Consider the following 40714-nt stretch of genomic DNA (forward strand, 5'->3'; position numbering starts at 1 on the left):
CTGCCGGCCCCGGCGCACTGAGCCCGCTGACCTGATGGTGTGGTGCATGGTCGTGCCGTTCCTGCCGGGGCGGCACGGCCATGTTTTGTTCTGAAGGCCCGATGCGCGCTGTCATCTGTGCGCGGCAGGCTGGTCCGCATACGCCGGCGAACGGGCTGTGCGCTGCGTTGGATTATGTGCGGTTGCAACATCGCCGCGACAGCGTAGCGACAGGTCCGTCCACGCCAACGGGGGTATGATCCCCTGTTCCTCTCGCCCATTCATCTGCAGAAAGCGATGTCCAACGAAGATTTCAAACAGGCTGCCCTCGATTACCACCGCATGTCGCCGCCGGGCAAGATCCGCGTCGCAGCGACCAAGCCGATGCTGACCCAGCGTGATCTGTCGTTGGCGTATTCGCCGGGCGTGGCACACGCCTGCGAAGCGATCATGGCCGACCCGCAGCAAGCCAGTGAACTGACCGCCCGCGGCAACCTCGTCGCGGTGATCTCCAACGGCACCGCCGTGCTGGGCCTGGGCAACATCGGCCCGCTGGCCGGCAAGCCGGTGATGGAAGGCAAGGGCGTGCTGTTCCAGAAGTTCGCCGGCATCGATGTGTTCGACATCGAGATCGATGAGAACGACCCGGACAAGCTGGTCGACATCATCGCCTCGCTGGAACCGACCTTCGGTGGCATCAACCTGGAAGACATCAAGGCGCCGGAGTGCTTCATCGTGGAGCGCAAGCTGCGCGAGCGGATGAACATCCCGGTGTTCCATGACGACCAGCACGGCACCGCGATCATCGTCGGCGCGGCGGTGCTCAACGCCATGCTCGTCACCGGCAAGAAGATCGAAGACGTGAAGCTGGCCACCACCGGCATGGGCGCGGCGGGTATCTCCTGCGTCAACATGCTGGTCTCGCTGGGCCTGAAGAAAGAGAACATCCTGGCCTTCGACCGCGACGGCGTGATCCACACCGGTCGTACCGACCTGGACCCGGAAAAGGCGCGCTACGCGCGTGATACCGACAAGCGCACGCTGGCCGAGATCGTCGACGGTGCGGACATCTTCCTGGGTCTGTCGGCGCCGGGCATCCTGACGGCGGACATGGTCAAGACCATGGCCAAGGATCCGGTGATCTTCGCGCTGGCCAACCCGACGCCGGAAATCATGCCGGAAGTGGCCCGTTCGGTCCGCCCGGACGCGCTGATCGGTACCGGTCGTTCGGACTACCCGAACCAGATCAACAACGTGCTGTGCTTCCCGTACCTGTTCCGTGGTGCGCTGGATGTCGGCGCGACCGCGATCAACGAAGAAATGAAGATCGCCTGCGTGCACGCGATCGCCGCGATGGCACGCCGCGAGGCCAGCGACCTGGGCTCGGCCTATGGCGATGAGACCCCGAGCTTCGGCCGTGACTACCTGATTCCGCGTCCGTTCGATCGCCGCCTGCTGGTGGAGCTGTCGGCCGCCGTGGCGCAGGCCGCGATGGATTCCGGCGTAGCCACCCGTCCGGTCGCCGATATGGGCGCCTACCGCGAGAAGCTGGCCCAGTTCGTCTACCGCACCAGCCTGATGATGAAGCCGGTCTACGACCGCGCGCGGTCGGACAAGCAGCGCGTGGTGTACGCCGAAGGCGAGGAAGAAGTGGTGCTGCGCGCGGTGCAGAACGTGGTCGATGAAGGCCTGGCGCAGCCGATCCTGATCGGCCGCCCGGACGTGATCGAGGCCCGTGTCGAGCGCCTCGGCCTGCGCATGAAGGCCGGTGTCGATTTCGACATCACCAACATCAACGACGATCCGCGTTTCAACGAGTACTGGCAGTACTACCACAACCTCACCGGCCGTCGTGGTGTGACTGTGGCTGCGGCCAAGAACCTGATGCGCTCGCGCCCGACCCTGATCGCGGCGGTGATGGTGGCGCGTGGCGAAGCCGACGCGATGCTGACCGGCGTGGTCGGCCGCTTCCACAAGAAACTCGGCTACGTGCGCAGCGTGCTGCCGCTGGAAGCCAAGGTGACCTCCACCTCGGCGATGACCGGCGTGATCAACCAGCAGGGCGTGTTCTTCTTCGTGGATACCCACGTGCAGGAAGACCCGACCGCCGAGCAGATCACCGAAGCGACGCTGCAGGCGGCGTACCGCATGAAGCTGTTCGGCATCGAGCCGAAGGTGGCGCTGCTGTCGCACTCCAACTTCGGCAGCCACGACTCCAAGGACGCGCTGAAGATGCGGGCGGTCCGCGAGATGCTGCTCAAGCGCAACCCGCGCTTGAACGTGGATGGCGAAATGCAGGGGGATACCGCATGGGATGAAGCCCTGCGCCAGAAGCTGCTGCCCAACAGCACGCTGAAGGGCCGTGCCAACCTGTTCGTGTTGCCCAACCTGGAAGCGGCCAACATCGCCTACAACCTGGTGCGCGTGTTCACCGACGGCGTGGCGATCGGCCCGATCCTGATGGGCGTGGCCAAGCCGGTGCACATCCTGACCACCAGCGCGACCTCGCGCCGCGTGCTCAACATGACCGCCATCGCGGCCGTGGATGCGCAGATCCGCAAGCAACTGGAGGCGGAGAAGAACGCGTAAGGCGTTCTTCCCTCCTCTGAGTTGCCAGAACGCGCCCTTCGGGGCGCGTTCTCGTTTCGGGCAGCGAAACCGGTAGCTGCCGACCGTGGGTCGGCAGGCCCTGTTTGCCTTCGGCCTGAGTCGTTGTGGCGTGTGTATCTGCCACACCCGCGCCGCACGGCGGTCACCGTCCTGCAACGTCCCAAGCGCCCAATACCCCCACGCGGCCCGGCCGTGGTGGCGCTCCGGTGGGGGCGTCGCCACCCTGGGCCCGACCAGATCCTCCACGATCAGCCACGGGAACGGTGTCATGCGCCATCAACGGACGAAGCGGTATTTCCAGCAGTTGTTCGCGCTGTACGCCGGGTTGGTCGGCGCGCGCTGAAGACGGCACCGATGGCACCGGTAGTGACGGCCGCTGGCCGGCTCCTGGCAGACGCCGACCGGCCACCGGCAGTAATCAGCGTGTCCGCACGTACTGCGCCCATAAGGCCGGCAACGTCACGCCGCTGAGTGTTTCCCACAACGCCGGCGTATAGCGGCCCTCGCGCAGCGCACCATCAAGCGCCTTCACCAGCCCGGGATGCTGCGCCTCGCTCCACGCCAGGAACGCACCGGTGACCCGGTAGCCGGTATCGACGTTCTGCTCCGGTTTGACCTGTGTCGGCAGTGCCCAGCCCGCCCCGGCGTTGTCGCTGCCATAGCGGTCGCGGGCGTAATCGGCGATACCTTCCACCAGCCAGCCCGGCACACGCGCATTGGCGTACTCCGGGTAGCCCTGCACGATGTGCATCGCCTCATGCGTGACCAGATCGATGTCGCCCGGGTGCTTGGCCAGCCAGGCCGGATTGATCGTGATCGTCGCCGCCTGCGCCTTCTCGCCGACGAAGGCGATGCCGTCGTACGCCGGGTCGATGACGATGCCGACCTGCGTCGGTGCGGCCGGATGGAAATCGGCGCGCTCGCGCAGATAGGCACCGAAGAAGGTCTCGATGATCCGCTCACGTACAGGCGCGGCCAGCGCATCGCTGGCGTCGCGGTAGTGCAGGGTCACGCCCTCGCGGGTCTGGGTGGTCTCGAATGCGTGTGCATCGGCGAGCCCGGCGGTGACGAGCAGGGCGGTCAGCAGGCACCGGGTGATGGGCAGGGCAGTCCTCATCGCACCGCCGCCGGGGCGAGCAGCTCGACTTCCGCCAGTTGCAGGCGACCCGGTGCACCGATGCGCAGCCGGTACTCGGCGTAGCGGCCCGGGTGGGCGATGCGGAACGGTCGGGTCTGCATGGCCCACCCAAAGGCTTCGCCACGGCGCTGGTCCACCTGCAACCAGCGGCCACCGGTGGTGCGCGCCTCCAGCGTCCAGTCGCCGTCGCGGATCGGGCCGTTGCCGCTGGTCAGCGTGTACATCGACGGCGTACCCGCCGCGACATTGCTGAAGGTGATCGTGCTTGAGCTACCCAGCGGCAGTGACGTGGAAGCATCATCATCGATCAGCGCAGCCGCCGCGCGGCCATCGCCGAGCTGGGCGGTCGCGCCGGTGCCGAGAAGATCATGCAGCAGGGCCGGCTGCTGGCCGCGCGCAGTGAGCGAGCGCGGCGCATCGTCCGGGCCGCTGCCCCAGCGCGAGGGTTCCGGGCCCATGACGAAGTCCAGCGTGGCGCCCTTGGCCAGCAGGTCGTGCGGCAGCCAGGTTTTGGTCCACGGGGCGCCGTTGACCTTCAGCGACTGCACGTAGATGTTGCGGTCCGAGTTCTCCGGCGCGTTGACGGTCAGCACCGCGCCGCCCTGCAGTTCCACGCGGGCATGGCGGAACAGCGGCGAGCCGATCACGTACTCCGGGGCGCCCATGCGCAGCGGGTAGATGCCCAGCGAGGCGAACAGGTACCACGCCGAGGTCTCACCGTTGTCCTCATCGCCCGGATAGCCCTGGCCGATCTCGCTGCCCAGATACAGGCGCGAGAGGATCTCGCGCACATGCTGCTGGGTCTTCCACGGCTGCCCGGCATACAGGTACATCCACGGGATGTGGTGCGCCGGCTGGTTGCTGTGCGCGTACATGCCCATGCGCACATCGCGCGCTTCGGTCATCTCATGGATGGTGCCGCCGTAGGAGCCGGCAAACGCAGCATCGGCGGTTTCCGGTGTGGCGAAGAAGGTGTCCAGCTTGGCCGCCAGTTGTTCACGGCCGCCGTACAGCGCCGCCAGCCCTTCGCCGTCATGCGCGGCGGTGAAGGCGAACGTCCAGCCGTTGGATTCGGTGTAGTCATGGCCCCACACGCGCGGGTCATAGTCCTTGGCGTCCAGGCGCCAGCTGCCATCCGGCTTGCGACCCTGGAAGAAGCCTGCGGCAGGATCGAACAACGTGGCGTAGGTGCCGGCGCGGTGGCGGAAGTAATCGGCCTCGGTCGCATAGCGTTCGCGCGCGGCCGGCGTATCGGCCTGGGTGGCCAGCACCTCGGCCATGTTGGCCACGCCGAAATCGTTGAGCGCGCCTTCCATCGTCCACGACATGCCTTCGTGCACATCGGCGGTGGCATAGCCACGGAACGTGGAACGGTCCATGCCCTTGCGCCCGACATGGCGATCCGGCGGCACCACGGTCGCGTTCTTCAGTGCGGCAGCGTAGGCCTCCTGCGGGTCGAAGCCACCAATGCCCTTCAGCCACGCATCGGCGAAGGCCACGTCCGAACTGGTGCCCACCATCAGGTCGGCGTAGCCGGGCGAGGACCAGCGGGCGACCCAGCCCCCAGCGCGGTACTGCTCGATGAAGCCCTGTACCAGCGCGCCCGCATCGTCCTTGGTGAACAGCGCATAGGCCGGCCAGGTGGTGCGGAAGGTGTCCCAGAAGCCGTTGTTGACGTACACCTTGCCGTCGCGCACTGGCGCGAAGCTGCGCGTGGAACTGCCGTCGGTGTTCTCATCCGAGGCGCTGGCCTGGCTGGCATAGCGCCAGTCCGGTGCCGCTGCGGTGCCGGCATTCTCATGGCCGGAATTGGGATAGAGGTAGAGGCGATACAGGTTGGAGTACAGCGTGGTCTTCTGGTCGTCGGTGGCATCACCCACGTCGAAGCGGGCCAGGCGCTGATCCCACGCGTCCTGTGCGCGCGCGGCCACGCGATCCACATCGTCGGCAGCCGCCACTTCCAGCGCGAGGTTGTGGCGCGCCTGCTCGACCGAGATCAGCGACGTGGCGATGCGCATCGAGACGCGGTGGTCGGTGCCCGCATCGAACTTGATGTAGCCGGTCGGGCGGCCGGTGTTCACTGTGCCGCTGCTGCGCCACGGGCGGTCGAAGCTGGCCACCACATACATGCGGGTGGCGCCGGTGGACAGGCCGCTGCGCGTATCGGTGTAGCCGCTCAAGGTCTGCGTGGCGGCATCGAGAGTCAGGCCGCCGCGCGCGTCGACGTTGTCGAACAGCAGGTTGGCGTCACCGCCTTCGGGGAACGCGAAGCGGAAGATCGCGGCGTGGTCGGTCGGTGCGATCGAGGCGGCGATGCCGTTGTCGAAGCGCACGTCATAGCGGTACGGGCGGGCCTGCTCGTTGTCGCGCGAGAAGCTCAGCGCCCGTTTGCTGCGGTCGGCCTCGGGCACGCCACGGGTCGCCGATGGCATCACCTGGAAGGTCTGGCGGTCACCCATCCACGGGCTGGGCTGGTGGCTCAGCGCCAGCGCCTGCAGGCGAGGGCGGTTGGCCGCGTCGTTCTGTTCGTTCCAGCGGTACAGCCAGGTCAGCGAGCCGGCATCGGTCACCGGTGTCCAGAAGTTGAAGCCGTGCGGCACGGCGGTCGCCGGGAAATTGTTGCCGCGCGAGAAGGTGCCGTTGGCCTGCGTGCCCCGGGTGGTCAGAACCCAGTCCGACGGGCGCTGCGGCGTGCTGCGCGGCTGCGCCTCCAGGCGGACATCGTCGATCCAGCCGGCCACCGGCGCGCCGTCGGCGCTGGCGACTTCCAGCTCGAGCGCGACCACGCGGCGCCCGCGCAATGCCGGGGTATCGCCCAGGCGAACGGCTTTGCGCGCCCACTGCTGCGGGTACAGCGTCTTCGAGTCGCCCTGGGCACGCGCACCCAGCGCCACGCCGTGGTGGTCGCGCGCGGCGCTGGCCGAGACGCGGGCACCGTCGTCGAGCACCAGATCGAGCGAGACGTAGGTCGAGGCCACGGTGTCCTTGCCGACGATCTCGGGCAGCACCAGCCAGGACAGAGTGGTCTCGGCCTCGATGACCAGATCGGTGTTGAACAGCTGGCGGCGCGCCTGGCCGCCGGTGCTGGCGTAGTGCAGCGCATGCAGGCCGCTGTAGCCGACCCCGGGTTTGGCGGCATAGGGCGCGGCCGGCCCGCTACCGACCCGCACCTGCAGGGCGCTGTCACTGGCAGCCGCGGCCGGGGCCGGCTGGCCGGGCTCGAACGAGGTCTGCAGGCCCTGCGCAGCGGCCGGCAGAGCGATCGAGGCGCAGGCCAAGGCCAGAGCGAGGGGAAGGGCGCGGCGGGCAGGGTGCAGGTCGGACAGGGTCATGCAAGGGTCTCCCGAGAAGGGCAGGCGGCAGGCAGGACCCGCATCGATGGCCACGGCGGACGGCGTCGCCCCAGCCATCGGCAGACGGCAGACGGCAGGAAAGGGGCGATGCATGTCCGGTGGGGGGCGGGCAGGCGATCGGGTCAGTGATCGGTACCGGTCGATCCTGCATCACGGGAACGGGCGCTGACAAGTGCAATTAGTTCGATCTAAATCCCGCAAATTCGTTTCATTGGCCATTGTTGACAATGCATTTGGATCGATTTAAAAACATAGGTGGTCGGTTGGACGAGGAGCCAGCCGTCCCAACCCGGGCCGCTTCGCTCCGGCGGCCGTCCGCAGTCGCCAGATGCTAGAATCGGCGGTCTCGCAACCCCCTTTGTGTGTCCACGCCATGAGCCATACCGCCACCGCGCCCGCCAATGCCGAGAAGCGTTACACCGTGCACCGCAGCGATCTGCCGCTGAGCTGCCCGACGCCGGAAATGGCGCTGTGGAACTCGCACCCGCGCGTGTACCTGCCGATCGAAGACGAGCCCAACTGCGAGGCTGCGTGCCCGTACTGCGGCGCCGTGTTCGTGCTCGCCGACTGATCCGCGGACCACACTGTGCGCCGACTGACCGTGGTGCAGCTGCTGCCGGCGCTGCACTCCGGCGGGGTCGAACGCTCCACCCTTGAGATTGCCTCCGCCCTGGTGGCCGCCGGCCACCGGGCCATCGTCGTGTCCGCCGGTGGGCGCCTGGTCGAACCGTTGCTTGCCAGTGGCGCCGAACACCTGACGCTGGATATCGGCCGCAAGTCGCTGCTGACGCTGCGCCATGTGCTGACCCTGCGCAATCTCTTCAACGAAGTGGGCGCGGACATCGTGCACGCGCGTTCACGTCTGCCGGCCTGGCTGGGCCTTTACGCCGTGCGCAACCTGCCGGCGGCGACCCGTCCGCGCTGGGTCACCACCGTGCACGGGCTCAACTCGCCGGGCCGCTACAGCGCGGTGATGACCAGCGGCGAGCGCGTGATCTGCGTCTCCAACAGCGTGCGTGAGTTCGTGCGCACGCACTATCCCAGCGTGCCGGCCGAGCGCCTGCAGGTGATACCCCGCGGTGTCGATGTCGCGCAATTTCCACGCGTCGGCCGGCAGGATCGCCGTGCGCGCCTGGCCGTGGGCGAGCAGCATCCCGCGCTGGCCGGCGATGCGCCGCTGCTGTTGCTGCCTGGCCGTGGCACCCGCCTGAAAGGGCATCGCCATGCGTTGAGCCTGCTGGCCGGGCTGCACGCCGCCGGTGTGCCGGCCACGCTGTGGATGCCAGGCACGCGCGAGCCCGGTCGCGAATCCTATGTCGCCGAACTGGAGGCGCAGGCGCGCAGCCTTGGCGTGTTCGATGCGGTGCTGATGACCGCGCCGACCTCGCGCATCGCGCAGGCCTATGCAGCCAGTGATCTGGTCCTGCAGTTGTCGGACAAAGCCGAAGCGTTTGGTCGCACCGTGGTCGAAGCATTGTCGGTGGGTCGCCCCGTGCTGGGCTGGAACCATGGCGGCGTCGGCGAGTTGTTGACTCAGCTGCAACCCTCCGGCGCGGTACCCTTGGGCGACGCTGATGCACTGCTGGCGCGCGCGCAGCAGTTGCTGCTGCAGCCGCCCTCACTGCCGACGCGGATTCCGTTTACCTTGCAGGCCATGCAGCGTGACACGCTCCAGCTCTATACCTCCCTCATCAGCTGAGCCCGTCGTCCTTCCCGGTTCGCCGGGCTCCCGCGCGGGCCGCTGGGCCCCGTGGTGGGTGATTGCGTTCGTCGCGTTGTGGCCGCTGCCCGGCATCGCCGAGGGCGTGCTGGTGCTTGGCGCGCTGTACGCGGCGGTGCGCATGGTCCAGCTGCGGCTGCAGGGCAATCAGCGCCTGCTCAGCAGCCCGGCCTGGGCGCTGACCAGCATCCTGTTTCTTGGTTATTGGTTGCCGCAGGCGTTCTCCGCGTTTGATGCGATCGATCCCGGCACGGCATGGCGCAAAGCCGCTGCCGGCCTGCGCTATCTGCCCTTCATGTGGCTGGTGGCGATTGCCGTGGCCACCCCGCAGCGGCGCGCGCTGACGCTGGGCGGGCTGGCGGTGATCACCGGGCTGTGGACGGTGGATGCGCTGGCACAGGCGATCGTCGGCAGCAGCCCGCTGTTCTGGTCGATGGACCAGCTCAAGTGGGCGGTCAGTGGCCATGGGTTGTGTTCACCGCAGGAGATGGCGGCGGCGGATCGCCTCAGCGGCGTGCTCGGCCCGTGCAACCTCAAATTCGGCCAGGTGCTGGCCAGCCTCTCGTCGTTCCTGTTGTTCGCCGCCTCTCGGCGTGCGGGCATTCTCGGCTGGTCACTGGTGGCCGCCGCGGTGGGGGTCGTGCTGGTCTTGGCGGGCTCGCGCGCGGCGTGGCTGACCTATGCGCTGGTGCTGGTGTTCTCCGGCTGGCGGTTGATCGGCGTGCGCGGGTTGCTGGCCTGCGTCGCCGTCGGTGCGGTCGCGGCAGTCGTGCTCACCGTGAGCGTGCCCCAGGTCGGTGACCGCGTCGCGCGTACCGCCATGGCGTGGGAAGGCGAGAACGACGGCGTCAATCAGGCCTTGTCCGGGCGCGCCCAGATCTGGGCCGCAGCGGCGTGCATGATCGAACAACACCCGATCAATGGTGTCGGCGCACGTGGCTTCCGCGATGCCTACCCGGGCTGCAATCCGGCCCCCGCCACGCAGGACGTGTGGGGTGCTGGACCGGCGCTGCACGCGCACCAAATCCTGCTTGAGATCCTGTCCGAAACCGGCATTCTCGGCCTGCTGCTGTGGCTGGCCGCCGTGGCTCAAGCTTGGCGCGCATGGCGGTTCGCCCCGCCGCAGGCGCGGGAGCATGCACGCCCGGCGATGCTGGCACTGGCGGTAACTGTGTTCCCGCTCAACACCCACTTGGCGTTCTATTCGACTTTCTGGGGCGGCCTGACCCTGCTGTTGGCCGCATTGTATGCGGGCAGCCTGTTGGCGAAAGACGACCGGTAACCGCGGAAAACGTCCGGCGTTACCGGTAGTAATCGCTCCGCCCACCGGGCTGACGCTTGAACCGACGGTGGATCCACAGGTACTGGTCCGGGGCCTCGCGCACCATGGCTTCGATGGCCTGATTGACCCGGGCGGTATCGGCCTCGACATCCTCGCTGGGGAAATTCTCCAGCGGTGCGCCGATCTTCAGGAAATACTTGCCGCCTTCGCGACGGTGGAAATACGGGATCACCGCGCAGCCGGTCATCCGTGCCAGCTGGTGCGTGGCCGTGATGGTCGAGGCAGTGTGGCCGAAGAACGGCACGAACACCGTGTCCTTGCCGCGCATGTCCTGGTCCGGCGCATACCAGAGGAAGCCGCCCTTCTTCAGATGCCGCACCGTGGCGCGGATGTCCTCGTTGGCGTACATCGCCTTGGCGTAGCGCAGGCGGCCGAACTTCACCGCCCACTCGTACACCGGGTTGCGGTGCTTGCGGTACATGCCGGACAGCTCGACGTGATCGCACAGCAGGCGGCCGCACATCTCCAGCGTCATGAAGTGGCCGGAGACCAGCAGCACGCCACGGCCTTCGGCCTGCATGCGGTGCAGGTGCTCCAGCCCTTCGATCTGTACCTGCGGGCGGATGCTGTCGATGCTGCCCCACCAGGCACGGGCGAATTCAAAGATGCCCACGCCCAGCGCGTCGAAGCTGTCGCGCAGCAGGCGCTGGCGCCAGGCGTCGTCCTTCTCGGGGAAGCACAGCTTCAAGTTGACCTCGGCGGCACGCCGGCGGCTGCTGGCCAGCCGGTAGGCGACCGTGCCGACGCCACGACCGAGCGCGCGCTGCAGCATCCACGGCAGGCGGGCGATCGCGAAGGCGACCAGCATGAAAGCGAAGGTCGGCCAGTGGCGCGGGTTGCGCAGGGACGGCCGGGTGGCAGTGGAAGCGTTATCGGACATGCCTGGATTCTAATGGATGCGCCCGGATGCGTCCCGGCAGGGCCATCACGACAGCGCGGCGTGTCTTCGCCGCGCCGCTCCCGTATCCTTTGCGCATGCGTAAAAGCCCTGTCGAATGGATCCTGCGCGGCCTGTACTCGGCCGTGCTGTACCTGCTGTTGCCGATCACCGTGTACCACCTGGTCTGGCGGGGCTTCCGGGTGCGCGAGTATTTCCAGCGCTGGGATGAGCGCTATGCCTCCTATCCGCACTCCAGCGGCCAGCCCCGGGTCTGGCTGCACGCGGTCTCGGTCGGTGAGGTGAATGCCGCTGCGCCGCTGGTGAACGCGCTGCGTGCGCTGCGTCCGGACATCCGCTGGGTGATCACCACGATCACCCCGACCGGCTCCGAGCGGGTCCGGTCACTGTGGGGCGATGCGGTCGATCACGTGTATCTGCCTTACGACGTGCCGGGCAGCGTCGGCCGCTTCCTGGGCCACTTCAAGCCCAGCCTGGCGTTGATCCTGGAAACGGAGCTGTGGCCGAACCTGCTGTTCGGCTGCCGCGACCGCAAGATCCCTGTCTACATCCTCAATGCCCGCCTGTCGGCGCGCTCACTGCGCGGTTACCGGCTGCTCAGTGCCCTGATTGGACGTGCACTGCGCACGGTCACCTGCGTGGCCGCGCAGTCGGCCGACGACGCCGAGCGGTTCATCCAGCTCGGTGCCCGCCCTGAACAGGTGCAGCCGCTGGGTAATCTGAAATTCGATATCGCCACACCGAACGTGCAGGACTTCATCGCGCGCTTCCATGATCTGGTGCCGGCCACGCGCCCGGTCTGGATCGCCGCCAGTACGCATGAGGGCGAAGAGCAGGCCACCATCGATCTGCACCGCCGCCTGCGCGAAGCGGTGCCGGGCCTGCTGCTGTTGTGGGCGCCGCGTCATCCCGAGCGCTTCCCGCGGGTGGAAGCGCTGGCCCGCGAGCAGGGCTGGAAGGTCGCCACGCGTCGCCAGCAGCAGTGGCCGCAGGCGGATACGGATGTGTTCGTGATCGATACGCTGGGCGAGCTGATGTCGTTCTACGGTTGTGCGCAGGTGGCCTTCGTCGGTGGCAGCCTGCAGGCCATCGGCGGCCACAATCTGCTGGAGCCCGCGGCCATGGGCACGGCGGCGGTCACCGGGCCGCACCTGCACAACTTCGCCGAGATTTCCCGGCGCATGCGCGAAGCCGGTGCGGTGGTGATCGCCGAGGATGCCAACGGGGTCGGCGATGCGCTGCTGACCCTGCTGCGTGACCCGCAGGCGCGCGAAGACATGGCGCGTGCGGGCTGCGAGCTGGTCAGCAACGGCCGTGGCGCGTTGAAGCGCACCGTGGCCCTGATCGCCCCGCAGTTGCCGCCGCCGGTGGCGTGATCGCGACCCGCTTGGCCGCCTTGCAGGGCGACCAGGCCGGCCGATCCATCAGCCCGCGGCGACCAGCAGATCCCCCAGGAAGGCATATGCAAACCCGAAGTAGATGAACACGCCGATGAGGTCCATGACCGAGGTGATCATCGGTGCCGACAGCGTGGCCGGATCCGCCCCGATGCGGCGTGCGGCGAAGGGCAGCAGCGCGCCGATGATGCCGCCCAACGCGGTGCACACCAGCATGCTCGAGCCCACCACCAGCAGCACGTCCATGCCCACACCTTTGCTGAAGTAAGCCAGGATCGCTTCGAGTACGGCGATGGTGATGCCCAGCCCCGCCGCGACCGGCAGTTCGCGCTGGATCACGAACCACACATCGCGCCAGCTCAGTTTCAGCTCGCCCAGCGCCATGCTGCGGATCACCAGCGTGGCCGACTGGCTGCCGGTATTGCCGCCCATGTCCACGATCGGGGCGATGAAGGCGGCCAGCACGATCACCTGCGACAGCAGCTCCTCCTGCGCGGCGACAAACGTACTGGTAACGATGCCGAAGCAGGTCAGGATCGCCAGCCAGAACACACGCACCCGGAACATCTGCTTCAGCGGCGTGCTGCGCACATCAAGATCGTTCCCGTTGCCGCTGACCGTGCCGCCAAAGCGCGCCAGCTGCGAGGCATCCTGTTCCTTCTCGATGTCCATCGCATCGTCCACGGTGACGATGCCGATCATGCGGTCGCCGCCATTGGTCACCGGCAGCGCGAGCAGATCGTAACGACGGATCAGTTCGGCGGCCTGCAGCCTGGGCCAGTGCGCCTTCGCGGCGACCGGCTGCTCATGCATGATCGAGGTGATCGTGCGGTTCTCGTTGGCCAGCACCAGATCACGCAGGGCCACCGTGCCGCGCAGCCGCAGCGTATGGTCGAGCACGAACAGGATGTTCACCGTCTCGCTGTGCAGCGCCGTGGCGCGGATATGTGCCAGCGCCTGCGCCACGGTCATCTCCGGTGAGACCCACACGTAATCGGAGGTGGTCGACGAGCCGACCGTGCCTTCGGGGTAGGACGCCATCTTGAGGATGTCGTCGCGCTCGACCTTGGTCAGCGCCGGCAGCAGCTTCTGCTTGGCGTCATCGCCAAGCCGGTTGTACAGGTCGGCGCGATCATCCGAGGGCATGTGCTCGAACAGCTGTACGACCGCTTCGCGGGCCATCGCGGCCAGCAGCTGATCCTGGCGTATCTCGGTGAAGTGAGCGAACAGCTCGGCACGTGCCTGCGGCTCGAGCATCATCAGCAAGGGGAGTGTCTTGTCCACGCTCAGTGCGTCGAGCGCATCGACCAGGTCGGACGGATGCGTGGTCGCGACGATGCTGACAAAGCCAGCAGTGTCGAGCGAGAGCGAGAGGGTGCGGATCGAGAACAGGAGGTCTTCGCGGTTCATGGTGGTTCTCCAGCAAAAAAGCAGCGCAGTGCGCTGAGGTACACAAGGCCGACGCACGGGCAGGGCTCGAGCGGGGCAGGTATCGGTGGGTGCATGGGCCGTGTGCTGACGTGCGCGCGGTCCGGTCGATCGGTGCCGTCAGGCGGCACGCAGGGCGTTACGGTGCAGAGGCCAGGTTGAAGCCGAGCGTGATCCAGTGACCGTCACGCTGGTGGTGGACACGACCCGCGAGCAGATCCACGCTGGCGCCGCGCCAGAGTTCGTGGCGGACACCGAACTGACTGCTGCGCTGGCGTGTCGCGTCACGTGCGGTTTCGGCCAGCAGCGACCAGTGCGGCGCGGTGACGATTTCCAGGCCGATGCCATCGGTACGGCCGCGTGCGCCGGCGGTGCGGGCCCAGCCCAGGTTGAGGTGCAGCAGTGTGCGATCGCTGGCGCCAAGGGCAATGGTCAGGGGCGCGTTGATGCCCCAGTCATCGCCACGCAGGTGGCGCCAGTCGCTGCCAATGCCCGCACTCAGCGCCAGGCCCCAACGGCGCTGGTCGATGTCGCGCAGCACGCGCTTGGCACCCAGCGCCCATTGCGTGGACGAGGCAGCATGTTGATGGCTCACGCCGAGCGACCACTCGGTATCGGCGAAGGTGCAGGCCGGTACGGCGGTCCACTCCGCCCCGGCATCGGTGTGGCGGGCCCAGCTTTCCAGCTGGCAGCGGCCGGCATCGGTGATCGAGGCGTCATCCACCATCAGGCTGGCGGCGGCGCGGGTGTCGAACGGAAGCATCGCCACGGCCACGAGCGGCAGGGCGAACACACGGGAAACGTGCATGGGCAATCTCCAGGCAAACGGAAACGCCAGCGGCACCCTTCTTGGGGTCGGTGGAACGGCGATACGGATGATGCGAGGCGGGCGAGCGTGTCAGCTGCGCCGGTGGGCCCCGTCCTGTGCGGACGGAACCGACCTTGGGGTCAGTGGGTCCGTCGGCTCAGGAGCAGCAACGAGATCGACTATGACTGTCCAAGGAGGGGGCCTCTGGAGGGAAAGGGAAGGTGGTGCGGGGCGGACCATAGTCACCCGGCAAGGTCAGGTCAACAGGTTTCTGCCGTTTGACTGCGTTCTGTGTGCCTGGTCGCGGTTGAGAGTGCTTACTGGTGGGGAGTTTTTAGTGGTGGTCGGTTAGGCAGAGCGGCGTTGCAACGTGCGGCAGACTGTCGCGACCGGCCCTATGGCGAACCAATCAATCAAGCGGCCGCAATAGAAAAAACAAAGCTGAACAAACTTGAAGTGGATGTATTGGAGGTGCTCTACTCCGCAAGGTGGTGGTGTGCCTGTCCGGCTTCGTCCCCGAAACCAACCTGCCTTCTGCGAATCTTGCAGCGCCGGCGTATGCGGATGAGTCGCATGGGAAATGGATGTCCAACTTCGGGGAACATGATGAAGCATGCTGCTATCGGCGCTTTGCTGATGCTGATGATGTCTGCTGTCCACGCGCGGGACACCGCGAAGGAGCCGTGGGAAGAGGCCGAACGTCAAAGAGATGCATCTGAATACTGCCTCAAATAGCCAGCAGTATCCGAGCAAGCCGGAAGTGAGGCCGGCGCGCCCAGAAGAAATTCCTGGAGGTTGATGACATGGTTGAGGACTACAGCATGGTTGAGGATATGCCGGACTTTGCTCAGTGGGTCGATGCCAATGCCGGTGCATTTGACTTCTCTGACTACATTCATGCTCAGGTTGTGCAAGGGAGGATGACAACCGATGTGCTAGGTGCATTGGTTGGATGGCTATGGCCTCAGCTTCTAGAAGTGGGAGGGTTGATCGTACTTGCGTCAAAGAAGGACAAGGTGCCGCTCCTGAAATCGCAGGGTTTTTCGGAGGGTGAGGTCGAGTACTGGTGCAACTTCACGAATATTGATGGCATGTTGCCAGGAATTCCTGTTTCTTTCACTACTCGCCTGGCGCATATAGTCCATGACATGTGGAGCGCGAAACTACAGAGCGAGTTTCCGTCTAAGCAATTTAAGATAAGTGTTGTTGAGTCTCGAGATCAGAATGAGTTGAGCGTAACGTTTCAGCAGATGCGGTAGCGAGCAGGCAGTTGGTATCGCGAATAAAACAGCGGTACTACGATAGTGGCGGCTGGATCCAGATCCACAGCGAGGGTGCAACGCAGCGGGACTTTTGTTTCGAGTTATGGAATCGTCCATGGAACGCGGACGGAAGCCCGTGGAACCATCACCCTTCTTCCCCAGAAGTCATTGGGTGGCACGCTGGCCAATCCCGGGCCTGAAGTAACAACCAAACTTCTTAACTTCAGTGATAAAGCCGGTCAGAATATCGAAGTGACCAGTGACCAGTGACCAGTGACCAGTGGCCAGTGGCCAAAGAACGGTGGAGCAAAACTGAACGGTGAACGGCGCGAGTCGGAGCCAGCACCTGCAGGACAACGCGGCAGATGTACGGATCAAAGGGAATACGCCTAAGCAGACCGCTGATGTGGCCCATGGCTCCGGCGAATTCAATCGGGTCAATCAATACACTGATGGGCGTGGCGTGCATGTAGATCTTAAGCGAGATGGAACGCAGGGACGCTTCACTGACTGGAATCCCCAAAAATGAAAATCATCTTCGGGGGAGCGTGGGTTCTGATGCTGGTGGCATGCAGCCCTGCTCCCTCCGACGTACTGGCCGTGCCGAAGCAAGCGCCTGATGAAGCTGTCCCCTTGATAGCAAGCATTGACGCCAGTAGTGGCTCCCTTGCGGGCCTGCGTACTGGAATGACCAAAGACCAACTTTTCGCAACCGGGCATCCCATCATTGAACGCTCGATTATGCAGGAAGGAGAAGAATACATGGTCATGGACGTCTCGCTACCCGACGGCTTGGTTGTCGAATGCTGGTTTGACGGCGGCAGGATAGAACGGCTGCGGACTATCGCGGAGGGATTTGAAGATGAGAAGGGACTTGGCGTCGGCTCCACGCTGGCTGCTCTGAAAACTGCCTACCCGGACGGTCGTCTAGTCACGGGAAATGAAGATGGCAGGCACTATGCCAACTTCGTCAACCGCTCAAAAGTAGTCTTCGAGATGGACATGGCTGCACTTCCGCAAGCGTGCTTCCATGACGAAAGCTCGGTGGGATGCGACGCGCCCCCGGACTTGCGTGTGCATGGCGTTGTCGTGCATTCCGGTCCAAGCTCGTAGAGCAGGCTCTAAGCAGGTAGGGTCGCCAAGTGGCGGGCAGTTTGTGTGCCAAGGTGATTAGGGCGTCGGAAACGTAGCTGCGATGGCGTATCGTGGCACGAGGCCCGAATGGAGACTTGAAACAGTGATTTCGGTCGTTAGCCATCAGAAAAAATTGGCGCTGCTCGCGTTTCCCAGCTAACCAATGGATGGACTAAACATTGAGCCTGAGTGTATCCATTGCCCTTTAAGCTCAATGAACGTTCGCGGCTAGTGAGAGCGAGAAGGCTGTAGTAGGTCCAGTTCCCGCTTCGCCAACATCCAGCCAACGTCGTACTCCATCTGATATTCCCACTCGCGCAAATCATCTGACGTGGAGCTCAGAAGTTGCAATGTCTCATTTGCGTTGTCGGGGCCACGCACTCGAGATAGAAGTAAACGTGCTCCACGAGGGCGCAATTTTTTTGCTCCAGGCGGGCAAGGGCTTCAACCTCCTTCTTGGTTGGCATGCCGTTCGCGCCTAGCAATTTTGCAATTCACTCCAATCCTCAAGTGTCACGGAAAGGCGCCATACCCAGTAAAGGTCAGCAATATTGAGTGGCCTTCGCGAAGCTGAGGCCGGTATGCCAATCATGGACCTCTACCGCAGCACGGCTTCAGCGAGGCTTCGTAATACCTTTGGCGTGGCAAGTTTGGCGGCATCAGCATGCCCGGCGCCAAGCGCCTCGATGACCTGGAGGCGGAGAACGCCCGACTGAAGAAGCTGCTGGCTGAGCAGGTCTTCCAGCGGGAATCCGTAGTAGTTCACGGATCCGGATGGGAGACAGAGTCTGCCGCGTTCGGTTCATGAACGCGATCACGGACTGCCGCACGTTCTAAGGTCGGACAGCGGTCCTGAGTTCCTTGGCGAAGTGTTACCAAGTGAGCCAAGCTCTCTGGCGTAGCGCTGCGATACATCTAACCTGTAGAGCCCAGCCAGAACGCCTTCATCGAACCCTGCAATCGCACCTTCCAAGAGGAGGTACTGGATCAACACCTGCGCACGTCTCGGCGACGTGTGCGAGGCAGCGCATTGAGTGGCTGCTGGACTACAACGAGATCCTCCCGCATGACTCACTCAGTGGCATGAGTCCCGTCGGGTACCGTGCCGCTCACGCCAGAGGCTCTACTTTAGAGGTGTCTTCTTGACGGGAGAGCTTACGCTGGGACGTTCATCAGCGATTCGTATTGGATATCGGCAGTGAAGGACTTCTGTCCGTCGCCCGTCCTTATCCAGTGGACATCGAAAAGCATCGCTATATAGAAGCGATGATCCAAACGGCGAAGATGAGTGGGGATCAGGCGCAAGAGGTGATTTATGAGGCTCTTCGTATTTGTTCGGTCTGACGCACGTGAAGTCATGTTTACTATCGAGAGAAACGGTGATGGCGCGAATCGAGAGGATTGAAGTTGATGTGGCGGCGGCCCGCTCGAGCTTGGAAAGGATGTTGCTTGGTTCCTATCTTGATTCATTCAACGTCAGCAGCCTTCAGGTAATTTTGAGGTTAATTAACACCAGGGCGTGTCCTGGTAAATCGCTGTACGTGGATCTGAGCTTCTCCTGTGCAGCCACTCTTCGTGATGGCCGCACCTTTTCCAGTAATCCCGGGAATGCTGATTTCTTTGTGGGGAGAGAGGGATTTCTTCCTGAGGTCTATGGAAAGATCGGCGTTGAAATCTCCGGTGTTGACCTCGATTCCGATGGTCGACTTGTTCTTTCTATGGGGGACTCAGTCATTGAGTTGGTTGCTACGGACGAGGATATGGATCTTGAGGAGTCTGTCTGGCAAGTCGCGATGGAGAATCCGACCGGTTCTGGCCTATCTTTAGGTGGCTCTGTTTCCTGTGTTTCAACGGGCAATGCTGTCATATTCATGTTCGGCATTGAACCGTAGTCATCATTGTCCGCAGCCAGCCGTAGGGCCAGTCTGGCCTGCATCCTTTCCCTGCATGCGGGTGGCCGAGATCAGTTTCTGGGGTTCAGATGGCTTGGTTCTCACTGCGTAGGTCGTAAGTTCGATTTCTATTTCCGGCACCAGGTACAGCAAAAAGCCCCGGCCTTGGTCGGGGCTTTTTGTGTGAATCGCCCCGCCAGATGAGTCCGCCAAAAAATGTTTGTTCGCGCGGAGTAGTGGTTGAGCTGAAGCTGTGCCATGAGGTCATGGGGTGTGAAACGCGTTCGTGTTCTCCACCATATTCAAGTGCATCTTCCGCGATCAATCGCTTTTGAAAAGCACCCATAAAAAAACCACCCGCAAGCGGGTGGTTTTTATGTCTCGCCCTGCGCCGTCGATCAGTTGACGGTGGTGCTCGGCGTGGCGGCCTTCTGGGTCAGCAGGCGGTTGATGTCCTGCAGTTCGGCGATATCCAGCGTGCCGACCGCCTGGCCCAGCTGCAGACGGTTCTGCAGGAAGGTGTAGCGGGCGTTGGCGTAGTCCAGCTGCGCGGAGAACAGGATGCGCTGGTTCTGGATCACGTCCAGCACGGTACGGGTACCGACTTCCAGGCCGACCTGTGAAGCGTCATAGGCGCTCTGTGCCGACACGACGGCGAGGCGACGCGCTTCCACTTCGCTGATGCCGGCCACCAGGGTCTGGTAGGCATTGCGCGTGTTGCGGTCCAGGGCGCGCTTCTGCTGCTCGTAGCCGTCCTGTGCGATGTCGCGCTGGGCCAGCGCCTGGCGCACGCCGGACTGGGTGGCGCCGCCGGAGAAGATCGGCACATTCAAGGTCAGGCCGACGCTGTTGGTGCGGCGGTCCGGGCTGAAGCTGTCAGCGCCGACCACATCGCCCCAGCTGGCCGACTTGCCGGCGGTGGCACCGAGCGACAGAGTCGGGTAGTGCGCGCCGCGGGCGGCGGAGACGCCGGATTCGGCGGCGTTGACCTTCAGTTCCTGCGCCTTCAGTGCCGGGTTCTGTGCAACGGCTTCGGCCACCAGGGTATCGATGGTGGCGTACTTGGCCGGCAGCTCCGGACGGAAATCGGCCGGCAGGGCGCGCAGGTCGTTGACCGGCTGGCCGGTGAGCTCGGTCAGCGCCTGGTAGGCGTCGGCCAGCGTGTTCTGCGCGATGATCGTGTTGGCACGGGCCTGGTCGTACTGGGCGCGGGCTTCGTGCACGTCGGTGATCGGGGCCAGGCCCACTTCCAGGCGCTTGTCGGCGAAGTCGAACTGCTTCTTGGCAGCGGCTTCGTTGGTCTGCGCGGCCGACAGCGATTCAATGCCCACCAGCACGTTGAAGTACGCCGCCGAGGTGCGCACGATCAGGTCGTCGTTGGCCGAATCCAGGGTGAAGTCCGCCGCCTTGCTCAGCTCGCGCTGCGAACGCAGGTTGGCGAACTGGGTGAAGTTGAAGACCGTCTGGCTGCCGTTGATCGTGTAGTTCCGGCTCTTGGTGGTGAACGAGCTGGAGGTCAGATCATGGTTCGGGTTGGTGCGGCTGCGGTTGAGCGAGGCCTCGCCGTTGAGCTGCGGCAGCAATGCTGCGCGCGCCTGCACGGCGCCTTCCTTGTCATACAGGCGGGTCGACTCGGCAGCCGAGAGCTGCGGATCGCCATTGCGCGCCATTTCGTAGACCTGCAGCAGGTCGGCAGCAGAGGCGGTCATCGGCAGCAGGGCGGCGGCCAGCGCAAGGGCGAGGGATCGGCGGATCATTGCGGCTTCCTTGGACTCAGAGTTGGAACTGGGGTGCCGGGGCGGCACCGCGCAGGTAATCGATATCGGTTTCGAACAGCGATTCAGTGGTGCCGTCCGCCTTGACCAGCACCGCTTCCATGACCGGCGAACGGCCACGGATCACGAACAGTCGACCGCCGGGACGCAGCCACTGGGCGAAACGTGACGGGATGACATCCACCGCGCCGGTGACGCAGATCGCATCGAAACGGCGCTCGGTGTCCCAGGTCAGGGCGTCGGCGGTTTCGATGCGGACGTTGTTGCCCAGGCCGGCCGCGTCCAGACGCGCGCGCGCGGTCGTGGCCAGCTCGGCGTCGATTTCCAGGCTCAGCACTTCGCGGGCCAGCTCGCCCATGCAGGCGCTCAGGTAGCCGCTGCCGGTGCCGATTTCCAGCACTTCATCGCCCGGCTGCAGATCCAGCGCCTGCAGGGTGCGGCCTTCGATGACCGGCTTCATCATCTTCTGGCCATTGCCCAGCGGCAGCTCGATATCGGTGTAGGCCAGGGCCCGGTGCGATTCAGCGACGAACGCCTCCCGCGGCAAGCGTGCCAGTACATCGAGCACGCGGATTTCCAGCACATCCCAGGGGCGGATCTGCTGTTCGACCATCAGTTCGCGGGCGTGGGAGTAATCGATCGTCATGAGGTTCTATATCCAGCGCAGTGGGCCGGCCATTTTACCGGTGCCGGGAGCCGGCGGCGCGCTGAGAGCATCGCTGCCGTCGCGCCGGGGTCGCAGTGCCGGAAGTCACCGCGACCTCCGGTCCATTCAGTTTAGTCCCGCCGGGCATACGCCCGCAGGAAAAAGTCGACGCTGGCGCTCACATGGGCGTCGGCATCGCACTCAGCCGGGGCCGGCCGCAACCCGCACATCATATGCGTATGCAGCTCGCCCTTGATCAAGGTCAGGAACTGGATCGCAGCGGTCGGGAAATCGGTGATCTCCAGCTCGCCGCGGGCCGTGCGGGCGCGCAGAAATTCGCCCAGCGCGTCGGTGGTCCGCTGCGGGCCGGCCAGCCAGAACATCTCGCGGATCCGGTCATCGGTATCCGGGGACATCATCACCCGCTGCACGGCGACCGCCGCATCGGAGGTGATCAGGCTGAAAAAGGCGTGGCCAATGCCCATCAGCTGGTCACGCAGCGGGCCTTCGATGTCGGTGACGAACAGCTCGTCCGGCAGCATCTCGACGCACTTGGATTGCACAGCTTCGGTGAACAGGGTTTCTTTGTCGCCGAAATGGCTGTAAACGGTCAGCTTCGAGACGCCTGCCTGGGCAGCGATGCTGTCCATGCTCACACCGTTGTAGCCCTGGTCGACGAACAGCGATTTGGCGGCTTCCAGAATGGCCGCGCGCTTGCCCAGATCCTTCGGGCGCCCTGGTCCGGCGGCCTTGGCGGGCGGCTTGGAGGGCGATGTAGAGGGGGTAGCATCAGTCATCCAAACAATACTAGACCAATCGGTTCGATATTTATACTATACCGGCTGGTTCAATATTGAAGCGGCTGGAACAGTGTGTCTCCAGCGGCTTTTCCCGGGTTACTTCAGGTCCAGGACCTCATGAAAAACATGCGATGGATGGGTGGTGGGTTGCTGGCGATCGCGCTGGCAGCATGTGGCAAGCAGGACGCCGAGCCGGTTGCGCCGATTCCGGTGCTGGTGGTCCACGCCGGCACCGTGGCTGGCCAGGAAGTGGCTGCCTATCCCGGTGAGATCCGGGCCCGCGAGGAGAGCCCGCTGTCGTTCCGCGTCGGGGGCAACCTGATAAAGCGTCATGTCGATGCCGGCCAGCGTGTGCGCAAGGGCCAGCTGCTGGCCGAGCTGGACGCCGCCGACTACGCCTCCCAGGCCAGTGCGTCGCAAGCGCAGCTGGCTGCCGCCGAAGCCGACCTGGTCCGCGCCCGGGATGACCAGAAGCGCTACGCCACCTTGGCCGAGCAGCAGCTGGTCAGCCAATCCGCGCTGGACAGCCAGACCGCTGCCTTCAAGGCCGCACAGGGCCAGGCCAATGCCGCCCGCGCCAATCTGGCCGTGGCCCGCAACCAGGCCGAGTATGCGCAGCTGCGTGCGCCGGCCGATGGCGTGATCGCCAGCCGCCAGGCCGAAGCCGGGCAGGTGGTCAGCGCCGGGCAGACCGTGTTCACCCTGGCCGCGGATGGCGGCCGCGAAGTCGTGATCGCGCTGCCGGAAAGCAACATCCGCGATTACCAGGTGGGCCAGCCGGTGCAGGTGGAACTGTGGAACCGTCCGGGCCAGCTGCTGGCCGGCACGATCCGTGAGATCGCCCCGGCCGCCGATGCCCAGGGGCGTACCTATGCCACCCGCGTCAGCCTGGCACCGGAAGCCTTGACCGAGGTCGAGCTGGGCCAGAGCGCGCGCGTGTTCGCCGCGGCCGGTCGCCAGGGCACGCTGCAGTTGCCGCTGGCGGCAGTGCAGCGCGGGGCCGATGGGCGCAGCAGTGTGTGGGTGGTCGATCCGGCCAAGCACACGTTGAAGGCCACGCCGGTGACGGTCGGCGCGTACGGCGTTGAATCCGTTCCGGTGCTGAGCGGGGTGAACGCGAACGACTGGGTGGTGGCCGCCGGCGGCCATCTGCTGCGCGAGGGCCAGCCGGTGACGGCAGTGGACCGCCAGAACCGCCCGGTGCTGGCACCGGCAGCCAAGCCTGCCGCCGCCGCCGCGCCTGCCACCGGCAAGGGAAGCTGATCCCGTGCGCCGCTTCAACCTCTCCGAATGGGCGCTGGGCAACCGGCCACTGGTGCTGTTTGCGATGCTCGCCTTCGCGATCATCGGCGCGTGGTCGTACAAGCACCTGGGCCAGTCCGAGGATCCACCGTTCACCTTCAAGGTGATGGTGGTGCGCACGAACTGGCCCGGCGCGACCGCCGAACAGGTCTCACGCCAGGTCACCGAGCCGATCGAGAAGGCACTGCTGAACACCGGGCAGTACGAGTTCATCCGCTCCTACTCGCGCCCGGGCGAATCGCAGGTGATCTTCGTGGCGCGCGACAGCCTGCGCTCCAAGGCGATTCCCGACCTGTGGTACCAGGTGCGCAAGCGTGTGGGCGACATCAAGCCGACCCTGCCGCGCGAAATCGTCGGCCCGTTCTTCAACGATGAGTTCGGCGATACCTTCGGCAACATCTACGCGTTGACCGGGCAGGGCTTCGACTACGCAGTGATGCGCGACTACGCCGACCGCATCCAGCTGGAACTGCAGCGCGTGCCGGATGTGGGCAAGATCGAGCTGGAAGGCCTGCAGGACGAGAAGGTCTGGATCGAGCTGTCCAACACCAAGCTGGCCACGCTGGGCGTGTCGCTGCAGCAGGTGCAGCAGGCATTGGCCGACCAGAATGCCATTGCCGCAACCAGCTTCTTCGAAACCCCGACCGACCGGGTGCAGCTGCGCGTCACCGGCCAGTTCAAGAGCGTGGAGGACATCCGCAGCTTCCCGATCCAGGCTGGCGACCGCACCGTGCACCTGGGCGACATCGCCGAGATCAAGCGCGGTTTTGCCGATCCGGCGTCGCCGAAGATGCGCTTCATGGGCGAAGACGCCATCGGCATTGCGGTGGCGATGAAAGACGGCGGCGACATCCTCAAGCTCGGCAGTACGCTGGACGCCGAGTTCGAACGCCTGCAGAAGACGCTGCCGGCCGGCATGCAGCTGCGCAAGGTCTCCGATCAGCCGCATGCGGTGGAGGAGTCCGTCGGCGAGTTCGTGCAGGTGCTGACCGAAGCGGTGGTGATCGTGCTGTTGGTGAGCTTCTTCTCGCTCGGCCTGCGCACCGGCCTGGTGGTGGGCGTGACCATTCCGCTGGTGCTGGCGATGACATTCTTCGTCATGCATTACTTTGGCATCGGCCTGCACAAGATTTCTCTCGGCGCGCTGGTGCTGGCGCTGGGCCTGCTGGTGGACGATGCGATCATCGCGGTGGAGATGATGGCCACCAAGATGGAGCAGGGCTACGACCGTCTGCGCGCGGCCAGCTTTGCGTGGGAGTCGACCGCCTTCCCGATGCTGACCGGTACGCTGATCACCGCGGCCGGCTTCCTGCCGATCGCTACGGCTGCCTCCAGCACGGGCGAATACACCCGCTCGTTGTTCCAGGTGGTGACCATCGCGCTGGTGGTGTCGTGGATCGCCGCGGTGCTGTTCATTCCGTACCTGGGCGACAAGATGTTGCCGGACCTGTTCAATCCGCAGCCGCCCAAGCCGGACAGCCTGGCGGGGCGCTGGCATGCCCGTCGCCTTCGGTGGGCCGACCGCCATCCCGCGTTCGCGCGCTGGATCGCGCCGAAGGTGCATGCGCACGACCATGATCCGTACCAGCGTCCGTTCTACGTGCGCTTCCGCCGTTTCCTGGATGTCTGCCTGCGCCATCGCTGGTGGGTGATCGCCGCCACGGCCGCGCTGTTCGTGTTCTCGCTGCTGATCTTCCGCTTCGTGCCGCAGCAGTTCTTCCCGGATTCGACCCGCCCGGAACTGATGGTGGACATCGAACTGGCCGAGGGTGCCTCGTTGCAGGCCACCCAGGCGCAGGCGACCAAGCTGGAAAAGCTGCTCAAGGACCGCGAAGGCATCAGTAATTACGTGGCCTACGTGGGCACCGGCTCGCCGCGCTTCTACCTGCCGTTGGACCAGCAGCTGCCGGCCACCAACTTCTCGCAGTTCGTGGTGCTGACCGAGAATGCCACCGCACGTGAGGCGACCCGCGACTGGCTGCTCAAGGATGTGATTCCGCAGTTCCCGGACGTGCAGATGCGCGTGACCCGTCTGGAGAACGGCCCGCCGGTCGGCTACCCGGTGCAGATGCGCATCTCCGGCGAGCATATCGAGCAGGTGCAGGCCATCGCACGGCAAGTGGAAGCCAAGGTGCGCGCAAACCCGCACGTGATGAACGTCAACCTGGATTGGAGCGAGCCGAGCAAAGTGGTCCGGCTGGTGATCGACCAGGACCGTGCACGCGCACTGGGTGTGAGCAGCGCGCAGGTGAGCCAGCTGCTGGGCACCTCGTTGTCGGGCATGAGCGTGAGCACCTACCGGGAGGGCAACCGCCTGATCGAGATGCTGCTGCGTGGCCCGGACAACGAACGTGTGCGGCTGGACATGCTGGGCAGCCTGGCCATTCCGACCGCCAGCGGCACCTCGGTGACGCTGTCGCAGGTGGCACGCCTGGAGTACGTGTTCGAGGACGGCATCATCTGGCACCGCAACCGCCTGCCGACGTTGACCGTGCGCGCCGATATTGCCGACGCGAAGCAGCCGCTGGACGTCGTGCAGCAGATCCTGCCGACGCTGGAGGGCATCCGTGCCGAACTGCCGTCCGGCTACCTGCTGGAAACCGGCGGTACGGTGGAGGATTCCACCCGTGGCCAGGATTCGATCAAGGCCGGCATGCCGCTGTTCCTGATCGTGGTGGCGACCTTGCTGATGCTGCAGCTGCGCAGCTTCTCGCGTGCGGCGATGGTGCTGGTCACCGCACCGCTGGGCATCATCGGCGCGACCCTGTTCCTGCTGCTGTTCCGCGCGCCGTTCGGCTTCGTGGCGCTGCTGGGGACGATCGCGCTGGCCGGCATGATCATGCGCAACTCGGTGATCCTGATCGACCAGATCCAGCAGGACATCGACGCCGGGCATGACCGCTGGCACGCGATCATCGATGCCACCGTGCGCCGCTTCCGCCCGATCGTGCTGACCGCGCTGGCGGCGGTGCTGGCGATGATCCCGCTGTCCCGCAGTGCGTTCTACAGCTCGATGGCGATCTCGATCATGGGCGGCCTGATCGTCGGTACCGTGCTGACCCTGGTGTTCCTGCCGGCGCTGTATGCCGCGTGGTTCCGGGTGAAGCCGGATGAGGCGAAGACCAGCGAAGGCTGAGGGACGATGAAGCCGGCCGATGGCCGGCTTCATGCTTTCAGTGCGACGCGAATCCCTGTCGTCTTTGCGGTGCCAGCAAGCGCACAATGCACACCGGATTTCTTCGGTCGCGCATGATGTCTTCACGTTCCTTTTCTCGGTTCGCCACTGCGGCGGCGATCGTTCTGCTGATGTCTTCCGCGTTGCCAGCGCAGGCAAACCCCGCTGCCAGTTTCCAGCGCGATCTCGTCGAGCTGCTGGAGTGCCGTGCCTCACCGGCAACGATGCAGGCGGTGACGACCGCGTTGCGTGGCGCACGGTATGGCACGCCGCAGGAACGACCGGCCCATCTGCTGGGCTGGAGCTTCACGCCCAGCGGTGACGAGGAGCACGCGACGACCTTCATCGACATGCCGGTGACGTTGACGGCACACGGCATCACAACGCACCGCCTGGTGGCGGATGACATGGGCTTCTCGATTCCCATCGATGCCGGGCAGCGTGCGCGCATCGTCACCGGGAACGGGCTACGGATGCGGTCGAGCAGCCTGCGTGAGCCGTTCCAGGTATGGTCACCACCAGAGGCATCCCGCGATGCGTCATCGCCGGGCGCCATCGTGGTGAGCAGCGACGGTGAGGGCTATCGGGTGGGATGTGATTATCCCGGTCCGATGCAGGACGCGCGTGTTCCACCGCGATGGCGCGAGACGGCCACGGCAAGTGATTTTGGCGCCGCGCTCGAATGTCGGGCTGACGACGCTGCCATGCAGCGCATCGCCAATCTGTGGGAGCGTGTGTCGGAACTGTCGCCGCTGGCATGGCCGGACAATGTCCGCGCGGTGGCCGAGCGTGAGTACCGTGCTGATGGCCAGGAGATGCCCGTCATGGTCATCACCCTGGAGCAGCCGGTGGCGTTGAAGGGCTTGGCTGCGACGTCGATCGTCCTCGCGTATGGCGGCTATCTCGCAGCCGACATGGGCGATGCGCCGCTGAAGGCGGTGCTCGACGCCACTGGCCTTGGCGCGGCGGATCGTCAGGCGGAAGGGTATTGGATGCGCGAAGCTTCCCGGGAGGCGTCCTCCGGATACACGCGCGTGCAGGCATCCAGCGTGATATCCACCGACGGCGGCGCCCTGCTGGCCGGGTGCATGACGAGCGAGGTCCGCTCGGCGGACTGACCGCTGCGGCGGGAAATGCTGCAGGGTGCAGCGGATGAACACCGCTGCGCCGCTTCACCCATCTGTCCTTAGTAAACGCCCTGCGCCAGCATTGCATCGGCGACTTTCACGAAGCCGGCGATGTTGGCGCCATCGACGTAGTTCACGCTGCCGTCGGCACGCTTGCCGTGGCGCACGCAGTTGGCGTGGATGTCTTTCATGATCCCGTGCAGCCGCTCGTCGACATCGGCGTGGTGCCACGACAGCCGCTGCGCGTTCTGGCTCATCTCCAGGCCCGAGGTGGCCACGCCGCCGGCATTGCTGGCCTTGCCCGGTGCGTACAGGGTGCCGGCCTCGAGGAAGACCTCCACCGCCTCCAGCGTGGACGGCATGTTGGCGCCTTCGGCCACGCACAGCACCCCGTTGTCGACCAGGGCGCGGGCATCGTCTTCGTCCAGCTCGTTCTGGGTCGCGCAGGGCAGGGCGATCTCGGCCGGGATATGCCAGGGGCGCTTGCCGTCCAGGTACTCGAAGCGTGTGTCATCGGCCAGTTCGGACAGGCAGCCGCGGCGCTCGTTGCGCAGTTCCACCACCTCCTGCAGCGCCGCGTCATCGAAGCCATCACGGGCGTACAGCGTGCCGCCGGAATCGGAGAGCGTGAGCACTTTCGCGCCCAGCTCGATGGCCTTGATCGCCGCATGCTGGGCGACGTTGCCAGCGCCGGAAATCAGCACCTTCGCGCCATCGGTATCGCGGCGGGCATGGTGCAGCATCTGCTCGACGAAGTAGACCGTACCGAAGCCGGTCGCCTCCGGGCGCATCAGGCTGCCACCGTAGGACAGGCCTTTGCCGGTGAACACACAGGAGGCGTCGTTGGTGATCTTCTTCATCATGCCGGTCATGTAGCCGACCTCGCGTGCGCCCACGCCGATGTCACCGGCCGGCACATCGGTATCGGCACCAAGGTGACGATGGAGTTCCAGCATCAGTGCTTGGCAGAAGCGCATCACTTCGGTATCGCTGCGGCCTTTGGGATTGAAATCCGAGCCGCCCTTGCCGCCGCCCATCGGCAGGGTCGTCAGCGCGTTCTTCAGCGTCTGCTCGAACGCGAGGAACTTCAATATCGACTGATTGACCGATGGATGAAAGCGCATGCCGCCTTTGAACGGGCCGATCGCCGAACTGTGCTGCACGCGCCAGCCGCGATTCACATGGGTCTTGCCGGCGTCATCGGCCCAGGCCACGCGGAACTGGATCACCCGCTCCGGCTCCACCAGCCGCTCCAGCAGGCCTTGTTCCAGGTAGCGGGGGTTGCGCTCCAGGAACGGCCACAGGCTCTGGATCACTTCTTTGACGGCCTGCAGGAATTCCGGCTGATGCGGATCGCGCTGGGCCACGTGGTTGAGAAAGTCGGCAGAGGAACGATGGTTCAAGGGCTTTCCTTGTTGGGGGCCAGCCGCTGGCAGCGACGTGACCGACGGGACAGGGAGGCCGTGCGGGATGTGGAAACACGAACGCGGCCCTCAGGCCGCGTCCTTGCGATCATTGCAGCTTGGCAAGGACCGCGTCGGTCGCTGCGGCGGTACTCACAGCCAAACCCTTGGCGGCGAGATCGGCGGTGAACACGCCGTCATCCAGCACGGCATACACCGCTGCCTCGACCGTAGCAGCCTCTTCGTCCAGCCCCAGTGAATGCCGCAGCAGCATCGCCGCGCTGAAGATCGTGGCATACGGATTGGCAATGCCCTTGCCAGCGATGTCCGGCGCCGAGCCGTGGATCGGTTCGTAGATGCCGACCGCGCCGGGTTCACCCAGCGATGCCGAGGGCAGCAGGCCGAGCGAGCCGGCCAGCATCGAGGCTTCGTCGGTGAGGATGTCGCCGAACATGTTCTCGGTGACGATCACGTCGTACTCGCGCGGTTTGGCCAGCAGATGCATGGCCATCGAATCGACCAGCTGGTGCTCCAGCGCGATCTCCGGGAATTCCTCCCGGCCGATCCGTGCAGCGACATCACGCCACAGGCGCGAGGTCTCCAGCACGTTGGCCTTGTCCACCGAGGTGACCTTGCCGCGGCGGGTCTGTGCCAGCCGGAACGCGGTGCGCATGACGCGCTCGATCTCGCCCACGCTGTAGCTGCACAGGTCGCTGGCGGTATCGGCAGTGCGGGTCTTCTCACCGAAGTAGATGCCGCCGGTCAGCTCACGCACGACCACGAAGTCCACGCCCTCCAGCAGCTCTGCCTTGATCGGCGAGGCGCCGAGCGCAGCGGCATGCGTGCGCACCGGGCGCAGGTTGGCGTACAGCCCCAGCGCCTTGCGGATCGCCAGCAGGCCCTGCTCCGGGCGGACCTTGGCATTCGGGTCGGACCACTTCGGCCCGCCGACCGCACCGAGCAGGATGGCGTCTGCCTTGCGGCAGGCGTCCAGCGTGGCGGCCGGCAGCGGCTCGCCGTGGCGATCGATGGCGATGCCACCGATGTCGTGTTCCTGGAACCCGAAGGTGTGCCCGAAACGGGTGGCGACGGCCTCCAGCACCGCCACGGCGGCAGCGGCGACTTCCGGACCGATGCCGTCACCCGGCAATACGACAATCTCAGCGTGCATGTTCACTCTCGTAACGTTCAATATCAGGGGTACGGCCCAACAGATACCCCAATTGGTCCACGCCTTCCAGCAGACAGGTCTGTGAGAAGCCGTCCAGCGGGAAGGCATACACGCGCCCATCTGGGGTGCGCAGTTCGCGCGCGGCCACATCGATGGTCAATGCGTCATCCGGGCGCTGCATCAGCGTCTGCACATCGGCTTCGTCCAGCACGATCGGCAGCAGGCCGTTCTTCAGCGAGTTGCCGCGGAAGATATCGGCGATCTCGCTGCTGACGATGGCGCGCAGACCCAGGTCGGTCAGGGCCCACGGCGCATGCTCACGCGAGGAGCCGCAGCCGAAGTTGCGGCCGGCCAGCAGGATGCTGCGGCCAGCGTTATGCGGCTGGTTGAAGGCGAACGCCGGGTTCGGCACGCCCTCGCTCTGCCAGCGCCAATCATTGAACGCGTGCTTGCCCAGGCCGACGCGCTCGGTGGTGGACAGAAAGCGCGCCGGAATGATCTGGTCGGTGTCGATGTTGGTCTCGCGCAGCACCACGCTGGTCGAGGTCAGGGTACGGAAGCCGCTCATCAGGCCACCTCCAGCGTGGCATACAGTTCGCGTGGGTCGGCTACGCGGCCGTTCACCGCGGCCCAGGCGGCCGTCATCGGCGAGGCCAGCAGGGTGCGTGAACCGGGGCCTTGGCGGCCTTCGAAATTGCGGTTGCTGGTGCTGACCGCCAGTTGTCCCGGCGCGACCAGATCGCCGTTCATGGCGATGCACATCGAGCAGCCCGGCTCGCGCCATTCGGCACCGGCCGCGCGCACCACCACATCGATGCCTTCGGCTTCGGCCTGGCGCTTGACGATTTCCGAGCCAGGCACCACCAGCATGCGCACGCGGTCAGCGACACGGCGGCCCTGCAGGACCTGCGCCACCTCGCGCATGTCGCTCAGGCGGCCGTTGGTGCAGGAACCGACGAACACCACATCCACCGGGGTGCCGGCCAGGGTCTGCCCGGCGTGGAAGTGCATGTAGTCCAGCCCCTTCTGCGCGGCCGCGTCGTTGGCCGCCGGGATCGGCTGGTCCACCGCGATGGCGGTGCCGGGGTGCGTGCCCCAGGTCAGGGTCGGCCGGATGTCGGCGGCCTCGATGTGGACCTCGACATCGAAGCGCGCACCTTCATCGCTGCGCAGCTGCGACCACGCGGCCACGGCGGCATCGAAGTCGGCGCCCTTGGGGCCACGCGGGGTGGCGGCCACCCAGTCGAAGGTGATCTGGTCGGGGGCGACCATGCCGGCACGTGCCCCGGCTTCGATGGACATGTTGCACAACGTCATGCGCTGTTCCATGTCCATCGCTTCGATCGCGCTGCCACGGAACTCCAGCACATGGCCGGTACCGCCGTTGACGCCGATCACACCGATGATGTGCAGCACCACGTCCTTGGCGCCGACACCCTGGGCCAGCGCGCCATCGACGGTGATCGCCATCGTCCTGGCTTTACGCTGCAGCAGGCACTGCGTCGCCAGCACATGGCCGACCTCGCTGGTGCCGATACCGAAGGCCAGCGCGCCAAATGCACCATGCGTCGAGGTGTGGCTGTCGCCACAGACGATGGTCATACCCGGCTGGGTGAAGCCCTGTTCGGGGGCGATCACGTGCACGATGCCGCGGCTGGCCGACTGCAGGTCGAACAGCTCGATGCCATGCGCGGCACAGTTGTCGGCCAGCATCGCTACCTGGGCTTCGGAGGCGGCGCTGGCATAGGGCAGCTTGCCGTCGGCGCCGGCCGGCAGGGTGGGGGTGGAGTGATCCATCGTGGCCTTGGTCCGGTCCGGCCGGCGCGGGGAGAGGCCGCGCTCGCGCAGTTCGGTGAAGGCCTGCGGCGAGGTCACTTCGTGGATCAGGTGCAGGTCGATGTACAGCACGGCGGGCGCGCTGTCGGTCTCGGGAACGACGACGTGGGCATCCCACAGTTTGTCGTACAGGGTGCGGGGAGCTGGGGTCATGGACTGGCCTTGCTGCGGTTCGGGGTACGTAGTGGGGGCTCAGGCCGCGGCGGTGGCCGCGGGTTGGTCGGCCGTCGCGTTGCGCTGGCGCAGCAGACGGTTGGCGACCTCCAGCCACGCCAGTGCGGAGGCTTCGATGATGTCGCGGCTGGTGCCGGTGCCTTCGTACTCCACACCCTCGTGGCGCACGCTCAGGTTGGCTTCGCCGCGCGCATCGGCGCCGATGCCCACACTGTGCACGTGGTAGCTGTCCAGCATCAACTGCACGCCGGTGGCGGCCGACAATGCGCCGAACAGTGCATCGACCGGACCATCGCCCTGCGCCGTCTCGGCAACGCGGTTGCCCTCCGGATCGGACAGCTCGACCAGCGCGTTGGCGCGGCTGCCCACATCGCTGATGGTCATCGAGGCCAGGCGATAGCCGTTCTGGGTGGCGCTGCCCTGCATCAGGGTCTGCAGGTCGGCGTCGGTGACCACGCGCTGCTGTTCGCACAGCGCCTTGAACTGTTCAAAGACGTGCTTCAGTTCCTCCTCGTACAGGAAGAAGCCCAGCGCACGCAGGCGTTGTTCGACCGCGGCGCGGCCACTGTGGCGGCCCAGCACCATCTGCGAGGATTCCCAGCCCACGTCTTCCGGGCGCATGATTTCGTAGGTGCCGCGGTGGCGCAGCATGCCGTGCTGGTGGATGCCCGACTCGTGGGCGAAGGCGTTGGCGCCGACGATCGCCTTGTTGCGCTGGACCGGCATGCCGACCAGGCGCTGCAGCAGCTGCGAGGTGGCCACGATGCGCGGGGTGTTGATGCGCGTGTCTTCGTCGTAGAAGGCGTTGCGGACCTTCAGCACCATCGCGATTTCTTCCAGCGAGCAGTTGCCCGCGCGCTCGCCGATACCGTTGACGGTGCACTCGACCTGGCGCGCGCCGCCTTCGATGGCAGCCAGCGAGTTGGCCACGGCCAGGCCCAGATCGTTGTGACAGTGCGCGCTGAAGATGATGCGGTCGCTGTCCGGCACGCCGGCGATCACGCGCTGGAACATGCCGCGGATCTCTTCCGGCGTGGTGAAGCCCACGGTGTCGGGCAGGTTGATGGTGGTCGCGCCGGCAGCCACGGCCACGCGGGCGACCTCGATCAGGAAGTCTTCCTCGGTACGCGTGGCATCTTCAGCGGAGAACTCCACATCACCCACGTAGCTGCGGGCCAGGCTGACGTGCTTGTGCACCGACTCCAGTACCTGCTCGCGGGTCATGCGCAGCTTGTGCTCGCGGTGCAGCGGGCTGGTCGACAGGAACACATGCAGGCGCGGGTTCGCCGCTGTCTCCAGCGCCTTGGCCGAGGTTTCGATATCCGCGGCCAGACAGCGCGACAGCACGGCCAGGGTCGGGCGTCGCACTTCGCGGGCGATCATCGCCATCGCTTCGCGGTCGGACTGGGAGCTGGCCGGGAAGCCGGTTTCCATGACATCCACGCCCAGTTCGTCCAGTGCGCGGGCCATCACCAGCTTCTGCTGCGGGCTCATGCTGCAGCCGGGCGATTGCTCGCCGTCGCGCAGGGTGGTGTCGAAAATTCTGATTCGGGGGGAGTTGGGCATGGTCACCAGGAGGTCTCCTCGACGGCAAGGTCGGATGGGATGGCAGAGGTAGGATTCGAAGCGGAAATCGGGGATGTCGCGAGCACGGTTGGTAGGGGCGGGCGTGTTCGCTCGCTGGCGCGGCGGCGCGGTTTGCGCGGGGGGCGGGGACGGATGTCGGCCAGCAGCTGGGCCAATACCAGCGCATCGATGTTGCCACCGGAGACCACCGCGCACTTGCGCTTGCCGGCGACGCGGCGACCGGCGGCCAGTGCCAGCGCGCCGGCACCTTCGGCGATGACGTGCTCTTCCAGCGCCAGCCGCACCAGCGTCTCGCGCAGCTCGGCTTCACGCACGATCACCACATCGTCCAGCAGTGCACTGCACAGCTTGCGGGTCAGGAAACCGGGAATCTTCACCTTGACGCCGTCGGCCAGGGTGGCGACCGGGGCGATCTCACGCACGTCGCCGCGGATGGCGCGGGCCATCGAATCGACGCCCTCCACCTGTGCACCGACGATGCGCACGCCCTGCGATTTCAGCGCCAGCGCAACGCCGGAGGCCAGGCCACCACCACCGATCGGCACGATCACCACGTCCGGCGCATGCGGGGCCAGCTCAATGCCCAAGGTGCCTTGGCCGGCGATCACGTCCGGGTCGTCGAAGGCGGACAGGAAGCGGTAGCCGTGCTGGTCGGCCAGGGCACGGGCGAAGGCGTAGGCCTCGTCGTAGCTCTCGCCGTGCTGGCGTACGGTGGCGCCCCAGTGGGCGACCCCGGCGATCTTGGTGGCCGGTGCACCGTGCGGCATCACCGTGATCGCCGGAATGTTCAAGCGGTAGGCGGCCCAGGCCACGCCCTGGGCGTGGTTGCCGGCCGATGCACAGATGACCGGGCGGTCGTCGCCGCGCTCACGCCCGGCCAGCAGGGCGTTCAATGCACCGCGCACCTTGTAGGAGCCGGTGCGCTGGAGGTTCTCCAGCTTCAGCCACACGCCGAAACGCTCGGCGTAATGCAGCGGCGTGGGCGGCAGGAAGCGGCGCAGCCGCGCCTGCGCGGCCAGCACATCGGCGACGCTTACGTCGCCTACGTCCGGTTCCTGCGGGGTACGGCTAGCCGGCATCACGCACCCGGCCATGGTGATCGTTCCGGAGCGACGCGCGCTGCCACGGCGCACGGTGCGACGTACGACCGAGAAGACACCTCCGTACCGGCACCGATGCAACGGTGCGGGCGTTCATGCGGATACTCCAGTACCGGGCTCCAGTGCGCTGATGCGCACCGACACACAGTCGTAGATCTTCTCGATCTGGCGGCGCAGGGTTTCCGGCGGGCGGGTGGAATCGACCACCAGCTGCAGGTGCCAGCGACCATCGTCGGCGGCATTGGGCGCACCGGCGATCGCGCGCGGTGCGAAGCCGCGGCGTTCGGCCATGCCGATCACGCGCAGCAGCGCGCCTTCGGCCGGGGTCAGCACCAGGTCAAGCCGGTATTGCATTGGGGAACTCCTGGGACTGATGAGCGGGGTTGCTTTCCAGCATCGTGCTGTTGGCATTGTTGGGCGGCACCAGCGGCCACACGTTGGCACGCGCATCGATGGCCACATGCAGCAGGGCCGGGCCAGGCTGGGCCAGCATCGCGGCCAAACCACCTTCAACATCGTCACGCGCTTCGATGCGCGTGGCCGGAATGCCGAACACCTGCGCCAGCGCGGCGAAGTCCGGGTTGTCCGACAGATCGATCTCGCTGTAGCGCTCGGCAAAGAACAGCTCCTGCCACTGGCGGACCATGCCCAGCGAGCTGTTGTCCAGCAGCACGATCTTCACCGGCAGGCGGCAGCGGGCGATGGTGACCAGCTCCTGCACGTTCATCATGAAACTGCCATCGCCGGAGACCAGCACCACGGTGCGATCCGGGCAGGCGAACTGTGCACCCATCGCCGCGGGCAGGCCGAAGCCCATGGTGCCCAGCGCGCCGCTGGTCAGGTGGTTGCGCGGGTGGGTGAAGCGGCAATGCTGGGCGACCCACATCTGATGCTGGCCGACATCGCAGGCGATGATCGCGTCGCTCGGCGCCAGCTCGCTCAGGCGCTTCAGCAGCGCCGGGGCGTAGATGTGCTTGCCCGGTGCGTCGTAGCGCGGGGCGAAGCGTTCACGGTGGCCCTGACAGCGCTTGGCCCAGGCCTCCTGCGTGGCTGGCGCGGTGGCCGCAGCGGTCAGTGCGCGCAGCGCCGTACCGACGTTGCCCGGCACCGCGATGTCGGCGGTGCGCAGCTTGGAGATTTCGTACGCATCGGCATCGATATGCACGACACGCGCGAATGGGGCGAACTCGTTCAACTTGCCGGTGGCCCGGTCATCGAAACGTGCGCCGACCACGATCAGCAGATCGCTTTCCTGCACGGCCATGTTGGCTGCGCGGGTGCCGTGCATGCCCAGCATGCCCAGGTAGTGCGGGTGCTGCGGCGGCAGTGCGCCCAGCCCGCGCAGGGTCAGCACGGTTGGAATACGGGTCGCCTCGACGAAGGCACGGAAGTCCTCCACCGCATCGCCCAGCGCCACGCCACCCCCGGCATAGATCACCGGCTTCTCGGCCCCGGCGATGGCGGCGATGGTCTGCGCGATGGCGTCGTCATTCGGCGCCGGCGGTGCGACCACCGTGGACGGCACGTGGTCGGGCAGGTGCGACGCATCGGCCACCTGCACGTCCTTGGGCAGATCGATCAGCACCGGCCCCGGGCGACCCTCGCGGGCGATACGGAACGCATCGGCGACCACCTGCGGCAGGTCATCGACCGAGCGCACCAGCCAGCTGTGCTTGACGATCGGCAGGGTCAGCCCGAACACGTCCAGTTCCTGGAACGCGTCGGTGCCCAGCAGCGGGGTGGCGACCTGACCGGTGATGCAGACCATCGGCACCGAATCCAGCATCGCATCGGCGATGCCGGTGACCAGGTTGGACGCGCCCGGGCCGGAGGTGGCGACGCAGACGCCGACCCGGCCGCTGGCACGGGCGAAGCCGTTGGCGGCCAGGGCCGCGCCCTGCTCATGGCGGACCAGGATGTGCTTCAGCCCGGAATCCACCAGGGCGTCATAGAACGGCATGATGGTGCCGCCCGGATAGCCGAACAGCGTATGCACGCCCTCGGCTTCCAGGGCCTGCGTCAACCAGCGTGCGCCGTTGCGGGGCGCGGTGCTGTGTGCGGAGGTATTCATGCGGTGACCTTTACGAAAGCGGGTGGGGGAGCCGCGCGTTTTACGCGGCTTGACTTTGCAACCAGACCATCTTGGCGCGCAGTTCTTTGCCTACCTTCTCGATCGGGTGCTCCAGGTCGGCCTGCTTGAACTTGTTGTAGTTCGGCAGGCCCGCTTCGTACTCGGCCACCCAGTTCTTGGTGAAGGTGCCGTTCTGGATATCGGTCAACACGTCCTTCATGCGCGCCTTGGTGCCAGCATCGATCACACGCGGGCCGCTGACGTAGTCGCCGTACTGCGCGGTTTCGGAGATGAATTCCAGCATGCGGGTGATGCCACCTTCGTAGAACAGGTCCACGATCAGCTTCAGTTCGTGCAGTACTTCGTAGTAGGCGATTTCCGGCTGGTAGCCGGCTTCGACCAGGGTTTCGAAACCGGCCTGCACCAGTGCCGAAGCGCCACCGCACAGCACGGCCTGCTCGCCGAACAGATCGGTTTCGGTTTCTTCCTTGAAGGTGGTCTGGATCAGGTTGGCGCGCGCGCCGCCCAGGCCACCGGCGTAGGCCAGGGCGAACTCGGCGGCCTTGCCGCTCTTGTCCTGGTAGACCGCCCAGATGCACGGCACGCCGCGGCCGATCTCATACTCGCGACGGACCAGTGCACCCGGGCCCTTCGGCGCGACCAGCACCACGTCCAGATCCTCGCGCGGTTTGATCATGTCGAAATGCACGTTCAGACCGTGCGCGAACAGCAGCACCGCGCCCTGTTTCATGTTCGGCGCGAGCACGTCTTCGTAGAGCTTCTTCTGCACCATGTCCGGGGTCAGCACGGCGACCAGATCGGCATCCTTCACCGCCTCGGCCGGGGCTTTGACGGTGAAGCCGTCGGCCTGAGCCTTGACCTCGGTGGGACCGCCCGGGCGCAGCCCGACGACGACATCGAAACCGGATTCACGCAGATTCAGCGCGTGCGCGCGGCCCTGGCTGCCGTAGCCGACAACAGCGATCTTGATCTGGGGCAGGTCGTTGGTGCTCATGGGGGAGGTCCTTTGGAGGCAAGAAAAAAGAGGGCCGACGGTCAGCGACGCGTCGGCCCATCAGGGGAAGGGGTGGCGCCGGCCTGGCCGCGAGCACACGCGAACGCACCCGCCGTGGGGGCGGTGGGCATCGGCTGGCTCGAGGTGGGCTGGCGGGTCATGGTGGAAGGCAACTCGGCGGGGAGGATGGAAATCAAAGGGTTCTGAAACGAAAAAACCCGCACCTGGTCGGGTGCGGGTTTTGATGGATACCTGGCAGTCTTGCTTACACGCCGGTCCGTCCCGCACCTGTTGGTTGGGTAATAAGTACGAGTACGAGAAGCGAACGGATGGAGGCCGCGCCGTGGTCGGCGTGCTCGATGGATTCGCGGGTGGCTGTGCGCTGCAACATGAGATCGAGAAAACCACACGGGTTTCGGCGGTGTCAACCTTGGAAAGACAATTTCCATCGGTTTCGCCTGCATCCACCGCAACGCCCCGCCGTACAAGGATAGTTGCGGCTGAAAGCGTTCCGGTGAACCGGAATTCAGCATTTTGCCGGGCACGATTGCGCGGATTCGGGGCCGATTTGTGTGAGGTGCATGACCATAGTGGGATGTCCTCCGGCGGCATCTGCCGCCACCATCAGCTCGCTACCACCTCTCAGGAACCACCCCGTGTCCTCACGCCTTGCCCGCGGTCTGCTCGCCGCCGCCGTCCTGTGTACGCTGCCCGCCGCCGCCATCGCCGCTGACCGGATCACCGGCCACACCTTCGCCACCCGCTCGGAGGTGATCGCTCCGCATGCGATGGCCGCCACCTCCCAGCCGCTGGCGACCCAGATCGCCCTGGACGTGATGAAGTCCGGCGGCTCGGCCGTGGATGCCGCGATCGCGGCCAATGCCGCCCTCGGCTTGATGGAACCCACCGGCAACGGCGTCGGCGGTGATCTGTTCGCGATCGTGTGGGACCCCAAAACCGAGAAGCTGTATGGCTACAACGGCTCGGGCCGCTCGCCGAAGTCGCTGACCCTGGCCGAGTTCCAGCGCCGCGGCCTGAAGGAGATTCCGGCCACCGGCCCACTGCCCGTCTCGGTCCCCGGCGCGGTGGATGGCTGGTTCGCCCTGCATGACCGTTTCGGCCGCAAGCCGATGGCCGACAACCTCGCGCCTGCGATCCGCTACGCCCGCGAAGGCCACCCGGTCGCCGAGGTCATCGCCTACTACTGGGACCGCTCGGTGCCGCGACTGTCCAAGTACCCCGGTTTCACCGAGCAGTTCACGATCAACGGCCATGCCCCGCGCAAGGGCGAGGTGTGGAAGAACCCGAACCTGGCCCACACCCTGGAGCAGATCGCCCAGGGCGGCCGCGATGCCTTCTACAAAGGCGAGATCGCCCGCACCATCGGCACTTACTTCAAGGCCAACGGTGGCTACCTGAGCTATGACGACATGGCCAGCCATCACGGCGAGTGGGTGGAGCCGGTCAGCAGCAACTACCGCGGCTATGACGTGTGGGAGCTGCCGCCCAACAGCCAGGGCATTGCCGCGCTGCAGATCCTCAACGTGCTGGAAGGCTACGATTTCTCCAAGATCGCCTTCGGCTCGCCCGAGCATGTGCACCTGTTCGTGGAAGCCAAGAAGCTGGCCTTCGCCGACCGCGCGCGTTTCTACACCGATCCTGCCTTCCATCCGGCCCCGGTCGATAAGCTGATCTCCAAAGGCTACGCCGCCGAGCGCCGCACGCTGATCTCCATGGACAAGGCGCTGAGTGAAGTGCAGCCTGGCACGCCCAAGCAGCTGCAGGAAGGCGACACGATCTACCTGACCGTGGCCGATGCGGACGGCATGATGGTCTCGCTGATCCAGTCCAATTACCGCGGCATGGGCAGCGGCATGGCGCCTCCGGGCCTGGGCTTCATCCTGCAGGACCGCGGCGAGATGTTCGTGCTGCAAAAGGATCACCCGAATGGCTATGCGCCGGGCAAGCGTCCGTTCCAGACCATCATTCCCGGCTTCGTCACCAAGAACGGCAAGCCGTGGATGAGCTTCGGTGTGATGGGTGGCGCGATGCAGCCGCAGGGTCACGCGCAGATCGTGATGAACATGGTCGATTTCGGGATGAATCTGCAGGAAGCCGGCGATGCGCCGCGCATCCAGCATGAGGGCTCGACCGAGCCGACCGGGCAGGTGACGGCGATGAGCGATGGCGGCGAGGTGAATCTGGAAACCGGCTTCCCGTATGAGACGGTGCGCGCGCTGATGCGCAAGGGCCACCGGGTGGTGTTCGCGGATGGCCCGTATGGTGGGTATCAGGCGATCCTGCGGGATCCCGAGACCGGGGTGTATTACGGCGCGTCGGAAAGCCGCAAGGATGGGCAGGCGGCGGGGTACTGATTCCCCAGTGCTTCGTAGCGCCGACTGCTGGTTGGCGGAATCGCAGGGCAGAGCGTAGAGCAGGGCGTAAAGCAGGACGCTTTGGGGCTGCGGGTAGTGGGCCGGCCTGGGTGGGTCTGCGGGACCCGCCGCAAGTACGTCCATGTAGGCTCGTATGCCGCCATCCATGGCGGCATACGGTCCCGCCAACCCACCC

The 40714-nt window shown here is 65.6% G+C and carries 31 protein-coding genes and 1 pseudogene (1 of these 32 only partly in view); 15 read left to right on the forward strand and 17 right to left on the reverse strand.

Going from position 1 to position 40714, the window contains the following annotated elements:
* On the forward strand, positions 1 to 21 hold the final stretch of the coding sequence (locus tag ABE464_RS07440; RefSeq protein ID WP_346471414.1) for a dicarboxylate/amino acid:cation symporter. Its footprint begins 1329 nt before the window's first position; 21 of the gene's 1350 nt are visible here — the last part of the coding sequence; its start codon lies beyond the left edge, outside the window; the stop codon is at positions 19 to 21.
* 255 nt (positions 22 to 276) lie between these two features.
* Positions 277 to 2568 (forward strand): NADP-dependent malic enzyme, encoded by a 2292-nt coding sequence (locus ABE464_RS07445; protein ID WP_259259179.1) that lies wholly within the window; start codon positions 277 to 279, stop codon positions 2566 to 2568.
* Between the two features lie 439 nt (positions 2569 to 3007).
* Here the strand turns inward: ABE464_RS07445 and ABE464_RS07450 are convergent, their stop codons facing one another.
* Both ABE464_RS07450 and ABE464_RS07455 read right to left on the reverse strand, forming a co-directional pair.
* Positions 3008 to 3706 (reverse strand): basic secretory protein-like protein, encoded by a 699-nt coding sequence (locus tag ABE464_RS07450; protein ID WP_346468629.1) that lies wholly within the window; start codon positions 3704 to 3706, stop codon positions 3008 to 3010.
* A complete protein-coding gene (locus tag ABE464_RS07455) occupies positions 3703 to 7059 on the reverse strand; it encodes a GH92 family glycosyl hydrolase (RefSeq protein WP_346471415.1) in 3357 nt (1118 codons plus the stop codon). Before ABE464_RS07455 ends, ABE464_RS07450 begins: the two co-directional genes overlap by 4 nt.
* Before the next feature lie 394 nt (positions 7060 to 7453).
* Between ABE464_RS07455 and ABE464_RS07460 the strand changes: the two genes are divergently transcribed.
* Genes ABE464_RS07460 through ABE464_RS07470 form a run of 3 tightly spaced genes read left to right on the forward strand, consistent with a single transcriptional unit; the run spans position 7454 to position 10082 of the window.
* Positions 7454 to 7651 carry a zinc-finger domain-containing protein gene (locus ABE464_RS07460; RefSeq protein WP_019183790.1) on the forward strand — a complete coding sequence of 66 codons (198 nt, stop codon included), beginning with the start codon at positions 7454 to 7456 and terminating at the stop codon, positions 7649 to 7651.
* A gap of 15 nt (positions 7652 to 7666) precedes the next feature.
* Positions 7667 to 8779: a glycosyltransferase gene (locus ABE464_RS07465; RefSeq protein ID WP_346471416.1), complete on the forward strand. Its 1113-nt coding sequence runs from the start codon at positions 7667 to 7669 to the stop codon at positions 8777 to 8779.
* Between the two features lie 58 nt (positions 8780 to 8837).
* Positions 8838 to 10082 (forward strand): O-antigen ligase family protein, encoded by a 1245-nt coding sequence (locus tag ABE464_RS07470; RefSeq protein ID WP_346471417.1) that lies wholly within the window; start codon positions 8838 to 8840, stop codon positions 10080 to 10082.
* 19 nt (positions 10083 to 10101) lie between these two features.
* Here the strand turns inward: ABE464_RS07470 and ABE464_RS07475 are convergent, their stop codons facing one another.
* Positions 10102 to 11022, reverse strand: coding sequence for an LpxL/LpxP family Kdo(2)-lipid IV(A) lauroyl/palmitoleoyl acyltransferase (locus ABE464_RS07475; protein ID WP_019183794.1), 921 nt, complete (start codon positions 11020 to 11022; stop codon positions 10102 to 10104).
* A gap of 95 nt (positions 11023 to 11117) precedes the next feature.
* Here ABE464_RS07475 and waaA point away from each other — a divergent pair, with 95 nt between their 5' ends.
* A complete protein-coding gene (gene waaA, locus ABE464_RS07480; RefSeq protein WP_123730243.1) occupies positions 11118 to 12416 on the forward strand; it encodes a lipid IV(A) 3-deoxy-D-manno-octulosonic acid transferase in 1299 nt (432 codons plus the stop codon).
* Positions 12417 to 12464: 48 nt separating this feature from the next.
* On the opposite strand, the gene mgtE is transcribed toward waaA, so the two are convergent.
* Together mgtE and ABE464_RS07490 are read right to left on the reverse strand one after the other, a co-directional pair.
* Positions 12465 to 13847, reverse strand: a complete 1383-nt coding sequence (gene mgtE / locus ABE464_RS07485; protein WP_346471418.1) for a magnesium transporter — start codon at positions 13845 to 13847, stop codon at positions 12465 to 12467.
* 157 nt (positions 13848 to 14004) lie between these two features.
* Entirely contained in the window at positions 14005 to 14673 is a 669-nt protein-coding gene (locus ABE464_RS07490; protein ID WP_346471419.1) for a hypothetical protein, read from the reverse strand.
* A gap of 803 nt (positions 14674 to 15476) precedes the next feature.
* Here ABE464_RS07490 and ABE464_RS07495 point away from each other — a divergent pair.
* The 5 genes and pseudogenes from ABE464_RS07495 to ABE464_RS07515 all read left to right on the forward strand — a co-directional run bounded on the left by ABE464_RS07495 (position 15477) and on the right by ABE464_RS07515 (position 18961).
* Positions 15477 to 15932 carry a hypothetical protein gene (locus tag ABE464_RS07495; RefSeq protein WP_346471420.1) on the forward strand — a complete coding sequence of 152 codons (456 nt, stop codon included), beginning with the start codon at positions 15477 to 15479 and terminating at the stop codon, positions 15930 to 15932.
* A gap of 528 nt (positions 15933 to 16460) precedes the next feature.
* On the forward strand, positions 16461 to 17048 hold the full coding sequence (locus ABE464_RS07500) for a hypothetical protein (RefSeq protein ID WP_346471421.1): 588 nt from the start codon (positions 16461 to 16463) through the stop codon (positions 17046 to 17048).
* A gap of 602 nt (positions 17049 to 17650) precedes the next feature.
* Positions 17651 to 17826: pseudogene (locus tag ABE464_RS07505) on the forward strand (transposase); the annotation flags it as partial.
* Between the two features lie 428 nt (positions 17827 to 18254).
* The gene (locus ABE464_RS07510; RefSeq protein ID WP_346471422.1) at positions 18255 to 18413 is read left to right on the forward strand and encodes a hypothetical protein; all 159 of its coding nucleotides are present in this window, start codon (positions 18255 to 18257) and stop codon (positions 18411 to 18413) included.
* A gap of 38 nt (positions 18414 to 18451) precedes the next feature.
* Complete coding sequence (locus ABE464_RS07515) at positions 18452 to 18961, forward strand: hypothetical protein (RefSeq protein ID WP_346471423.1); 510 nt, start codon at positions 18452 to 18454, stop codon at positions 18959 to 18961.
* Positions 18962 to 19359: 398 nt separating this feature from the next.
* Here ABE464_RS07515 and ABE464_RS07520 read toward each other — a convergent pair whose 3' ends face one another.
* From ABE464_RS07520 to ABE464_RS07530, 3 genes are all read right to left on the reverse strand, one after another.
* A complete protein-coding gene (locus ABE464_RS07520) occupies positions 19360 to 20718 on the reverse strand; it encodes a TolC family outer membrane protein (RefSeq protein WP_346471424.1) in 1359 nt (452 codons plus the stop codon).
* Positions 20719 to 20734: 16 nt separating this feature from the next.
* Positions 20735 to 21382, reverse strand: coding sequence for a protein-L-isoaspartate O-methyltransferase (locus tag ABE464_RS07525; RefSeq protein ID WP_123730249.1), 648 nt, complete (start codon positions 21380 to 21382; stop codon positions 20735 to 20737).
* 131 nt (positions 21383 to 21513) lie between these two features.
* The gene (locus ABE464_RS07530; RefSeq protein ID WP_346471425.1) at positions 21514 to 22179 is read right to left on the reverse strand and encodes a TetR/AcrR family transcriptional regulator; all 666 of its coding nucleotides are present in this window, start codon (positions 22177 to 22179) and stop codon (positions 21514 to 21516) included.
* Positions 22180 to 22299: 120 nt separating this feature from the next.
* Between ABE464_RS07530 and ABE464_RS07535 the strand changes: the two genes are divergently transcribed.
* From ABE464_RS07535 to ABE464_RS07545, 3 genes are all read left to right on the forward strand, one after another.
* The gene (locus tag ABE464_RS07535; protein WP_346471426.1) at positions 22300 to 23445 is read left to right on the forward strand and encodes an efflux RND transporter periplasmic adaptor subunit; all 1146 of its coding nucleotides are present in this window, start codon (positions 22300 to 22302) and stop codon (positions 23443 to 23445) included.
* Positions 23446 to 23449: 4 nt separating this feature from the next.
* Positions 23450 to 26620, forward strand: a complete 3171-nt coding sequence (locus tag ABE464_RS07540) for an efflux RND transporter permease subunit (protein WP_346471427.1) — start codon at positions 23450 to 23452, stop codon at positions 26618 to 26620.
* A 116-nt stretch (positions 26621 to 26736) separates the two neighbouring features.
* On the forward strand, positions 26737 to 27777 hold the full coding sequence (locus ABE464_RS07545) for a hypothetical protein (RefSeq protein ID WP_346471428.1): 1041 nt from the start codon (positions 26737 to 26739) through the stop codon (positions 27775 to 27777).
* Positions 27778 to 27845: 68 nt separating this feature from the next.
* Here ABE464_RS07545 and gdhA read toward each other — a convergent pair whose 3' ends face one another.
* The 9 genes from gdhA to ilvC form a co-directional block, all read right to left on the reverse strand.
* Complete coding sequence (gene gdhA, locus ABE464_RS07550) at positions 27846 to 29189, reverse strand: NADP-specific glutamate dehydrogenase (protein WP_346468617.1); 1344 nt, start codon at positions 29187 to 29189, stop codon at positions 27846 to 27848.
* 109 nt (positions 29190 to 29298) lie between these two features.
* Entirely contained in the window at positions 29299 to 30360 is a 1062-nt protein-coding gene (gene leuB / locus ABE464_RS07555; protein WP_346471429.1) for a 3-isopropylmalate dehydrogenase, read from the reverse strand.
* Positions 30350 to 30928 (reverse strand): 3-isopropylmalate dehydratase small subunit, encoded by a 579-nt coding sequence (leuD, locus tag ABE464_RS07560; protein WP_088432620.1) that lies wholly within the window; start codon positions 30926 to 30928, stop codon positions 30350 to 30352. The genes leuB and leuD overlap by 11 nt, the downstream gene beginning before the upstream one ends.
* Positions 30928 to 32349 (reverse strand): 3-isopropylmalate dehydratase large subunit, encoded by a 1422-nt coding sequence (gene leuC / locus ABE464_RS07565; protein WP_346471430.1) that lies wholly within the window; start codon positions 32347 to 32349, stop codon positions 30928 to 30930. The genes leuD and leuC overlap by 1 nt, the downstream gene beginning before the upstream one ends.
* A 39-nt stretch (positions 32350 to 32388) precedes the next feature.
* Entirely contained in the window at positions 32389 to 33936 is a 1548-nt protein-coding gene (locus tag ABE464_RS07570) for a 2-isopropylmalate synthase (RefSeq protein ID WP_259259205.1), read from the reverse strand.
* A 2-nt stretch (positions 33937 to 33938) separates the two neighbouring features.
* Entirely contained in the window at positions 33939 to 35036 is a 1098-nt protein-coding gene (locus tag ABE464_RS07575) for a threonine dehydratase (RefSeq protein ID WP_259259206.1), read from the reverse strand.
* Positions 35037 to 35150: 114 nt separating this feature from the next.
* Positions 35151 to 35411 carry an ACT domain-containing protein gene (locus ABE464_RS07580; RefSeq protein ID WP_070473596.1) on the reverse strand — a complete coding sequence of 87 codons (261 nt, stop codon included), beginning with the start codon at positions 35409 to 35411 and terminating at the stop codon, positions 35151 to 35153.
* Positions 35395 to 37128, reverse strand: a complete 1734-nt coding sequence (ilvG, locus tag ABE464_RS07585) for an acetolactate synthase 2 catalytic subunit (protein ID WP_070473594.1) — start codon at positions 37126 to 37128, stop codon at positions 35395 to 35397. Before ilvG ends, ABE464_RS07580 begins: the two co-directional genes overlap by 17 nt.
* A gap of 40 nt (positions 37129 to 37168) precedes the next feature.
* Positions 37169 to 38143: a ketol-acid reductoisomerase gene (gene ilvC, locus ABE464_RS07590; RefSeq protein ID WP_070473592.1), complete on the reverse strand. Its 975-nt coding sequence runs from the start codon at positions 38141 to 38143 to the stop codon at positions 37169 to 37171.
* A gap of 656 nt (positions 38144 to 38799) precedes the next feature.
* On the opposite strand from ilvC, the gene ggt reads away from it, so the two are divergent.
* Positions 38800 to 40518, forward strand: coding sequence for a gamma-glutamyltransferase (gene ggt, locus ABE464_RS07595; protein ID WP_346471431.1), 1719 nt, complete (start codon positions 38800 to 38802; stop codon positions 40516 to 40518).
* Positions 40519 to 40714 lie beyond the last annotated feature (196 nt).

It is taken from the genome of Stenotrophomonas sp. TWI587, assembly GCF_039674145.1.
Taxonomy (GTDB): Bacteria; Pseudomonadota; Gammaproteobacteria; order Xanthomonadales; family Xanthomonadaceae; genus Stenotrophomonas; species Stenotrophomonas maltophilia_AY.

Bases quoted from the DNA above. Each gene is read 5' to 3' on its own strand.
- ABE464_RS07460 (WP_019183790.1), top strand. From the start codon at position 7,454: ATGAGCCATACCGCCACCGCGCCCGCCAATGCCGAGAAGCGTTACACC.
- ABE464_RS07500 (WP_346471421.1), top strand. From the start codon at position 16,461: ATGAAAATCATCTTCGGGGGAGCGTGGGTTCTGATGCTGGTGGCATGC.
- ABE464_RS07450 (WP_346468629.1), bottom strand. From the start codon at position 3,706: ATGAGGACTGCCCTGCCCATCACCCGGTGCCTGCTGACCGCCCTGCTC.
- ABE464_RS07530 (WP_346471425.1), bottom strand. From the start codon at position 22,179: ATGACTGATGCTACCCCCTCTACATCGCCCTCCAAGCCGCCCGCCAAG.
- ABE464_RS07580 (WP_070473596.1), bottom strand. From the start codon at position 35,411: ATGCAATACCGGCTTGACCTGGTGCTGACCCCGGCCGAAGGCGCGCTG.
- ABE464_RS07520 (WP_346471424.1), bottom strand. From the start codon at position 20,718: ATGATCCGCCGATCCCTCGCCCTTGCGCTGGCCGCCGCCCTGCTGCCG.
- mgtE (WP_346471418.1), bottom strand. From the start codon at position 13,847: ATGAACCGCGAAGACCTCCTGTTCTCGATCCGCACCCTCTCGCTCTCG.
- ABE464_RS07475 (WP_019183794.1), bottom strand. From the start codon at position 11,022: ATGTCCGATAACGCTTCCACTGCCACCCGGCCGTCCCTGCGCAACCCG.
- leuD (WP_088432620.1), bottom strand. From the start codon at position 30,928: ATGAGCGGCTTCCGTACCCTGACCTCGACCAGCGTGGTGCTGCGCGAG.
- ABE464_RS07455 (WP_346471415.1), bottom strand. From the start codon at position 7,059: ATGACCCTGTCCGACCTGCACCCTGCCCGCCGCGCCCTTCCCCTCGCT.
- leuC (WP_346471430.1), bottom strand. From the start codon at position 32,349: ATGACCCCAGCTCCCCGCACCCTGTACGACAAACTGTGGGATGCCCAC.
- leuB (WP_346471429.1), bottom strand. From the start codon at position 30,360: ATGCACGCTGAGATTGTCGTATTGCCGGGTGACGGCATCGGTCCGGAA.
- ABE464_RS07575 (WP_259259206.1), bottom strand. From the start codon at position 35,036: ATGCCGGCTAGCCGTACCCCGCAGGAACCGGACGTAGGCGACGTAAGC.
- ABE464_RS07535 (WP_346471426.1), top strand. From the start codon at position 22,300: ATGAAAAACATGCGATGGATGGGTGGTGGGTTGCTGGCGATCGCGCTG.
- ilvG (WP_070473594.1), bottom strand. From the start codon at position 37,128: ATGAATACCTCCGCACACAGCACCGCGCCCCGCAACGGCGCACGCTGG.
- ABE464_RS07545 (WP_346471428.1), top strand. From the start codon at position 26,737: ATGTCTTCACGTTCCTTTTCTCGGTTCGCCACTGCGGCGGCGATCGTT.
- waaA (WP_123730243.1), top strand. From the start codon at position 11,118: ATGCGTAAAAGCCCTGTCGAATGGATCCTGCGCGGCCTGTACTCGGCC.
- ABE464_RS07490 (WP_346471419.1), bottom strand. From the start codon at position 14,673: ATGCACGTTTCCCGTGTGTTCGCCCTGCCGCTCGTGGCCGTGGCGATG.
- ABE464_RS07570 (WP_259259205.1), bottom strand. From the start codon at position 33,936: ATGCCCAACTCCCCCCGAATCAGAATTTTCGACACCACCCTGCGCGAC.
- ABE464_RS07445 (WP_259259179.1), top strand. From the start codon at position 277: ATGTCCAACGAAGATTTCAAACAGGCTGCCCTCGATTACCACCGCATG.
- ABE464_RS07495 (WP_346471420.1), top strand. From the start codon at position 15,477: ATGGTTGAGGACTACAGCATGGTTGAGGATATGCCGGACTTTGCTCAG.
- ilvC (WP_070473592.1), bottom strand. From the start codon at position 38,143: ATGAGCACCAACGACCTGCCCCAGATCAAGATCGCTGTTGTCGGCTAC.
- ABE464_RS07515 (WP_346471423.1), top strand. From the start codon at position 18,452: ATGGCGCGAATCGAGAGGATTGAAGTTGATGTGGCGGCGGCCCGCTCG.
- ABE464_RS07525 (WP_123730249.1), bottom strand. From the start codon at position 21,382: ATGACGATCGATTACTCCCACGCCCGCGAACTGATGGTCGAACAGCAG.